Annotated in this window: 66 protein-coding genes and 2 tRNA genes (1 of these 68 cut by a window edge); 56 read left to right on the forward strand and 12 right to left on the reverse strand. The window is 57.8% G+C overall.

What is annotated here, in order from left to right; all coding sequences use genetic code 11:
• The 5 genes from OS242_RS16005 to OS242_RS16025 all read left to right on the forward strand — a co-directional run.
• Positions 1-286 (forward strand): hypothetical protein (locus OS242_RS16005; RefSeq protein ID WP_267152705.1); only part of this gene is annotated, 286 nt, incomplete at its 5' end.
• 119 nt (positions 287-405) lie between these two features.
• Positions 406-801: a hypothetical protein gene (locus tag OS242_RS16010; RefSeq protein WP_267152706.1), complete on the forward strand. Its 396-nt coding sequence runs from the start codon at positions 406-408 to the stop codon at positions 799-801.
• Positions 802-890: 89 nt separating this feature from the next.
• Positions 891-2,273 carry a MurT ligase domain-containing protein gene (locus OS242_RS16015; RefSeq protein ID WP_267152707.1) on the forward strand — a complete coding sequence of 461 codons (1,383 nt, stop codon included), beginning with the start codon at positions 891-893 and terminating at the stop codon, positions 2,271-2,273.
• A gap of 151 nt (positions 2,274-2,424) precedes the next feature.
• Positions 2,425-2,501: transfer RNA gene (locus OS242_RS16020), tRNA-Met, on the forward strand.
• A gap of 4 nt (positions 2,502-2,505) precedes the next feature.
• Positions 2,506-2,589, forward strand: a tRNA-Tyr gene (locus OS242_RS16025).
• Between the two features lie 252 nt (positions 2,590-2,841).
• Here OS242_RS16025 and OS242_RS16030 read toward each other — a convergent pair.
• From OS242_RS16030 to OS242_RS16050, 5 genes are all read right to left on the reverse strand, one after another.
• Positions 2,842-4,119 carry a BaiN/RdsA family NAD(P)/FAD-dependent oxidoreductase gene (locus OS242_RS16030; protein WP_267152708.1) on the reverse strand — a complete coding sequence of 426 codons (1,278 nt, stop codon included), beginning with the start codon at positions 4,117-4,119 and terminating at the stop codon, positions 2,842-2,844.
• 89 nt (positions 4,120-4,208) lie between these two features.
• Positions 4,209-4,505 carry a DUF1292 domain-containing protein gene (locus tag OS242_RS16035; protein WP_267152709.1) on the reverse strand — a complete coding sequence of 99 codons (297 nt, stop codon included), beginning with the start codon at positions 4,503-4,505 and terminating at the stop codon, positions 4,209-4,211.
• Between the two features lie 103 nt (positions 4,506-4,608).
• Positions 4,609-4,962 carry a YlbF family regulator gene (locus OS242_RS16040; RefSeq protein ID WP_267152710.1) on the reverse strand — a complete coding sequence of 118 codons (354 nt, stop codon included), beginning with the start codon at positions 4,960-4,962 and terminating at the stop codon, positions 4,609-4,611.
• A gap of 112 nt (positions 4,963-5,074) precedes the next feature.
• On the reverse strand, positions 5,075-5,272 hold the full coding sequence (locus tag OS242_RS16045; RefSeq protein ID WP_267152711.1) for a hypothetical protein: 198 nt from the start codon (positions 5,270-5,272) through the stop codon (positions 5,075-5,077).
• Positions 5,273-5,375: 103 nt separating this feature from the next.
• Complete coding sequence (locus OS242_RS16050; protein WP_267152712.1) at positions 5,376-5,687, reverse strand: hypothetical protein; 312 nt, start codon at positions 5,685-5,687, stop codon at positions 5,376-5,378.
• A gap of 350 nt (positions 5,688-6,037) precedes the next feature.
• On the opposite strand from OS242_RS16050, the gene OS242_RS16055 reads away from it, so the two are divergent.
• A complete protein-coding gene (locus OS242_RS16055) occupies positions 6,038-6,493 on the forward strand; it encodes a hypothetical protein (protein WP_267152713.1) in 456 nt (151 codons plus the stop codon).
• A 240-nt stretch (positions 6,494-6,733) separates the two neighbouring features.
• Here OS242_RS16055 and OS242_RS16060 read toward each other — a convergent pair whose 3' ends face one another.
• Positions 6,734-7,000, reverse strand: a complete 267-nt coding sequence (locus OS242_RS16060; RefSeq protein WP_407702120.1) for a DUF3055 domain-containing protein — start codon at positions 6,998-7,000, stop codon at positions 6,734-6,736.
• Positions 7,001-7,115: 115 nt separating this feature from the next.
• Between OS242_RS16060 and OS242_RS16065 the strand changes: the two genes are divergently transcribed.
• The 6 genes from OS242_RS16065 (at position 7,116) to OS242_RS16090 (ending at position 11,433) form a co-directional block, all read left to right on the forward strand.
• A complete protein-coding gene (locus tag OS242_RS16065; protein ID WP_267152714.1) occupies positions 7,116-7,748 on the forward strand; it encodes an LON peptidase substrate-binding domain-containing protein in 633 nt (210 codons plus the stop codon).
• A gap of 63 nt (positions 7,749-7,811) precedes the next feature.
• A complete protein-coding gene (locus OS242_RS16070; protein ID WP_267152715.1) occupies positions 7,812-8,069 on the forward strand; it encodes a hypothetical protein in 258 nt (85 codons plus the stop codon).
• Positions 8,070-8,177: 108 nt separating this feature from the next.
• A complete protein-coding gene (locus OS242_RS16075; protein ID WP_267152716.1) occupies positions 8,178-8,642 on the forward strand; it encodes an isochorismatase family protein in 465 nt (154 codons plus the stop codon).
• 479 nt (positions 8,643-9,121) lie between these two features.
• On the forward strand, positions 9,122-9,391 hold the full coding sequence (locus OS242_RS16080) for a rhodanese-like domain-containing protein (RefSeq protein ID WP_267152717.1): 270 nt from the start codon (positions 9,122-9,124) through the stop codon (positions 9,389-9,391).
• A 127-nt stretch (positions 9,392-9,518) separates the two neighbouring features.
• Positions 9,519-10,112 (forward strand): ATP-dependent Clp endopeptidase proteolytic subunit ClpP, encoded by a 594-nt coding sequence (gene clpP / locus OS242_RS16085; protein WP_267152718.1) that lies wholly within the window; start codon positions 9,519-9,521, stop codon positions 10,110-10,112.
• Positions 10,113-10,185: 73 nt separating this feature from the next.
• On the forward strand, positions 10,186-11,433 hold the full coding sequence (locus OS242_RS16090) for a class I SAM-dependent methyltransferase (RefSeq protein WP_267152719.1): 1,248 nt from the start codon (positions 10,186-10,188) through the stop codon (positions 11,431-11,433).
• A 193-nt stretch (positions 11,434-11,626) separates the two neighbouring features.
• Here the strand turns inward: OS242_RS16090 and OS242_RS16095 are convergent, their stop codons facing one another.
• Entirely contained in the window at positions 11,627-12,472 is an 846-nt protein-coding gene (locus OS242_RS16095) for a DegV family protein (protein ID WP_267152720.1), read from the reverse strand.
• A 212-nt stretch (positions 12,473-12,684) separates the two neighbouring features.
• On the opposite strand from OS242_RS16095, the gene OS242_RS16100 reads away from it, so the two are divergent.
• From OS242_RS16100 to OS242_RS16125, 6 genes are all read left to right on the forward strand, one after another.
• Positions 12,685-13,707 carry a glyceraldehyde-3-phosphate dehydrogenase gene (locus OS242_RS16100; protein WP_267152721.1) on the forward strand — a complete coding sequence of 341 codons (1,023 nt, stop codon included), beginning with the start codon at positions 12,685-12,687 and terminating at the stop codon, positions 13,705-13,707.
• Positions 13,708-14,022: 315 nt separating this feature from the next.
• Positions 14,023-15,225, forward strand: coding sequence for an MFS transporter (locus tag OS242_RS16105; protein ID WP_267152722.1), 1,203 nt, complete (start codon positions 14,023-14,025; stop codon positions 15,223-15,225).
• Between the two features lie 106 nt (positions 15,226-15,331).
• A complete protein-coding gene (locus OS242_RS16110) occupies positions 15,332-16,495 on the forward strand; it encodes a cysteine desulfurase family protein (protein WP_267152723.1) in 1,164 nt (387 codons plus the stop codon).
• Positions 16,496-16,501: 6 nt separating this feature from the next.
• Positions 16,502-17,695 carry a tRNA uracil 4-sulfurtransferase ThiI gene (thiI, locus tag OS242_RS16115; RefSeq protein ID WP_267152724.1) on the forward strand — a complete coding sequence of 398 codons (1,194 nt, stop codon included), beginning with the start codon at positions 16,502-16,504 and terminating at the stop codon, positions 17,693-17,695.
• Positions 17,696-17,769: 74 nt separating this feature from the next.
• A complete protein-coding gene (locus OS242_RS16120; protein ID WP_267152725.1) occupies positions 17,770-17,913 on the forward strand; it encodes a hypothetical protein in 144 nt (47 codons plus the stop codon).
• 127 nt (positions 17,914-18,040) lie between these two features.
• Positions 18,041-19,360, forward strand: a complete 1,320-nt coding sequence (locus OS242_RS16125; protein ID WP_267152726.1) for a PAS domain S-box protein — start codon at positions 18,041-18,043, stop codon at positions 19,358-19,360.
• Between the two features lie 462 nt (positions 19,361-19,822).
• Here the strand turns inward: OS242_RS16125 and OS242_RS16130 are convergent, their stop codons facing one another.
• The 3 genes from OS242_RS16130 to OS242_RS16140 all read right to left on the reverse strand — a co-directional run bounded on the left by OS242_RS16130 (position 19,823) and on the right by OS242_RS16140 (position 21,069).
• Positions 19,823-20,029 carry a DUF896 domain-containing protein gene (locus OS242_RS16130; protein ID WP_267152727.1) on the reverse strand — a complete coding sequence of 69 codons (207 nt, stop codon included), beginning with the start codon at positions 20,027-20,029 and terminating at the stop codon, positions 19,823-19,825.
• A 64-nt stretch (positions 20,030-20,093) separates the two neighbouring features.
• Entirely contained in the window at positions 20,094-20,552 is a 459-nt protein-coding gene (locus OS242_RS16135) for an N-acetyltransferase (protein ID WP_267152728.1), read from the reverse strand.
• Positions 20,553-20,583: 31 nt separating this feature from the next.
• Entirely contained in the window at positions 20,584-21,069 is a 486-nt protein-coding gene (locus tag OS242_RS16140; RefSeq protein ID WP_267152729.1) for a hypothetical protein, read from the reverse strand.
• A gap of 153 nt (positions 21,070-21,222) precedes the next feature.
• Here OS242_RS16140 and OS242_RS16145 point away from each other — a divergent pair, with 153 nt between their 5' ends.
• From OS242_RS16145 to OS242_RS16155, 3 genes are all read left to right on the forward strand, one after another.
• Positions 21,223-21,921: an HAD family hydrolase gene (locus tag OS242_RS16145; RefSeq protein WP_267152730.1), complete on the forward strand. Its 699-nt coding sequence runs from the start codon at positions 21,223-21,225 to the stop codon at positions 21,919-21,921.
• 19 nt (positions 21,922-21,940) lie between these two features.
• A complete protein-coding gene (gene purB / locus OS242_RS16150; protein WP_267152731.1) occupies positions 21,941-23,302 on the forward strand; it encodes an adenylosuccinate lyase in 1,362 nt (453 codons plus the stop codon).
• A gap of 186 nt (positions 23,303-23,488) precedes the next feature.
• Positions 23,489-25,009: a PASTA domain-containing protein gene (locus OS242_RS16155; RefSeq protein ID WP_267152732.1), complete on the forward strand. Its 1,521-nt coding sequence runs from the start codon at positions 23,489-23,491 to the stop codon at positions 25,007-25,009.
• Between the two features lie 88 nt (positions 25,010-25,097).
• Here the strand turns inward: OS242_RS16155 and OS242_RS16160 are convergent, their stop codons facing one another.
• Positions 25,098-25,295, reverse strand: coding sequence for an Rdx family protein (locus OS242_RS16160; RefSeq protein WP_267152733.1), 198 nt, complete (start codon positions 25,293-25,295; stop codon positions 25,098-25,100).
• A 191-nt stretch (positions 25,296-25,486) separates the two neighbouring features.
• Here OS242_RS16160 and OS242_RS16165 point away from each other — a divergent pair, with 191 nt between their 5' ends.
• The gene (locus tag OS242_RS16165; RefSeq protein WP_267152734.1) at positions 25,487-25,861 is read left to right on the forward strand and encodes a hypothetical protein; all 375 of its coding nucleotides are present in this window, start codon (positions 25,487-25,489) and stop codon (positions 25,859-25,861) included.
• Here OS242_RS16165 and OS242_RS16170 read toward each other — a convergent pair.
• Positions 25,858-26,190, reverse strand: coding sequence for a hypothetical protein (locus OS242_RS16170; RefSeq protein WP_267152735.1), 333 nt, complete (start codon positions 26,188-26,190; stop codon positions 25,858-25,860). The genes OS242_RS16165 and OS242_RS16170 overlap by 4 nt on opposite strands.
• A gap of 239 nt (positions 26,191-26,429) precedes the next feature.
• Here OS242_RS16170 and OS242_RS16175 point away from each other — a divergent pair, with 239 nt between their 5' ends.
• The 34 genes from OS242_RS16175 to OS242_RS16340 form a co-directional block, all read left to right on the forward strand.
• Positions 26,430-26,801: a helix-turn-helix domain-containing protein gene (locus tag OS242_RS16175; protein ID WP_267152736.1), complete on the forward strand. Its 372-nt coding sequence runs from the start codon at positions 26,430-26,432 to the stop codon at positions 26,799-26,801.
• Positions 26,802-26,829: 28 nt separating this feature from the next.
• Positions 26,830-27,063, forward strand: a complete 234-nt coding sequence (locus OS242_RS16180) for a hypothetical protein (RefSeq protein ID WP_267152737.1) — start codon at positions 26,830-26,832, stop codon at positions 27,061-27,063.
• Positions 27,064-27,182: 119 nt separating this feature from the next.
• On the forward strand, positions 27,183-27,923 hold the full coding sequence (locus OS242_RS16185; protein ID WP_267152738.1) for a class I SAM-dependent methyltransferase: 741 nt from the start codon (positions 27,183-27,185) through the stop codon (positions 27,921-27,923).
• Positions 27,924-28,003: 80 nt separating this feature from the next.
• Positions 28,004-28,771 carry a TenA family transcriptional regulator gene (locus tag OS242_RS16190; RefSeq protein ID WP_267152739.1) on the forward strand — a complete coding sequence of 256 codons (768 nt, stop codon included), beginning with the start codon at positions 28,004-28,006 and terminating at the stop codon, positions 28,769-28,771.
• Between the two features lie 88 nt (positions 28,772-28,859).
• Positions 28,860-30,512 (forward strand): spore germination protein, encoded by a 1,653-nt coding sequence (locus OS242_RS16195; RefSeq protein ID WP_267152740.1) that lies wholly within the window; start codon positions 28,860-28,862, stop codon positions 30,510-30,512.
• Entirely contained in the window at positions 30,463-31,665 is a 1,203-nt protein-coding gene (locus tag OS242_RS16200; RefSeq protein WP_267152741.1) for a GerAB/ArcD/ProY family transporter, read from the forward strand. Before OS242_RS16195 ends, OS242_RS16200 begins: the two co-directional genes overlap by 50 nt.
• Positions 31,652-32,818, forward strand: a complete 1,167-nt coding sequence (locus OS242_RS16205; RefSeq protein WP_267152742.1) for a Ger(x)C family spore germination protein — start codon at positions 31,652-31,654, stop codon at positions 32,816-32,818. The genes OS242_RS16200 and OS242_RS16205 overlap by 14 nt, the downstream gene beginning before the upstream one ends.
• A gap of 37 nt (positions 32,819-32,855) precedes the next feature.
• Positions 32,856-33,116, forward strand: a complete 261-nt coding sequence (locus OS242_RS16210; protein WP_267152743.1) for a hypothetical protein — start codon at positions 32,856-32,858, stop codon at positions 33,114-33,116.
• Between the two features lie 132 nt (positions 33,117-33,248).
• Positions 33,249-33,986: an HAD family hydrolase gene (locus OS242_RS16215; RefSeq protein WP_267152744.1), complete on the forward strand. Its 738-nt coding sequence runs from the start codon at positions 33,249-33,251 to the stop codon at positions 33,984-33,986.
• Positions 33,983-34,426: a YaiI/YqxD family protein gene (locus OS242_RS16220; RefSeq protein ID WP_267152745.1), complete on the forward strand. Its 444-nt coding sequence runs from the start codon at positions 33,983-33,985 to the stop codon at positions 34,424-34,426. Before OS242_RS16215 ends, OS242_RS16220 begins: the two co-directional genes overlap by 4 nt.
• A 191-nt stretch (positions 34,427-34,617) precedes the next feature.
• On the forward strand, positions 34,618-36,966 hold the full coding sequence (locus OS242_RS16225) for a diguanylate cyclase (protein WP_267152746.1): 2,349 nt from the start codon (positions 34,618-34,620) through the stop codon (positions 36,964-36,966).
• 100 nt (positions 36,967-37,066) lie between these two features.
• Positions 37,067-37,246: a hypothetical protein gene (locus OS242_RS16230; RefSeq protein ID WP_267152747.1), complete on the forward strand. Its 180-nt coding sequence runs from the start codon at positions 37,067-37,069 to the stop codon at positions 37,244-37,246.
• 274 nt (positions 37,247-37,520) lie between these two features.
• Positions 37,521-38,537, forward strand: coding sequence for a stage III sporulation protein AA (spoIIIAA, locus tag OS242_RS16235; protein WP_267152748.1), 1,017 nt, complete (start codon positions 37,521-37,523; stop codon positions 38,535-38,537).
• Positions 38,531-39,049 carry a stage III sporulation protein SpoIIIAB gene (gene spoIIIAB, locus OS242_RS16240; protein WP_267152749.1) on the forward strand — a complete coding sequence of 173 codons (519 nt, stop codon included), beginning with the start codon at positions 38,531-38,533 and terminating at the stop codon, positions 39,047-39,049. Before spoIIIAA ends, spoIIIAB begins: the two co-directional genes overlap by 7 nt.
• 19 nt (positions 39,050-39,068) lie before the next feature.
• On the forward strand, positions 39,069-39,275 hold the full coding sequence (gene spoIIIAC / locus OS242_RS16245; protein ID WP_407702121.1) for a stage III sporulation protein AC: 207 nt from the start codon (positions 39,069-39,071) through the stop codon (positions 39,273-39,275).
• 39 nt (positions 39,276-39,314) lie between these two features.
• Positions 39,315-39,704: a stage III sporulation protein AD gene (spoIIIAD, locus tag OS242_RS16250; RefSeq protein WP_267152750.1), complete on the forward strand. Its 390-nt coding sequence runs from the start codon at positions 39,315-39,317 to the stop codon at positions 39,702-39,704.
• A gap of 32 nt (positions 39,705-39,736) precedes the next feature.
• The gene (spoIIIAE, locus tag OS242_RS16255; RefSeq protein ID WP_267152751.1) at positions 39,737-40,978 is read left to right on the forward strand and encodes a stage III sporulation protein AE; all 1,242 of its coding nucleotides are present in this window, start codon (positions 39,737-39,739) and stop codon (positions 40,976-40,978) included.
• Between the two features lie 7 nt (positions 40,979-40,985).
• A complete protein-coding gene (gene spoIIIAF, locus OS242_RS16260) occupies positions 40,986-41,654 on the forward strand; it encodes a stage III sporulation protein AF (RefSeq protein WP_267152752.1) in 669 nt (222 codons plus the stop codon).
• 17 nt (positions 41,655-41,671) lie between these two features.
• Positions 41,672-42,265, forward strand: coding sequence for a stage III sporulation protein AG (gene spoIIIAG, locus OS242_RS16265; protein ID WP_267152753.1), 594 nt, complete (start codon positions 41,672-41,674; stop codon positions 42,263-42,265).
• 26 nt (positions 42,266-42,291) lie between these two features.
• On the forward strand, positions 42,292-42,813 hold the full coding sequence (locus tag OS242_RS16270) for a SpoIIIAH-like family protein (RefSeq protein ID WP_267152754.1): 522 nt from the start codon (positions 42,292-42,294) through the stop codon (positions 42,811-42,813).
• 193 nt (positions 42,814-43,006) lie between these two features.
• Positions 43,007-43,534, forward strand: a complete 528-nt coding sequence (accB, locus tag OS242_RS16275; protein ID WP_267152755.1) for an acetyl-CoA carboxylase biotin carboxyl carrier protein — start codon at positions 43,007-43,009, stop codon at positions 43,532-43,534.
• 21 nt (positions 43,535-43,555) lie between these two features.
• Positions 43,556-44,899: an acetyl-CoA carboxylase biotin carboxylase subunit gene (gene accC / locus OS242_RS16280; protein ID WP_267152756.1), complete on the forward strand. Its 1,344-nt coding sequence runs from the start codon at positions 43,556-43,558 to the stop codon at positions 44,897-44,899.
• 58 nt (positions 44,900-44,957) lie between these two features.
• On the forward strand, positions 44,958-45,386 hold the full coding sequence (locus OS242_RS16285) for an Asp23/Gls24 family envelope stress response protein (RefSeq protein WP_267152757.1): 429 nt from the start codon (positions 44,958-44,960) through the stop codon (positions 45,384-45,386).
• A gap of 64 nt (positions 45,387-45,450) precedes the next feature.
• Positions 45,451-45,990, forward strand: a complete 540-nt coding sequence (gene amaP, locus OS242_RS16290) for an alkaline shock response membrane anchor protein AmaP (protein WP_267152758.1) — start codon at positions 45,451-45,453, stop codon at positions 45,988-45,990.
• Between the two features lie 3 nt (positions 45,991-45,993).
• Positions 45,994-46,221 (forward strand): DUF2273 domain-containing protein, encoded by a 228-nt coding sequence (locus tag OS242_RS16295; RefSeq protein WP_267152759.1) that lies wholly within the window; start codon positions 45,994-45,996, stop codon positions 46,219-46,221.
• A gap of 74 nt (positions 46,222-46,295) precedes the next feature.
• On the forward strand, positions 46,296-46,721 hold the full coding sequence (gene nusB / locus OS242_RS16300) for a transcription antitermination factor NusB (RefSeq protein ID WP_267152760.1): 426 nt from the start codon (positions 46,296-46,298) through the stop codon (positions 46,719-46,721).
• A gap of 11 nt (positions 46,722-46,732) precedes the next feature.
• Positions 46,733-47,710, forward strand: a complete 978-nt coding sequence (locus OS242_RS16305) for a Kae1-like domain-containing protein (RefSeq protein WP_267152761.1) — start codon at positions 46,733-46,735, stop codon at positions 47,708-47,710.
• A gap of 102 nt (positions 47,711-47,812) precedes the next feature.
• Positions 47,813-48,814, forward strand: a complete 1,002-nt coding sequence (locus OS242_RS16310) for an NAD(P)/FAD-dependent oxidoreductase (protein ID WP_323372965.1) — start codon at positions 47,813-47,815, stop codon at positions 48,812-48,814.
• A gap of 77 nt (positions 48,815-48,891) precedes the next feature.
• Complete coding sequence (gene xseA, locus OS242_RS16315) at positions 48,892-50,265, forward strand: exodeoxyribonuclease VII large subunit (RefSeq protein ID WP_267152762.1); 1,374 nt, start codon at positions 48,892-48,894, stop codon at positions 50,263-50,265.
• Entirely contained in the window at positions 50,258-50,509 is a 252-nt protein-coding gene (locus OS242_RS16320; RefSeq protein WP_267152763.1) for an exodeoxyribonuclease VII small subunit, read from the forward strand. Before xseA ends, OS242_RS16320 begins: the two co-directional genes overlap by 8 nt.
• The gene (locus OS242_RS16325) at positions 50,509-51,411 is read left to right on the forward strand and encodes a polyprenyl synthetase family protein (RefSeq protein WP_267152764.1); all 903 of its coding nucleotides are present in this window, start codon (positions 50,509-50,511) and stop codon (positions 51,409-51,411) included. The genes OS242_RS16320 and OS242_RS16325 overlap by 1 nt, the downstream gene beginning before the upstream one ends.
• Positions 51,412-51,720: 309 nt before the next feature.
• Positions 51,721-53,625 (forward strand): 1-deoxy-D-xylulose-5-phosphate synthase, encoded by a 1,905-nt coding sequence (dxs, locus tag OS242_RS16330; RefSeq protein ID WP_267152765.1) that lies wholly within the window; start codon positions 51,721-51,723, stop codon positions 53,623-53,625.
• Between the two features lie 91 nt (positions 53,626-53,716).
• A complete protein-coding gene (locus OS242_RS16335) occupies positions 53,717-54,535 on the forward strand; it encodes a TlyA family RNA methyltransferase (RefSeq protein ID WP_267152766.1) in 819 nt (272 codons plus the stop codon).
• Between the two features lie 82 nt (positions 54,536-54,617).
• On the forward strand, positions 54,618-55,318 hold the 5' portion of the coding sequence (locus tag OS242_RS16340) for an NAD(+)/NADH kinase (RefSeq protein WP_267152767.1). Its footprint extends 157 nt past the window's final position; only the first 701 of its 858 coding nucleotides appear in the window; the start codon lies at positions 54,618-54,620; its stop codon lies off the right edge, out of view.

Below are 55,318 nucleotides of genomic sequence, written 5' to 3' on the forward strand. Positions count from 1 at the left end.
GCCGGGTACCGGTGCCGGGACGACGACGCCGGGTACGGGCGGCGGGACGACGACGCCGGGCACCGGTGGAGGGACGACGACGCCGGGTACGGGCGGCGGGACGACGACGCCGGGTACGGGCGGCGGGACGACGACGCCGGGTACGGGCGGCGGGACGACGACGCCGGGTACGGGCGGCGGGACGACGACGCCGGGTACGGGCGGCGGGACGACCACGCCGGGTACGGGCGGCGGGACGACCGGAGCCAGCGGAACAGGTGCCGGGACGGGTACGACGGAAGGGTAATGAGTTTCGTTTGGGAAGAGGACTCCTTTTATGAAAAAAGGGGTCCTCTTTTTGTTGGCATGTCGGACGAAGGGAGGGTCATAGAATCGAGCATACAATGTGCGAAGGGGTTGATCCCGGTGGACGATCTGCTTCGGTTTCTTGGGGTGATGGCTGCGCTGTCCGCATCGGCTCAGACGATGACGCTGCAGGTGCGCAGGCGGATGAATTGGCTGCGGTTTAAGGAAGGCGACGGCGATGATATCGAGTTGGTCGCGTTCAAGCGCGGCAAGGTACATGCCAATGTGCATCTGGCCTGCGGGGTGAACGGGGCGATCTTGGCGGCGGTGGCGAACATTCATCCGCTGTCGTATCTCGGGTTGACGCCGATCTGGGCGTACTCGCAGCTACCGTTGTTGACGAATGTGATGGATTATGTGTGTGCCGGTGTGTTGGTGGCGTACGGGGGCCCTTGGTTCCATGAGGTGCTCGGGATCTTGCGGGAATACAAGAAAAGTTTGCGAGGGACCGCTTGAGCGGGTCTCCCGCTTCTTTTTTTTTGGGGTGGACAAGTGTATCATGGAGGGATGACATCTTGAGTAGGTAAGGAGGAATCGCTTTGTCTATGTGGCGGTTTCGCGCGGCTGTTTTGGCTGCGAAGACGGTAAAGAAGTTGTTGACGCTATCGGGTCGTAAAGGGACGACTCTGCCCGGGAAGGTCGCGCTGTCGATCTATCCGGAGTTGTTGGCCGTATACGGAAAGATGCTCGGGGAGCAGATCGTGTTTGTGACCGGGACGAATGGGAAGACGACGACGAGTAACCTGCTCGTTCATTTTCTGCGCGAAGATGGGCGTGAGGTGATCAGCAATAGTTTGGGTGCCAATCTGATTCAAGGGATCGCGACGACTCTGATCGAAGGCGTTGATACGCGCCGTCGCGGGCAACAGGCGGTGGTCCTGGAGGTCGATGAGGCGACGATCGGGAAGGTGATCGGGCATCTGCGTCCGAAAGCGGTCGTGGTGACGAACTTTTTCCGGGATCAGATGGATCGGTACGGGGAGCTGGATCATGTCGTGGATATGGTCGGGAATGCATTGAAAAAGGCGCCTGACTCCACGACGGTGATCTTGAATGCGGATGATCCGTTGGTGACTTCGATTGCTCCGGACGGGAAGAATGTGGTGTATTTTGGAATCGAGTCGAGTGCGTTCGATTCGGAGGAGCATTCGGAAGTTCGGGACGGGAAGTATTGCCGGAAGTGTGGGTCGGAGTTGGAATATTCGTTGTACCATTATGGGCAGCTCGGGTTTTATCAGTGCCCGTCTTGCGGGTTCTCGCGCCCGGAGCCGTCGATTGCGGCGGAAGGGGTTCGGTTGGATGCGGAAGGGATTCGGTTTGGGGTAGGTGAGGTGACGGGGTTTATCAACTCGCCTGCTTTGTATAACGTGTATAATGCGTTGGCGGCTGTGACGGCTTCCACTGTGGTGGGGGTGGACGGCGATGTGCTGATGCGTGAGATGGGGTATATGAAGACTCAGTTGGGGCGGATGGAACGGCTGATTTCCGGCTCCGGGAGAGAGTTGATGTTGACGTTGGTGAAGAATCCGACCGGGTTTAATGAGGTGCTCAAGGTGGTGGAGCATGAGAAGAAGCCGGTGGAGATGTTGATTATTTTGAATGACCGGTATGCGGATGGGACGGATGTGTCCTGGATCTGGGATACGAATGTGGAACGGCTGCAGCAGTTTGCGGATCTGCGCAAGATCTATGTGGCCGGGACGCGGGCTGAGGATTTTGCGATTCGGTTGAAGTACGCAGATCTGGGGGAGATTACGGAGATTGTGGAAGGGGATACGCAGTCGGTGGATGAGGCGGTGAAGAGGTTGGCGGGAGATTCGATGTTGTATATCCTGTCGACGTATACGTCGCTTTATCTGGTGAGGGATCATCTGTTGGCTCAAGGGGGCCAAGAGGTGGGAAGACGGCAGGCGGTGTCGGCTTCGTAGGGTTTGGTTTTTTGGTTGAAAGGGCGATCTGGGTTCCGCTGGTTTGGTGGGATTTGGGTCGTTTTTTTTGTGGGGTGGGGGTTGTTTTTTTGGGGGGGAGGTGGTATGATAACACATGTCGCCGCTGAGAGCGGGACAAGGTTACAGATATGGCGGTGTAGCTCAGCTGGCTAGAGCATTCGGTTCATACCCGAAGGGTCGGGGGTTCAAGTCCCTCCGCCGCTACCAATATGGAGAGATACCAAAGTGGCCAACTGGGGCGGACTGTAAATCCGTTGCGAAAGCTTCGAAGGTTCGAATCCTTCTCTCTCCACCATAAAAGAAAAAGGCTGTTGGGCGGATGCTCAGCAGCCTTTTTGTATTTCGGTGCAGATTGGGTTGGGTGGTGGGTCCGGGTGGGGAGGTGGTTGCGGGTTCCCGTCGTGGGCCCCTCCCTTTGATTTAGTTTTTTGATGGTGGGGAGGGGCCCACAAAGGTCACCTCTCCACCACCTCCCCACCCTTCCCATCGTTGGCTGACCAGTTGTTGGGGGCACAGGCTTTTCCAGATCCCCTCGCGGGGGAGTCCGTTACGATGTAACGGTTCCGGTGGCGAGTTCGGCTGCTGCTTTGCCGGCTGTGAAGCCGGTGGAGAAGGCGACGGTGATGTTGTAGCCGCCGGTGTAGCCGTGGATGTCGAGGACTTCGCCGGCGAAGAAGAGGCCGGGGGTGAGCTTGGACATCATGGTCTTGGGGGTGATCTCTTTGAGATGCACGCCTCCGCCGGTGATGAAGGCCTCTTCGAGGGAGAGGGTGCCCGTGGCGCGGATGGGGAACTGTTTGATCAGTTCGGCGAGCTGCTGCCAGGGCTTTTTGGGGATGTTGGCGAAGGTGATGTCGTCTTGGAGTTCGGCTCTGGCGAGCAGGAGCGGGATGATGCGCTCGGGCAGGTAGCCTTTGAGGACGTTTTTGATGGCGCGCTTTGGCTCTTGCTCTGCAAGAGCATAGGTCTCGCGGTAGATGGTGTCTGTCGTTTTGTCGGGCAGGAGGTCGAGGGTCATGTGGACGACTCCGGCGCCGGTTTTTTTGAGCTCTTTGACGACGAATTGGGAGCAGCGCAGCACGGCCGGGCCTGACAGGCCAAAGTGGGTGAAGATCATGTCGCCTTCGTGGGTGATCAGGCGCTTGCCTTTGGCGTTGAGGACGCTCAGTTCGATGTTGCGCAGTGAGAGGCCCTGAAGGCTTTTGTCTTTGATGAAGGGCTCGTTGGATTTGATCGGGACTTCGGTGGGGTAGAGGTCGGTGATGGTGTGACCCGCCGCCTCTGCCCACGGGTAGCCGTCGCCGGTGGAGCCCGTTTTGGGGACCGATTTGCCTCCAGAGGCGATGATGACCGCCGGTGCGTCGATCGTTTGGCCGGATTTGAGTTTGACGCCCGCGACTTTGCCGTCCGCGTAGCGGACATGGTCGACGGGGGTGTGCAGGCGATACTCGACGCCGACTTGGTCGGCTTTGCTGAGCAGGGCGTCGAGGACGCTCTTGGCTTTGTCGGTGACGGGGAACATGCGGCCGCGGTCTTCTTCTTTGAGACGGATGCCAAGGTCTTCGAAGAAGGCCATGATGTCGCGGTTGTTGAAGACGGCGAACGGGCCGTGCATGAAACGGCCGTTGCCGGGGATGTGCTTGATCAGTTCGTCCGTCTCTTTGGCGTTGGTGACGTTGCAGCGGCCGCCGCCGGAGATGAGCAGTTTGCGTCCGAGGCGGTCGCCTTTTTCGAGGAGCAGGACGCGGGCGCCGTGAAGACCCGCCGAGATGGCGGACATCAAGCCTGCCGGGCCGCCGCCGATGACGATGCAGTCGTATGTCATAGGATAGTACCTCCGGTATGTAGGAAAGCGAAGATCGAAAAAAAGCCACTGTTCGAAGAAACAGTGGCTCTTTTTTGTGAGTGGTCGAATTACTCGGAGAGCTTTTCGTACGCTGCGACGACGCGGTTCCATTCGTCTTCTTCTTCGATGTCGACGAGGTAGTCGCCTTCCTCGTCCGCTTCGATGCGCATGATGAAGCCGTCTTCATCTTCGCCGTCAGCCGGCACGAGGATCGCGTAGTTTTGTTCGCCAACCGGCATGGTTTCGACGATGATGAACTCGCGCTCGTTGCCTTCGTCGTCGGTCAGGATGACGACTTCTTCGTGCTCGTGATCATGATCGTGGTTGCAGTTTTCGTCGTGGATATGTACGTCTTTTTCGGACATGAGGAAAACCCCCTCTTCCTATATTTGGTCAAGAAGCTTGTGGGCCAAAAGACTTGATAATCATATCATTTCATGTTTCGGGCAGTCAAATACTGCCTGTTTTTTACAGGCTGTCGGAGATGGTGCCCGCGATCAGCTTGGTGATCGATTCGAGCAGCTCGTCCACTTTGCCCATGGCCGTCTTGTAGGCCTGAACTTCCGGGTAGGCGTCCAGTTCGGCGGACAGTTTTTTGATGTCGGCGCGCAGGCCGTCGAGGTGACTGCCGGTGCCGTGTTCGCTGAGGCGCTCGTATTGGTCTTGCAAGTCGCGGAATTGACGGACTTTGACGGAGATGACCGGGTGGTCGTTCATCGCTTGTTCCGCCGCTTTGTAGGCGGTGACTTCCGGTGAGTCGAGGATCAGTTGGCCAAGCTCGAATGCCTGTGCCCAGATCTCGTTGCGGTCCAGTATGGTCATGAAAGGGTCCTCCCTTTGTTGGGCTTGAGTGAAAAAGATATTGTCTAGTATAGCACACATGGAAAAAGATCCACACATCGGGTGTGTGGATCTCTGTGACAGTTGTATGAGATCAGTGCTTGTATTGATGGTTGGCGTTGTGGTGCTTGAACGCTTCATCGCGACGGTTGTCGAAGTACTCGGTCATGAAGCCGAGAGCGACGCCGATCAAGATGGTCAGGCCGAAGATCGCGTAGTTTTTCGTCGCGATGCCGACAAGAACGATGATGAACGTCAGAGTATAGAAAAAGTAACGGTTGAGCATCGACATGTAAGGGTCCCTCCTTTGCTTCTGCTCTCTATTATAGCGGGTCGGAGTGATTTCGACCACCCGTTCGAAGAAGAAAAACCCCACAGGGATGTGGGGTTTTGGGTCAGATCGGGTAGTAGGGGTGATCCTGTGGGTCGCTGTCGACGTTGTTGACAAAGCCCCAGCTCTCGATCATGCCGTTCGGCCAGCGGTGTTCGTTTGCGTGGGCGAGCGGCTGGATGCTCTCGGCCGGCGTGGCCGGGACGTAGACGCCTTCGAGGACGTATTTGGCCGTTTCGAGGCAACGGCGGGCGTTGGTCAGGGCGTCGGGCAAGCTCGGGTCGGTCAGGTAGAAGATCGCCGAGTTGATGAGGCTTCGGGCCGATTGCTCGACTTCGCCGACGCGCTGTTGGTAACGTTCCATAGACAATGGCATGTGATTCCCCTCCTTGAAAACACTTCGCTTCCCTAGTCTCTGCCAGTTCGTTCAAGAGATATTCACTTGACTAGGCAAGGCATCAATCTTATGCTAGATGGGAATACGAATGGAATACGAAAGTATGGAAAGGGGGCAACGCCCGTGCTCGGACTGATCATTACCGTAGCAGCTACGTTCGGCCTGCTCTTCATGTGTGCTTCCATCACCAAGGAAAACACCGAGAAGGCGGTTCGCAAACATTACGAGAACTGGGAGAACTAAGTTCCCATTCTAGCGTCTAGGTGAGCAGCAGGGCTTGTTACAGGCCCTGCTGTTTTTCCACACGAAAGGGGCCCCGTTTACCTGTCATGAGCCAACACAAGTTTCGCTTTAACAAGGCGCGTGAATACGCCTTTTTCAATGAGCATGTCCACTTGTTGTTCGTGGATTTCGAACGCGATGAAAAGCAGGAGCTGTATCTGATCCGCGATGTGGAAGCGGACGGCACTTACATATTGGATTACCCGGGGGAGCTGTTTACCGAACAGATCCGCGAGTTGGTGAAGTCGATTTTCTTTGTGCAGGTGCAGGAGGAAAATCAAGCCGAAAAGCGCTATGTGCTCGGAGCGTTCTTCACGTATATGCGTCAGGAATACGCCCTGTACTACGACCGGGACAGCGAGACGGTCGAAGAGTTGGTGTTCTTCCGCGCCAAGGCGACCGGCACCGGTGACTGGGAGCTGGAAAACGTCGCCCACGAGGAAGAGTACCAAGAGATCGTCGCACACGTTCTCGACAAGTACGGCTCGTTTTTGAGCAAATAAAAAGGCGGTCTCACGCTGATGGGCGTGGAGACCGTTTTTTTGAGCTTCAGAGTAAAATGCGTGATCGTCGTTGTGCAAAGGATCGACGGTCTGTTTTGCTTTCGAGGACTTGCTTGATCGTCATGGTGCGAAGGAAAAGATCGGTTTCGCTTTCGAATACTTGCGTGAGTGTCATGGTGCGAAGGAAAGACGGTCTGACACGAGGATGTGTGCAGACCGTCTTTTTTCGTGATTTTCTTTTTAGAGGTTGCCGAGGAGGAATTCGCGGAGCTCTTCGGCTTGGGCTTCGTCGTCGATGGCGAAGGTTTGCATGAGCAGGTGGAGCTTTTCTTCTTCGAGGTCGTCTTTGCCGACGATGCCGAAGCGGCCGTTCTGGATGTTGAGCACCAGCGTTTTGCCGTAGAAATGCGTACTGGTGGTGATGGCGAGATCCCAGCGGTGGTCGCCGACAAACCCGACGTAGCGGGTGACCGTCTCTTCACTTTGTTCGTACATTTTGATATGCAACGCTAACACCTCGTCTTTTTTATGTACCTCATCTTATCATAACGATTTTCGATCCCCATCTACAAGCCTTGTCGAATAAAGTTTATAATAAGAGGAGCGAGAGGGGGGTGCGGGGATGCCAAAGACGCACATGCAATTGTTTCCGCTGCACACGGTGTTGTATCCGTATTGCATTTTGCCGTTGCACATCTTTGAGGAGCGCTACCGGACGATGATCAAGATGTGCCTGGAATACAACCGCCCGTTTGGCGTGGTCCAGATCACGTCAGGTCTTGAGGTCGGCGGCGTGGCCCGCACGGCGGAGATCGGCACGGTGGCGAAGATCAACAATGTGATCGAATTTGCGGACGGCCGGATGTTTATCGCGGTGCAAGGCGGACAGCGGTTCCGAATCTTGGAGAGCGGCTATGATGACGAATGTTTGACCGGGTATGTCGAACTGTTCGAGGATGAGCCGTCTGTCGAGTTGGCCGCCATCGGCGACTTGCCGGACAAGATCCGTCATCTGTTTGAAAAGTACTGGAAGCTGCTGGCGATCGTGCTCAACAAGGAACTGGGCAAGATCGACTTGCCCGATGAGCCGGATGTGCTGTCGTGGCTGGTGCCGTCGGTGCTGCATGTGCAGCCGGAGATCAAGCAGGCGATCCTGATGAAAAAGAAACTGGCAGACCGTCTGGAGCTGGAGTATGAAGTCTTGCAGGAGGAGTTTGAAAAACTGCTGGAGACGATGCGGGAAGCGAACGACTGACAGGTGTGCTATAATAGTTCCCGACTGCAAGGGACATGATAGAAGAAGCAGGAGGGAAAGCTTGTGGACGCAGAAAAATTGCAAAAAATGATCGAAACGCTGGACGAATACATCGCCCAAGCCAAGGCGGGGATGAACAAAAACCATGCACAGATCGAAGCGATGCGCCAAGATCTGACCGAGCGCGGCTACGGCGAAGCGCTGGAGGAAATCGAAGGCGTGATCGAGATCACCGGCCACCACGGGCAAGCGCTCGGTCGCCTGACGATGGCCGGCATGATGCGCGGCGAACTCCTGAAGTGGTCGGACGAGTCGAAGTAAAAACGACAAACAAACGTCAAATCCGGCACGTGAGTCTCCGTTTACAAGGCAGGGCTTCTCTGCTACCATAAGAAAGACAATGAAACCTTGAAAGGTGAGAGCGATATCATGAAAAAAGCGCTGATCATTACTGACATACAGTCTGAGTTTCTCGGCAACATGGACTACATATATCCGATCTGCCAAAAGTACCTTGACGAGCGCGGCAACGACTACGATCTCGTCATCCTGACCCACTGGAAGCACGAGGACAACGAGAACGAAAACACGCTGCTCCTCAAGCACGGCAAAGCGACCGTCGTCGAGAAGCGCGGTTACTCGGCGTACATCCCGGAAGTGGCAAAACTGCTGGAAGACAACAAGATCGAGATGGTGCACCTCGGCGGCATCGACTCCGACATGGCGGTCATGGCGACGATGTACAACCTGCTCGACGCAGGCTACAAAGTGCAGATCCTCGAGCGTCTGCTGTCCTCCTACTCGACCCGCAACTGGGAATCGACCACGATCATGCGCTTTGTGCTCGGCGACGAAAACGTCCTCGACCTCGGCGGCATGCGCACCTGGCTGTAAGCCGACCGGCCTCATGCAGAAAATACAACCTGCCCTCCTTGCGACGGGCAGGTTTTTTCTGTCAGGATTACTCCCCGTGCCCCCCGGCAACACTAAGCGCAGACGAAACAACATTCCATCGAAGCTGAGGTGAGGGAACTTGTCGTGGGTCTACTGGGCAGGTCTGTATGACAGCAAGTTCGAGGCCTATTGTGCCGTGATGTGGGTGGAAGGCGACAAGCGGATCTATGGTCAGAAACCGCCTCAAGAGGTGGAGCTGTACCGGACCAATCGCGGGAAGTTCGGCGTTCGCTTCAGGTAATCGTGGTCTGACGTTTAAAAGAGATTGGGAATGTAAAACATAAGAGATGCAGAAGCCTGTTGCCAAGATCGCTCGCTGTGCGCAACGGGCTTTTGTTTGGGGATGACAAACGGAAAATTTTGCATTACGATGGATGCATACATAGGAAAGCGAATAAAACGGAGAGAGGAGGTATTTCGTGAGCGAAACGGCGAAGTTCATCCTCGATATCCGCAGTGAGGACGAGTTTGTGGAAGGTCATCTGCCGGGGAGTATCAACGCGCAGATCCAAGAGATGACCTATGTCCTCCGCGATGCGGAGCCGGAAGACAAGATCTTGCTGGTCTGTTTGACCGGTACGCGGGCACACCGGGTCAAGGCGCTGTTGGCGGAAGAGGGCTTTGAAAATGTGGAGGTCCTCGAAGGCGGCATCAAGGCGTATAAAGGCGAGATCGTGCAAGGCGAATAGCGACGGCAGACTGGATTTGACCATTTTTGACTTTGACGGTCTTTGACCTTTTCTGACGTTGCGATTATACTGGTATCATCACATACTGCATCACCCCAATACATGGAAGCCGAAGGAGGTACCAATCATGAATCTTGTCCCGTATGTTGTGGAGCAAACGTCTCGCGGGGAGCGTTCGTATGACATCTATTCCCGTCTGCTGAAGGACCGCATCATCTTCCTCGGCAGCGAAATCGATGACAATGTGGCCAACTCGATCGTCGCGCAGCTGCTGTTCTTGGCAGCGGATGATCCGGAAAAGGACATTCATCTGTACATCAACTCGCCGGGCGGGTCGATCTCGGCCGGCATGGCGATCTATGATACGATGAACTTTATCAAACCGGACGTGTCGACGATCTGCCTCGGCATGGCGGCGTCGATGGGCGCGTTCCTGCTCTCTTCCGGCGCGAAGGGCAAGCGCATCGCGCTGCCGAACTCGGAGATCATGATCCACCAGCCGCTCGGCGGTGCTCGCGGTCAAGCGACGGAGATCGAGATTGCGGCTCGCCGCATTCTCTCCCTGCGTGAAAAGCTGAACCGTCTGCTCGCGGAGCAAACCGGCCAGCCGATCGAAGTGATCGCGCGCGACACCGACCGCGACAACTTCATGTATGCGGATGAGGCGTTGAAGTACGGGTTGGTTGACAAGATCATCGAGAACATCACGGAAGTGAAGTAAGTTCTTTGATGAGCAAACAGAGCGGCAGGGGATCTCGATCTCCTGTCGTTTTTGCATGGGAAGGACGGGGAGCATGGCGATGGCCAATCAGTTGACGGAGTGGATACGCGGGCAGGTGCTCGAACAGGGTCCGGTGCCGTTTGTGCGGTTTATGGAGTGGGCGTTGTATCACCCGGAGTGGGGGTACTACACGCGGGACTCCCGCAAGTTTGGCAAGGAAGGCGATTTTTACACGTCGCCGGGGATTCATCCGGTGTTTGCCGAGATGATCGCCGATGGGATCGCAGACAAGTGGCGTGCGTTGGGGGAGCCGGCCGCGTTTACGCTGATCGAGTTCGGCGCCGGCGAAGGAAAGCTGGCACGGGATGTGCTCGGGCGATTGAAGGGCGAGCACCCGGCGTTGTTCGCAGCGGTGCAGTACAAGATCGTGGAGGTGTCGCCCGTATTAAGAGAACGGCAGCAGGCGACGTTGGCGGCGTATTTGCAGGGCGGCCAGGCATCGGAAGTACGGACGGCCAACGAGAGTCTGACAACGGATGAACAAGCGGCTGATCGAGGTGGTCAGGCATTGGACGTACAGACGGCCAACGAGAGTCTGGCAGGTGATCAGCAGGTTGGGCATGCGTGCAAGGTCGTCTGGGTATCGGAGGCTGAATTGGCTGCAGGTGCTCCTTATGTCGGCGTCGTGGTCACCAATGAGTTGGTGGATGCGTATCCGGTGCATCGTGTGAGGAAGGCGGACGGTGTGCTGCAGGAAGTGTATGTGCAGTGGGATGCGTCTGCCGAGCGATTTGTGGAAGTGACCGGTGCGCTGACCGATCCACGCATCGAGGCGTATCTGGAGCGGTACGGGAAGCCGCTGCTAAACGGGCAGACGGCGGAGGTCGGGCTGCCGGGGCTGAACTGGTATGAGCGGGCTCTGGGGCTGCTTCGGCGCGGGAGTGTGCTGACGGTGGATTATGGGTTTGAGGCGGAGATGTTGTATCATCCGTCGCGCATGAAGGGGACGTTGCGCGGGTTTTACCGGCATACGTTGACGGACGACCCCTACCGCCACATCGGCGAACAAGACCTGACCACCGACATCAACTTCACCGCCCTGATCCGGCGCGGCGAGGAACTCGGCTGGCAGACGTCGTTCTTTGGCTCGCAGGCGAAGTATCTGCTCGACAGCGGGATCTTGAACCGGCTTCGGGATGCGATGGGTGCCGACCCGTTTACCGACCCGGACATGAAGCGCAACCGGGCGATTCGCCAATTGGTCACACCGGGCGGCATCGGCGATCATTTTAAGGTGCTCGTACAGGACAATTTGGTATAATGGCAGTATGGGTTTTGAAAGTAGAGGAGTGACAGTCTCATGTTTTTGAAGCGGTTGTCGATCATTCTGTTCGTCCTGTGCATGCTGTTTTTGGCTCTCGGCCTCTGGTTCATGTATTCCGGACAGCTGGTCGGGTAAAAGAAAAAGCCACGTCGCCAAGCAGGCGGTTCGTGGCTTTTATTTATTTTCCGGCTTATTTCTTGGCAAAGTAGAACATGCCGGTGGTGCCTTCGCCAACGTGCGCGCCGATGACGCCGGAGAGGTAGATGATCTGCGTGTTGGTCATGCCCGTCTTTTCGCGGACCGCCGCTTCGAGCTCCTGCGCCTGCTCCGGTACGTGCGCATGAACGACGTACAGGGTGTAGTCGGGGTCCGGCGGGAACTCTTCCAAGTGGCGCATCAAGGCGAGCAGGGCGTTTTTCTTGCCGCGTGCTTTTTCGTAGACCTGCACCACGCCTTTGATGTCGAGCATCATGATCGGCTTGATGCTCAACAGCGAGCCGAACAGGAAGGAGAGGTTGTTGATGCGGCCGGACTTGCGCAGGTTGTCGAGGTGGGCCACGGAGAAGACAAGCTTTTCCCGGTTGCGCAGTTCGGTCAGAACAGCGGTGATCTCCGCGGGTGTTTTGCCGTCGTTTGCCATCTTGGCCGCTTCCATCGCCAGCATGCCTTGGCCGATCGCCACGTTCAGCGAGTCGAAGATCGTGACGCGCTCCGGGTCGCTGACGAGGTCACGGGCGATCTTCGCCGACTGCATGGTGCCGGACAAGGAGGAAGACAGGCCGACGTAGTAGACGTCGTTGCCTGCGTCGAGCACCTTTTGGAAGCGCTCACGCATCAGAGCCGGGCTCGGCTGCGAGGTGGTCGGCAGCGTCTTGGAAGCGGCCATGCGCTCATAGAACTGCTCTTTGCTCAGTTCGACCCCGTCCGCGTACGCCGTGCCTTCAAATATCACGTTAAGGGGAACGACCTCGATGCCATACTGCTCGATCATGGATACGGTCAGGTCGGATGTGCTATCGGTTACAATACGGATCATGTGTATCTCCGCCTTTCAAAATGCGAATTGCTTTATTATAGCACAGAAGAGAATGGCAACTATACGCACCAGACTATTTTCACATGTGCTGTCACGAGATGTTCGAATGTGACATACTTTTTACTAAAGGATGCAAAAATAGTATGGATTATTCGGAGGGTATCGTGTAAAATAGCGGTAGTTGATACTCGACTGGGAGGGACTTTATACTTATGACGATTAAACTTGCAATTAACGGATTCGGACGTATCGGTCGGATGGTGTATCGCGCAGCTGTGCTCGATCCGCAGTTTGAAGTTGTGGCAGTAAACGCAACACACGATGTGAAAGCGCTTGCACATCTGTTAAAATATGATTCCATTCAAGGCAAATTTGATGCAGACATCCAGACCACCGAAGACAGCATCATCGTCAACGGCCGCGAGACGAAGATCGTCGGCGACCGCAATCCGCTGAACCTGCCGTGGGCAGAGCTTGGTGTTGACATCGTGATCGAAGCGACCGGCAAGTTCCGTTCGAAAGAGACAGCGGGTCAGCACATCACCGCCGGTGCAAAGAAAGTCATCATCACCGCTCCGGGCAAAGATGAGGACATCACGATCGTCCTCGGTGTCAACGAGCATATGTACGATGCACAAAAACATGACGTGATCTCCAACGCATCTTGCACGTCGAACTGCCTGGCTCCGGTCGCGAAGGTCCTGCATGAGAACTTCGAGATCCTGTCCGGTCTGATGACGACCGTTCACGCGTACACCAATGACCAAAACAACCTCGACAACCCGCACAAAGACCTCCGCCGTGCGCGCGCTTGCGGTCAGTCGATCATCCCGACTTCGACGGGTGCTGCCAAGGCGATCTCGCTGGTGCTGCCGGAGCTGAAAGGCAAGCTGAACGGCATGTCGATGCGTGTGCCGACCCCGAACGTGTCGGTCGTCGACCTCGTGGTCAACCTGGGCAAAGACGTCACCGTCGACGAGGTCAACCGCGTGCTGCGTGAAGCGGCAGAAGGCCCGCTCAAAGGCATCCTGCGCTACACGGAAGAGCCGCTGGTCTCGGTGGACTTCGTCCATGACGAGCACTCCTCCATCGTCGACGGCCTGTCCACGATGGTCGTGGCGGACCGCACCGTAAAAGTGCTGGCTTGGTACGACAACGAGTGGGGCTACTCCATGCGTTGCGTCGATCTCGCCGCGATGGTGGGCAAGCAACTGAAGTCGAAAGTGACTGTGTAAGCAGAGAAGAACACGAAAAAGCACAGGGCCGTGCGGTCCTGTGCTTTTTGTGTGGGAACGGCGGCCGGACGGGCGTTTACACTCCTTTGAAACAGGTTCTGTGCTTTTTATGTGCAAGATGATACAATGAGCAAGTGGAATATTTTGTTTCTTATTTTCTCTGATGTAGAAGGAGGACGAGGTACATGCAAAAAAATCCGGTTCTGGGGTGCACCCTGTAGTCTGAAGCAGACGGAACCCGACTCAACCGAATCATGCGTTCCTCTGTTTCAGATGTCTGTTGGATGACATGTGATATCGGAGGATTTGAAAAAAATGAATCAACTCAAAGATCGTACGATCTCTGCGCACAATGTGCGGATTTTATTCTGGGCTACTGTGTTTGCCAGTGTCAATTTTATGGAGCCGATCCTGACGTTGTTCTATCTGGAGCGGGGGCTGGACCTCGCGCAGGTGTACCTGGTGACGCTGGTGTGGTGTTTGACGGTATTGGTGTTTGAAGTGCCGACGGGGGCGTTTGCCGACCAATTTGGCCCGAAGGCGTCGTTTGTAACAGGCTGTCTGATCGCGATCCTGTCCAAGATCATCTTGATCTTCGCTCATGACTTTTGGGGCATGGCGGTCTACACGTTTTTGTGGGGGCTGTCGGTGACATTCTTCTCCGGTGCGGAGGAGGCGCTCCTGTACGAGTCGTTGAAGCAGGACGGCGAGGAAGAGCGGATGAGCGACGTGATGGGCAAACTCTATGCGGCCTCGCTCTACCCGATGGTGCTGGCCTTCCTGTTCGGGGCGTATGTGGCTCGCGATCTGGAGGAAAGCCAGTTCGTGCTGCTGATCGTGCTCGGCATGGTGTTTCAGTTGGTGCAACTCTTCTTCCTGTTGCGCGTTGTCAATCCGCGCTCGTTTGAAGGATTTCGTGAAAATCCGTTCCAGCATGTGAAAAACGGCGTGACGGTGATCCGCAAGACGCCCGATTTGCTGCTGATCTTTTTGAATTTTACCATCGTGTTTGTCCTGTCGGCGGTCGTGGCAGGCAGGCTGGAGCAGCCGTACCTGACGATGTCCGGCGTGTCGGTGGCGTGGCTTGGGGTGCTCTATGCGGGTGCGGCTGTGCTCGCGCTCTTGGTGTCGAGCCGCATCGGGTGGTTTACGCAGCGCTTTTCCAAGAAAGGGCTGATGTACGCCACCGGCCTGGCGACCGCACTGGCGCTCGTTGTGGCGGCTACAGTGGTGCCGGCCGTCTGGACGGCGACGCTGGTGTTTCTGATCCTGCGATTGTCGCGGGCGGTCAGGATGCCCTTGTACTCGCAGTTGACGAATGATCACATCCCGTCGGAGAGCCGGGCGACGACGTTGTCGCTGCTATCCATCGCCGACTCGCTGTTTGACGTGATCTTCCTGGTGACGTTTGCCGGGATCGCGGTGGCGGCCGACCGCTATGCGCTGGTGTTTGCCGCCTGTGCGGGGATCGTCCTGCTCGGCACGTTGATCCCCGTTCGGGAAGCAAAAAAAGGGTGAGGAGAGGCGTCGGGCTTTACGGGTCCGGCGCTTTTTCCTATAATGAGGGTCGATGCGTTTGGGACAGACTAGAAAATACGAGTACCCCAAAAAAGGTTGTGAGACGATGAAGTTAGAGATCTACCTCGACAACAGCGCGACGACGCAGCCGTACCCGGAAGTGATCGACGCGATGGTCGAGATGATGACGGTAACGTATGGCAACCCTTCTTCCTTACATAAAAAAGGTCTGACTGCCGAGAAGGAGGTCGACCGGGCTCGCGAGCGCGTCGCCAAAGCGGTGGGGGCGAAAAAGTCGGAGATCCTGTTCACATCGGGCGGCACCGAGGCGAACAACCTCGCGCTGTTCGGCGCGGCGCAGCAATACGCGTCCCGGGGCAAGCACATCATCACGACGGCGATCGAGCACCCCTGCGTGTACGACACCGCACAGGAACTGGAGCGTCGAGGCTACGCGGTGACGTTTTTGCCGGTCGGGAGCGACGGGCGGGTCAGCGCCGACGTTGTGAAACAAGCGTGGCGCGAAGACACGATCCTCGTCTCGGTGATGTATGTCAACAACGAGACGGGCGCGGTGCAGCCGATCCGCGAGATCGGACAATTTTTGAAAGACAAGCGCAAGACGCTGTTTCACGTCGACGCGGTCCAAGCGCTTGGCAAACTGCCGATCAAAGTCAAGGACTGCGGCATCGACCTGCTCTCGGTCAGCGGGCACAAGATCCACGGACCGAAAGGCGTCGGCGCGCTCTATGTGCGCGACGGCGTCACGCTCACGCCGATCTTGTTCGGCGGCGGGCAGGAGCGCGGCGTGAGATCGGGCACGGAAAATGTGCCGGGCATCGTCGGCATGGGCGTGGCGGCCGAGCGGTCGCTGCGCGAGATGGCGGCGGGCTCCAAACGGATGGCGGAACTGCGCGATCTGCTGATCGAGCGCATCGAGGCGAAGATCCCCGACGCGCGGATCAACACGCCGCGCGGGGCCGGTCACGCGGCTCCCCACGTCGTCAATGTGTCGTTTACGGGCGTGCGCGGCGAGGTGCTGGTGCATGCGTTGGAAGCGAACGGCGTGTATGTGTCGACAGGGTCGGCCTGCTCGTCGCGAGAAAAGGTCTACAGCCGCGTCTTGAAAGCGATGGGGCTGCCGGAATCGGCGCTTGAGGGCGCGGTTCGCCTGTCGCTGCGGCCGGACCATACGGCCGATGACGTGGAAGAAACGGTGCAACAACTCCAGTCGCTGATCGCCGATCTGCGACTGGTATCCCGGAGGTAATCATATATGTACACAACGTTGATGATACGGATGGCGGGCGAGATCTCCATCAAAGGCAAGAACCGCTCGGTGTTTGAAAAGGCATTGATGGAAAACATGCGCCTCGCTGTCAAACCGATTGGCGGCGTGAAGATCGTCCGCACGGGCGGCCGGATCGAAGCACTGCTGAACGGCGCCGATCTGGACGAGGTCGCAACCGCATTGAGCAAAGTACCGGGCATCCGCTCCTTGTCGCCGGTTATGGAAGCGGAACTGGATATGGACCGGATCAAGGACGCGGCCTTGAAAGTGGTCGAGGACGCGTTGACCAAACGGCAGACGCCGATCACCTTTAAAGTGGACGGCCGCCGTGCCAATAAAAGATTTCCCCTGACCTCGCCGGAGATCGCACGCGAAGTGGGCGGCCATGTGCTGCGTCACACGGACGGCCTGACGGTCGATGTGCACAAGCCGGAGCTGACCTTGCAAGTCGAGGTGCGCGAGAGCAAAGCGTATCTGCTATGCGACGTGATCCCGGGGCCGGGCGGCCTCCCGGTCGGTTCGTCCGGCAAGGTGATGCTGCTCCTCTCCGGCGGCATCGATTCGCCGGTCGCCGGCTGGATGGCGATGAAGCGCGGTGCGAAACTGGAGTGCATCCACTTCCATTCCTTCCCGTTCACCAGCGAGCGCGCGCAGGAAAAGGTCAACGATCTCGCCAAGATCCTCGCCGAGCACGGCGGCCGGATCGTGCTGCACAACGTGCATTTCACCGAGATCCAAAAAGCGATCCGCCAACATGTGCCGGAGGAGTACTCGATTACGATCATGCGCCGCTTCATGATGCGCATCGCCGACCGGCTCGCTCATCAGCGCAAAGCGATGGCGCTCGTCACCGGCGAGTCGCTCGGCCAGGTGGCGTCTCAGACGCTGGAGAGCATGTACACGATCAACAACGTGACCAACATGCCGATCCTGCGTCCGCTCGTGGCGATGGACAAGGTGGACATCATGGACATCGCGCACAAGATCGGCACGTACGAGACGTCGATCCTGCCGTATGAGGACTGCTGCACGATCTTCCTGCCGAAAAATCCGAAGACCCGTCCGAAGCTCTGGGAAGCGCAGGAGATCGAGAAAAAGCTCGACATCGAAGCGCTGATCGAAGAAGCGCTGGAAAAGACGGAGAAGCTGATCATGTACTCGGAGGGCGCTGCACGCTGATCTCTCTCCCACATACCGCATCAGGCAGAAGGGCACACTACCCGCAAGAAGCAGAAACAGGAAGGGGTGTGTGTATGCTGCTGAAGGCCACTCGACTGTTGCGGATGGTGTCCACACTGGCCGGATTTGTCTTCGGTGTGATGGAACTGCGCAACCAGTATTTCAAACGCAAGCGCATGTGGAACATCCTCCGCAAACTGGTGCGGCAACTGGGGTAAAGGGAAGAGAACCGTTTCTCATGGAGGAACGGTTTTTTTCTTATTTCTTTTTCTCAAAAAAGAATGATTTTGACGAAGGGTGTCGAATAAATCTCGATACAATTTTTTATGGAAAGTGGTGAGCGACATGGTCAGCAGCACGCAGGACGTGCTTCAACTCGAAGGAGAATTGCGTTCGACCCGTCAATTGTTGGAGGCGTTTGTAAACAATGCGGCGGTGGCCTTTCTGGTGTGCGACCTGGACGGCCGTGTTTTGCGCACCAACCGGACGTTCGAGCAAGCGTTTGGCTGGCGGGAGGAGCAAGTGCTGGGCGAGGTGCTGCCAGTCGTTCCCATGGAGGCAAGGGTCGCCTATCTGGACGCGTTGCGCGAGTCCGGGTATCAGCTGACGGCGGCGGAGCAGGAGCGGCAACGCCAAGATGGCAGCACGTTTGTCGCCAGCGAGACGGTGGTGCCGATGCCGGGAACGGAAGGCGGGATGAGCGGGTTTGCGCTGATCATGCGCGACATCTCCTCCCGCAAAGCGGAGGAGCGGCGGTTGAAGGAAAGCGAGATGCGCTACCGCTCTCTGTTTGAGCACAACCCGGACGGCGTGTTTATGATCGATCTGAACGGTGTGTTTACCAGCATCAATCCGGCGGCTGAACACATCACCGGCTATACGGAAAACGAGTTGATCGGCAGAAGCTATGAGTTTTTCACAGAGTCTGAAGAGATCGAACGGCTGCGGGAGCTTTTTCAAAGAGCGTTGCAGGGAGCCACTCAAAATTATGAGATGGCGATCCGACATAAACAAGGGCAGCGTGTGGAGTTGAGCGTGATCTCGTTGCCCATTGAGATCGACGGCGAACTGATCGGCGTGTACGGCATCGCCAAAGACATCACCGAAGCCAAGCGGGCGGAGCGGATGATCAACCACATGGCCTATCACGATGCGCTGACCGACCTGCCGAACCGCCGCTTGTTTGAAAACAAGCTGATCGATACGCTGGCGGGCGCGCAGCAGCGGGGCGAACGGGCGGCGGTGCTGTTCCTCGATCTGGATCGCTTCAAGTCGATCAACGATACACAAGGCCACGCGGCGGGCGACGGGGTGTTGGTGACGGTTGCGGATCGGCTGCGCGAGTGCGTGCGCGACACCGATGTGGTGGCGCGGATCAGCGGGGATGAGTTTACGCTGATCTTGCCCGATATCAAGAAGGGGACGGCCGAGACGGTGGCGCAGCGCGTGCTGGACAGTTTGCGGCGTCCGATCTTTATCGGGGTACAGGACTATCACGTCACCGCGAGCATCGGCATCTCGATCTATCCGGATCACGGCGGGGATGCGGCTGCGCTGATGAAGCGTGCGGATGCTGCGATGTATCGTTCGAAGGGACTAGGCAAAAACACGTGGCAGATGTACCAGCCGTCCTTTGAAACGTTGCTGAAACGACAAAATTGTTAAGAAATCGAGAAAATACGAAATAGTTCACGACAACTTTAGTTGAATTTGGTACAATGAGGGCATAGACAAGTTCATCGTTTTGCTGCTGGGACGAACATCTTCGTTCGAAAGGGGAACTATGATTTGGTTGAATGCCCGATTTGCTGTCAATTGTTGGAGGAGCTGACGTCTGTGCACTGTCAGCAAACTCACGGTGTTACAAAGCAACAAGTGATCACGCAGTTCGGTAAGCCCAAACCCATCTTTCACGTCTTTTCGAAAACAGAGAAAACAGACCCGCAAACGGTGTCGCGTTGGGACTATGTCAATTCCCAACAGGTGACCGACCGGATTCGTTCGCGATCTCGCAAGTTTCACGACTCGCGCTGAGGTGGGTCCATCCAGACATCATCAAAATGATCAAAATGATCAAAAAGCCCCCCTGCCTGAGGCAGCGAGGCTTTTTTTCTTTATGGGGCTTGCTTACTGTTTGGTGCGCGGCGGTTCCGGGTTGCCGTCTTCGTCGACGAACTGGATCTGGTCGAGCTGGTTGCGGAACGATTGTCGGAAGGAGGTCATGTATTCGTCGCGCAGAGCTTTCTGCTCCTTCGCTTCCGCTTCGGTGAGCGTGCCGGCCTTTTTCTTGCGGGCCAGTTCGTTGATGCGTTCGATCTTGTCAGGGGTCAGCATCTCGCTGCCTCCTTTCTTGTAGGGAAAAATCTGTAGCTTAGTCTACAAGAAAAACGGCGGTTCGTCAAAAGGACGGCGGTTGCCAGACGTACGGGTTTTCGCCGCGGTCGCGCTCCGGGTTGTACTTCACCGCGCAAAAGCCAAGGCGAAGGAAGAAGTCTTGCGCGCCGAGCCGGACGTTGGTTTTGATCGGGCGTCCCAGCGACTTGGCGTATTCGACCAGCGCTTGGCCGTAGCCTTTGCCTTTGTAGCCGGGCAGCACTTCGAGCTTCATCAGTTCGAGGTAGCCGGTAGCCGGTTCAAAATAGCGGTCGTACTTGGCCGGCGTCGGGTAGAGGGAGATGCGGGCGACGAGCTTGCCTTCCTCGTAGATGCCGTAGAAAGGCGAGTCGACATTGTCCTCGATCAGGTCGGCTTGGAGATCTTCCAGCATGGACAGTTCTTCCAATCCGTTCTCGCGAAATTTTTTAAACTCTTCGAGCGTTTTGTAGTTGATCGACAGTCGTTGCACGCGTGTGGTCATCGTTCGGTTCCTCCCGCTCTTTTTGCTTTTATTATACATGCGGCAGGAACGTTTTGTCAGTGCGCATGACGCAGAAGGCGTGCAGGATCTCGCTGAGATGTCCGGGGGCGAGGGTGGGAGGCTCGATGATCTCGCAGCCGGAGCGGCAGGAGGGGCGAGGATCATCGGGGCGGTTGACGATCAGGACGGGCATGTCGAGATCGGGCAGGCAAGGGGTCTCCGGGCGGATCAGGAACAAGCCGCTGATCCTGGCGGGAATCTCAGCTGCGATGGCGGCCGCGAGCGGCGAGTCGGCGCGGGAGGCGGCGAGCACGATCTGCTCCCAGCCCAGTTCATCGAGCAGGAGCGAAAGGCTGGCGGCATGGTCGGCGCGCTCCGGGTCGATCAAGGTGAAGACGGCGGCGAGGCAGTCCTCGCGGGAGTTCACCCCTTCGAGCAACTGCGGAAAGCGGGAAAAGTCCTGACCGGCGTGGCGGCTTTGCAGGAGCAGAACACGGGTGGCGTTGCGTGCTGGCATAGGGACAGCCTCCTTTTGATCAAAACTCGGAGGCGTGCCTGTCCGAGTTTTTTTACCAATCCCTATGCAGCCCGCGAACCATTTATGCTATAATAAACCCGAACGATTGAGAGTGATACGACATGAATGTTCGGTTTGGGCGGGTGATGAGAGATGAAAGCACTCTGTTTGGACCTCGATGAGACGCTGTTTGACCATCGGCACGCCTGTCGCATGGGGATCTCGCACCTCTGGGATACTTATGAAGAGTTGCAGGTCAAATCGGTGGAGCAACTGGAGCAGGAGTTCTGGGTGATGCTCGACCGGATGTATCACGAGGTGCTGGCCGGCCGCATGACGGCGGAAGCGTCGCGTCTGGAGCGCATCCGCACGCTGTACGCAGGTTGCGGTCTGCTCGTGGCTGAGACGGAACTGCTGGCGAGCGTGGAGCGGTACGGTCAGCTGTACCGGCAGCATCGCCGTGCGATGCCCGGTGCGCTGGAGTTGCTGACGAACGCTCGCGAGCGCGGGTGTCAGATCGCGGTGTTGACCAACGGACTGACGGCCGTGCAGCGAGACAAGCTCGACGCCTGCGGGCTGACTGTGCACGTCGATCACCTGATCACGTCGCAGGATGCAGGCGTGAAAAAGCCGGATGCACGCCTGTTTGAACAGGCACTGACGCGGCTTGGCATCACGCCTTCGGACACGGTGATGATCGGCGACTCGTGGGACGCGGACATCGTCGGGGCGCAAGGGCTCGGGATGCGGGCGATCTGGTTGAACAGGGGGCGGATAAACTGCCCCGATCCACAGCAGGCGACCGAGGTGCAGTCGCTGCACGAGGTGCCGGCCTTGCTGGGATGGACTTGAAAGGAGTTTGGAGAACAAGATGACGATCAAATCGATTTCGCCCCTCGACGGGCGTTATGAAAGCAATGTGGCGGTGCTCGGGGACTATTTTTCGGAATGGGCGCTGTTGAAATATCGCGTGGTTGTGGAAGTGGAGTGGCTGATCAAGATGGCCGCGACGCCGGAGATCCCGGAGGTGCGCGCTTTTACAGACGCGGAGATCGCGCTGCTGCGCGGCATCGCCGACTCGTTTGACGAAGCGGCCTCGCTGCGGATCAAAGAGATCGAGAGCGTGACCAAGCACGACGTGAAAGCGGTCGAGTATTTCATTAAGGAACAGCTCAAAGAGTCGTCGCTGGCCGACGTGATGGAGTTTGTCCACTTTGCCTGCACATCCGAGGACATCAACAACCTGTCCCATGCTTTGATGATCAAAGGCGGCATCGTCGACGTGTGGCTGCCGATGGCGGAGAAGTTTGTCGCGGCGGTGGCCGCTCTCGCAGACGAGACCAAGGAGGTCTCGATGCTGGCCCGCACGCACGGGCAACCGGCATCGCCTACGACGATCGGCAAAGAGCTGGCGGTGTTCGTCTACCGCTGGCAACGCCAACTGCGTCAAGTGCGGGGCTTGGAATACCTCGGCAAATTTAACGGCGCGGTGGGCAATTTCAACGCGCACACGTCCGCGTACCCGGATGCTCCGTGGGAAGAGATCGCCTCTTCGTTTGTCGAGGGGCTGGGCCTGACCTACAACCCGCTGACGACGCAGATCGAATCGCACGATTATCTGGCAGAGGCGTTCCATGTGCTGATGCGCTTCAACAACATCGCGATGGACTTTGACCGCGACGTGTGGCAGTACATCTCGCTCGGGTATTTCAAGCAAAAGACGGTGGCAGGCGAGATCGGTTCTTCGACGATGCCGCACAAGGTCAACCCGATCAACTTCGAAAACTCGGAAGCAAACCTTGGCATCGCCAACGCGACGCTCGATCATTTGGCGAACAAGCTACCGATCTCCCGTCTCCAGCGCGACCTGACCGACTCCTCTGCGCTGCGCAACATGGGCGTAGGCATCGCGCATTCGTACCTCGCGTTGCAGGCCGCGCTGCGCGGTCTCGGCCAGTTGACGGTCAACCATGCCGCGTTGGAAGCAGATCTCGCGAGCACGTGGGAAGTGCTGGCTGAGCCGGTACAGACGGTGATGCGCAAGGAAGGGCATGAAAACCCGTACGAGCAGTTGAAGGAGCTGACCCGCGGCGCGGCGATCACTCCGGAAGCGATGCGTGCGTTTATCTCCGGCCTCGACCTGCCGGAAGCGGACAAGAGCCGCCTGCAAGCGATGACTCCGGCGAGCTACGTCGGCATCGCGTCTCAACTGGTGCGCCACATTCAGAAATAAGCAAAAAAGCCCTCGGCGCGCCGGGGGCTTTTTTTCATCAGTCGAAGATGATGACAAAAAATTTTTTGGACAAACTTTTCCCGAGACCCGCATAAAATCATCCCGTTGTACGTATTCCGTATATGATGCCCCGTCAAGAGTGTCATATTGTTGGAAACGGACGGGATCAGCAAGGGGGAAATGGACATGAACGAGCGAATCTTGGCCGGTCGGTATCGTCTCCAAGAAGCGGTCGGCGGCCGCTCGGATCTCTGGCGCGCTCATGACGAAGCGCTGGGTCGCCAAGTGGCGGTCAAGCGGCTGGCCGCTGGAGTGACGGAGGACCGCAGACGTCAGCTGGAGCCGGAGATCGCCAAGGCGGCCGGTCTGCATGACCCGCACTTGTTGGCCGTATATGATGCGGTCTGGGAAGAAGATGTCTTTTATTTGGTCACTGAAGACCTTGAAGGTGATAGTTTGGCCCGCTACGTCCGCGATCAGAGCAAGGTAGAGCCGGAGCGGGCGGTCGATCTGATCTGCCAATTGGCAGGCGCGGTCGTGCAAGCGGAAAAGAACGGTGTCTATGAATTGTCGATCGATCCAAAGACGGTTTTGATCGACGAAGGCTATTTGAAAGTGATCGAGTATGGACCGCTGGCGACGGCGTCGCGGGCGCAAAGCACGCGGGAGCAGATTCACACGGTTGGCGTGCTGCTCTATGAACTCCTGACCGGCAACGGCTGGTCAGACCTCGCGCCGACGCGTCAAGTGGTGCAGGATGTGCATCAGGCGCTCGCCGCCGCTCAGGTACATCACAGCTGGCTGCCGGAGCGGATGGAGAGCATCGCGCACCGCGCGCTCGGTCTGTTGGCGGAGGGCGGCTACCAGTCGATGCAAGAGTTGCACAAAGATGTGAAAGCGGTGCGTCACGCGATCGGGCAGGCGGCCGACCTGCTCGGTGAGCGGGGGCAGACGGGGTCGAAGGCGTCTGCAGGCGGCGTATCGCCGGTGGAACAGGTGCGCGACACGGTGCTCGGAGCGGCACAGGAAGGAATGGCGAAAGTGGCGCAGGTGCGCAAGATGGAGTTCGTCAAGCAGATGACCGAAAAGAGCACCCCGAAAAAGCGCAGCCCGCTGCTGTACGCGCTGGCCGCCGTCGTGTTGGTCATCGTCACCGGCGGGCTGTGGTGGACGGCGAGCGGCGAAGAGGCGACGACGGTGGCGCACGGTGAGTTCCAAGGCAAGGAAGTCAAGATGCCGAACTTGATCAACAAGACGGAGCAACAAGCGGTGCAGATCCTTACCGAGAACGGCTTCCCGCAAAATCGCATCCAGTGGGTGTATAAGCCGACCGATGAACGGCTGACCGAGGGAAAGATCTATCAGCAGTCGGTCGACCCGAACACGCAGGTGGTGACCGGCGAGCAGATGATCGTGCTGACGGTCAACGGCACGATGACCGACGGTCAAACGGCCGGCGAGTCGAACGGCAGCAACGGCGGCAACAACCCGAACGGGCAAGAGTCCGTGACAGCGGGCGTTGTGCCCGACCTGCGCGGGATGTCGCAACCCGATGCCGAACAGATGCTGCTCAAACTGGGTTACCGCTACTCGTTTGAGATCAAGAGCGGCGGCGACACTCCGGCCGGTACTGTCTACCAGCAACAACCGGCAGCCGGTTCAAAGGCGGAACAGGGCGCACGGGTGACGTTCTACGTCAATCAATAAGCACAGCTAGAAGAAAAACAAGAAAAAGGCAACCTCCGACGTGTCAAGAGGTTGCCTTTTTGGTACGGCGTTTCCTGCGGAGCTATGATCAGGAGAGGCGGCTCTTGAGGAGTTCGAGCACTTCACCGTCTTCCGGGAAGCGGCCGAGCTCCTTTTTGGAGAAGATCACCTCTCCGTTGAGAGTCAGTTCAAACACACCGCCTGTGGCGGGGACCAGCGCGAACTCGCGGATCGAAAATTGATGATGCGTCAACAGTTCTTCCGTCAACCTGACGGCTTTGGGCAAGAAGCCTCAAGACGTGCAGTAGGACAGAGACAATTTGTTCTCAGCCATATGACAAGCAACCTCCTGTAAAGTAAGATGTCTTCACATCGTAGCACGGCGGGTGGAAAGACTGCAAACCCATGATGACCGTCCGGCTCGGTTATGATATTCTAGGTAGTACACATTTCCGTGAGCGGGAGGACAAGAGAAAGATGGAAGATCTGGGCATGTTTGAACCGGGGGTTGAAGGGCTCGAAGATCTCGCAGGGATCTTGGAGAGTCTGTTTGGTGACAGCCAGGTGTTTGTGCGGCTGTGGATGCGGGAAGAGCGGGGGGAGACGGTGCATGAGCATCTGTTGAGCCAGTTTGCCGGGACGCTGGATCTGTGCGGCATCGTGCAGTCGGAGTCCGAGGAGGATGTGGCGCTCGAGTTGCTGTTTCGCGAGGTCGATCCGACGGGAGGCGGCGAAGAACCGCGTTTGATGGCGATGCCGGTGGACAGTCAGGATGTGGAGGTCGATCTCGACCCGGATCAAGTGGCGGTGAGCAGCGGGTCGTTTACGCTGGCGATCGAGCGGCTCGGCTAAGTGCGAACTGCGTTCTGGACAGGCACCGTCGTCTCAGCCGGGTAAAAGTCGCTGTGCGTGTATTTGCCGGCAAAGTCGGCGAAGGAGAGACAGATCAGATCGTGGTAGACAGCCGGCAGATCGGAGCCGACGTAGAAGAGCGGGTTGGAGGCGTAGCGGAGTTCATACTCGTGCGGGTCATGCGAAGGCTCGACGAGATGTACTTCCAGATGCTCGTCGAAGATCGCGAACGCGGTGCGGTCCCCGACCAAGCAGCCCGGCACGCGGAAATACCCGCCCGTCTCTTCGTTCGGCCAGCGGATGATGATCGGTCGATAGTTCCATTCCATGAAAAATCCCTCCTAGTAGGATCATGATCGGTGCAGTATAATTGACGATTGGATAGAAACACACACCTGAGGCAACGTTTTCCAGTGGTGTTGGGATTATTATAGGGTGTAACTATAGTGTGAGTCGAAGGGGCGAGGGGGTCGTTTGGGGTTGTGAGGGCGGGTTGGCTCGCTCTGGGTCTTTGTAGTGGCTTGGATTGCGGTTTTTGGTGAGAACATGTGTTTGGGGGTAGTGGGATATGGAGGAACTAGGGAGCCGGATCCGGCGGGCGCGTCAGACGCGCCGCGTGACGGCAGCGCAACTGGCAGAACATATCGGCGTGTCGGCCAATTACATCAGCGAGCTGGAGCGGGGCGTCAAGAAAAATCCGTCGATGCAGGTGATCGCGAAGATGTCGGACGTGCTGGATTTTCCGGTCGACTATTTCTTTGGCGTCGAGCAGCGGCGGATCGCGCAGTATATCCCGGAGGATCTCTCGTCGTACGTGCACGAAGCGATCGTGCAGTCCTACGGCGAGACCACGCGTGACTTGGAGGAGCTCGACGACCGGGAAGTGATGGACGCCCTGATGGAGTATGTGCGCGAGATGCGCAAGAAGACCGTGGAATAGAGCGAACGACAGAAGGATGTGAACGAGGATGAAGCGACGGCTCTTCTGGATCGCGGCGCTGGCCGTGGAAGTGTGGGTCTTGGTGGCGATGTACGGCAAATATGCCGATGTGCAGCAGCGCATCCTCAACGTGCAGGGGCAATTTACGGAGCGCTATGCAGATCTGCATCAAGAATGGCTGCAGATGGCGGGCGCGCTGGTGTTGGTGGCGCTGATCTTGCCGTTTACGCTGTATTATCTGGTGCAGTCATTTCGCAAATAGAGGGATCAGGGGCCACCGCTTGGCAGCAGGTGGTCTTTTTGTATGGTTAATGGTCGCTTCCTCCCCGGCGGACATAGATATGAGGAGAGGACTCAGTTGACGGCAGAGGAGCGACGCATGTGAGCGAATGGACGTATCATGACGCTTTGGCTCAGTTTGGCATCGGCAGTGCTCATCCCGGCGGATACGGGTTGACGAAGGAACTGTTGGCAAAAGAGGCGTTGACCGCCAAGACGCGGGTGCTCGACTGCGGGTGCGGCACAGGGCGCACGGCCGCCTTGCTGGCCAAGCGATACCGGTGCAAGGTGACGGCGCTCGACCGCCACCCGCTGATGCTGGAGAAGGCCAAGCGCCGGATGGCAAAAGAAAAGGTGCGCAGCGTACGTCTGCTGCAGGGCGACATCGAAAACCTGCCGTTTGCGGACAACAGCTTTGACCTGTTGCTCGCCGAGTCGGTGACCGTCTTTACCGATCTTGGGACGGCGCTTCGGGAGTATGCCCGCGTGCTGCGTCCCGGCGGGGTGCTGATCGACCTCGACATGACGGCAGAGCGGCCGCTGTCCGCCCGCGAGCTGGAGGAGCTGAGTCTGGTCTACGGCACGCGGCATGTGCCGACGGAGGAGGAGTGGCGCGGTCGTTTGGAGCAGGCCGGGTTTGACCTGATCGAGGTGGTCAAAGGCGGTTCGGTGGCATCGGCGTTGGCCGCGCTGACCGAACAGCAGGCGGCTGACGCGCAGGACATCGATCCGTCGGAAGGCATCGATACGCAGCTGTACGAGATTTTTGCCGCTCACGAACGGGTGACTCGGCAGTATCGGCACCGCCTGGGGTTTCGCGTCTTTCGGGCGGTGGTGAAATAGGGGCGAGGCTCTTGCAAAAACTCGCCTCGTTGCCTAAAATGTGAAGGATTGCACATAGAGAAAGAGGAGCGAACAAAGAGATGGTCACGTTGGAGACAAAGACTGATTTTCATACATATGACGAAGTGGAAGCAGCCGTTTGGAAGCTGGTGGAGGAACACATCGAGAACGGCCGTTTCCTGACCGCCCTTGGCAACGGCGACTTCACGGCCGGGCAGATTGCCGAGTTTGCCCTGCAATACAGCTACTATTCCCGCAATTTCCCCCGCGTGCTCGGAGCGGCGATCGCAGCCGTCGAACCGCTGGACCGTTGGTGGGTGCCGCTGGTTGACAATCTGTGGGACGAAGCCGGGCGCGGCAATCCGAAAGGTTTCCATTCGAAGATGTACAGAAGCTTCCTTGAGACGGCGGCACCGGGCGTTGTGATCAATGACGAGCACGTCCCGCAGCATCCGGTGGGCGAGGCGGCCAAGCGGGCGGTGCAGGCGTTCATCGACTTCCTTGGACAGGCGACGACGCTTCAGGCGATGGCGGCGGTCGGCCTTGGCTCCGAACTGTTTGCCGGCAAGGTGATGGGCTTGATCGGCCAGGGGCTGCGGCATGCCAACTACAACGGAGAGCAGCGGATCAACGTCGGCTTTTGGATGGCACATGCGGACACGCACGAACCGCGCCATTATCAACTGTGCAAAGAGGTGCTGCTCGATTTCAACGAGCCGGAGCAACTGGCGGAGATCTATCGGGCCGGGGCGGCGGTCGCGTTGTCGGAGGCACAGTTTTACGAGGAATTGTATCAAGAATTGACGGGATTGCAGGGGACGGATTCCATACTGTTGTCAAGAGCATAAGCAGAGCAAGAGAGGTCATCCTAACAAAACAAAGGATGGCCTCTTTTGCATGATCAGGGATCTCTTGGAAGGGGGAGGTGGACATCGCTTGACCCGATTTGTGAAGCCTCGCAAGCTCAGTGAATGGAAGCAGCAACAGGTTCTGGAGGAGCGGTTCGAGCAAAAGGTGGACCGCCTTCCCGAGGATGGGCTGACCGAAGATCTCGATCTGAATCTGAAAACGTTGCACGAGATGCTCGGCTACAGCAACGATCTCATCATACGCGACTTCATCTGTGAGACTCCCCGCCATATGCGCGCGTCCCTGATCTTTGTCGACGGACTGGTGTCGACCGAGATCATCGACGATCAGATCATGCGGCCGCTTATGATCACACCTGTCGCGGAGTATAAAGAGCATCTGCTTCCACCGACGGAAGCGGTCCTCCATATCAAGAGGAGCGTGCTGCCCATCGGCGAAGCGAAAGAGTCGGCCGCATTCAAAGATGTGGTCAAGTCGGTGCTGAGCGGCGATACCGCCTTGCTCTTGGAAGGGTGTCGGCAGGCCCTTTTGCTCAATACGAAGGGTTGGGAAAAGCGGAGCGTGTCGGAACCGACCGCCGAATCGATTGTACGCGGACCGCGCGAGGGATTTAGCGAGACGCTGCGGGTCAATACCGCCTTGATCCGGCGTCGGGTCAAAGACCCGGATCTGCGGGTGAAAAACTTTAGCGTCGGCACGCGCAGCAACACGGACGTCGCGGTGTTGTACATCGAAGGGGTGGCCGATCACAACATCGTCGAAGAGGTGCAACGGCGCATCCAGGACATCGAGATCGACGGCGTGCTCGAGAGCGGCTATATCGAGCAGTTTATCGAGGACAACCACTGGTCGCCGTTTCCGATCATCCAAAACACTGAGCGGCCAGACAAAGCGGCTGCCAATCTGCTCGAAGGCAAAGTGATCATCGTCATTGACGGCACGCCGTTTGTGTTGATCGCACCGGCGGTGCTCTCGCAGTTTTACCATTCACCGGAAGATTATTACGAGCGTTTTTTGATCTCTACCCTGCTGCGTTTCATCCGGGCGTTGAGCATGACGATCGCTCTGCTGTTGCCGTCTTTGTATATCGCCTTCTCCTCCTTTCACCCCGAGATGATCCCATCCAAGCTGGTGATCGCGATGGCGGCCGGCCGCGCGACCGTGCCGTTTCCCTCGGTGGTGGAGGCGCTGGCGATGGAAATCTCCATCGAGATCCTGCGCGAAGCCAGCGTCCGGCTGCCAGGCCCGATTGGCCCGACCATCGGCATCGTCGGCGCGTTGATCGTCGGTGAAGCGGCGGTGTCGGCCGGCATCGTCTCGCCGATCATGGTCATCGTCGTCGCGTTGACGACCATCGGTTCCTTTGCCGCTCCGTCCTACAACGCGGCCATCGCGTTGCGCATGCTCCGGTTTCCGGTGATGTTGCTCGCCGCCGCGTTCGGTCTGTATGGGATCATGCTGTTCATGATCTTGATCGTCGTGCATCTCTGTTCGCTGAAATCTTTCGGCGTGCCGTACCTTTCCCCGTTTACGCCGCGCAACCTGCTCGCGATGGGCGACAGCGTGATCCGCATCCCGCTCTATTGGATGAAGAAGCGGCCGAACGTGTTTGCCGAATCAACAGACAACGTGCGTCTGAAACCTTCATCAGCGGAGGATATCAAACCCGATGACAAGTGGAAAACAGAACCCCAAACGGAAGAAGAACAAGACCAATAGTTCCCCCTACAAAATGACGGTGCAGCAGGCGATGTCCCTCAACGCCTCGACGATCATCGGAGTAGGGGTGCTCACGTTGCCCCGCTCCGTGACCGATGCGGGACATCAGTTTGGCTGGTATTCGGTGTTGCTCGGTCTGCTCTACGGCGTCCTCGGGATCTTCGTGGTCGTGAAACTCGGGGCGAGATTTCCCGGGAAAACGTTTGTGGAGTTTTCGTCGGAGATCCTCGGCAGTCAAAAGGTGAAATGGCTCGGGCCCGTGATTCGATTTCCCCTCATCCTGATCTACAGCCTCTACTGGGCGCTCGTCTGCTCTTTGGTGGCGCGCATCTTCGGTGAAGTGGTCGTCACGGCCGTGCTGACCAACACGCCGCTGGAGGTGATCGTCGGCACGATGCTGCTGCTCTGCCTCTATCTGGCGTGGCACGATGTCGAGGTGGTGACCCGCGTCAACGAGGTGCTGTTGATCATCATCGTCATCCCGGTGCTGTTTATCTCTTTGTCCGCCTATCAAAATGCGCAGATGGAATTTATCATGCCGCTAGTGCCCTACGACGGTTATTGGTTTCAACTGCTCCAAGGGTCGCTCCCGGTGATGACCAGCTTTTTGGGGTTTGAGTGCATGTTGATGTTCAACAAACATCTGCAGGAAGATCGGAAAATGATGCGCTACCAGATCTACGGGATTCTGGTGCCAGGCGTGTTGTATCTGCTGATCGTCATCGCCGGGATCATGGCATTCGGGTACGAAGAACTGTCCCGCCAGGCGTGGCCGACGCTTGAATTGATCAAGTCGGTCAATGTGCCGGGGTTGATCCTCGAACGGCTGGAAGCGGTGTTTCTGGGCGTCTGGGTGGCGGCTGTGTTTACGACGGCCGGCACCTGGTTCTATTGTGCCAACTGGACGCTGTCCGAACTGATCGGCCGCCCGCACAAACGGCGTTGGATCACCGTCGCGTACGTCCTTTTGATCTACTTATTGGCGATGCGTCTCGGGGGCAACGTGCAAGAACTGTTCCGGACGACCGACTATGCCGGCTACGGCGGCATCGTGCTCGCCTTTGTGATTCCAGGGCTGCTGCTCTTGATCGCGATGGCGCGCAAACTGGATCATCGAGGCGAAAAGGAGGAGGAGTCCCGTGAAGCGAGTTAGAGCGGTGCTTCCTTTTCTGCTGTTCATCGTGCTGATGAGCACGGTGACGGCCGGGTGTTGGGACCGCCGCGAGTTGGAAGAGCGGACTTCGGTGGTGGCGATGTCGATCGACCGGGTCGACGAAAAGGAGCAATCCTTGGTCAAGATCTCCGTGCAGATCCCGATCCCGATCAAGATCGTCGGCTCCGGCGGCGGGGGCGGCGAAGGAGGTAAAAGCGCCGTCAAAGTGATGAGCGCCACCGGGTACTCGATGGCCGACGCGATGCGCAATCTTCAGCAGCGGCTCAATCAGCAACTTTTTTACGGGCACACTCGCGTCGTGGCGATCAGCGAAGCGGTGGCGCGAGAGGATCTCTCCGCCATCGTCGACTCGCTGCGCCGCTCTCCCCAGATGCGCCGCCTGCTCTGGATGGTGATCACGCCCCAAGAGGCGGTGAAACTGCTCGAAGCCGATCCAAAGCTGGAACAGATCCCGATCGTCTACGTGATGGACTTGATGGAAAACGGGTCCAAGTCGGGGATCGTACCGGACATCACGCTTGGCAGATGGTTTATCGACCGCTCCTCGTCAGGGAGCGATGCGATGGCCAACTACATTCAATCCACCCCGCGCGAAGTCAAATGGCACGGTCTCGCTCTCTTTAACGACGACAAGATGGTCGGTCATCTGGAGGAAGACCTTTCGTGGGTGCTGATGCAGGTGAAAAATAAACAGATCGGCGGCGACGTGACCATCTCGTGTCCACAGAACGCCTCCCGAGTTGACGGTATAGGCGCCTATCTCACCGCTCATCCCAAGAAGGTCCACGTCAAAACCACAGTCGCACCCTACCAAAACACGTTTAAAATGACGGTGGACGTGATGGTGGAAGACGATATCGTCGAGTCGATGTGCAACGCTGATTTTTCCAAAGAGGAGTCGTATCGATTGGTCGAAAAGGCGTTGGCCGCCGAGATGAACTCCCGCGCACAAAAAATGATCGAAAAAGTGCAGGGGGAGTACGGCGTGGACGTTTTTGGCATGGGCAACAAAGTGCGGGCCAACTACATGAAGCAGTTTGAACAATTGGATTGGAAAAAGGAATTTCCCAAAACGAAAATCGAGGTCCGCTACACGGTGGAGGTGCGCCGGGTGGGAATGAAAATGCAGTGACGAGCGAACGATAAGAGCAGAAAAGGAGGGCGACTCGATGAACAATGAAGATCAGAAACTCCAGCAGCGCAAAAAGCATGATGATAAATTTGAAGAGAACATGCACAAAGAGTACACCGACATCGAGGAAGAGTATCATGCCGCCTATCCTGATCGGCCGATGCCGTGGACGTGGGGCTTCCTGACCGGGCTCTTCAGCCGCGACGGCAAAGGCATGGTGCTCTGGGGACTGGTGGGGGCGGCCGTCGCGGTGGCGCTGTGGATCGTCTATATGATGTTCGCGCCTCCCGCTCCGTAAACTGTCTCCTGCGCGCCAGAGTCAGCCGACGAACTTCGGTCCCCGGGGTTCGTCGGTTTTTTTGTACCGTGGACAAAAGTGGAAGTGTGTTCCTATAATGAATTACACTTACATGGAGGAGGGGAATAGGCTATGAGACAAAATATCCTGTTTGACTTGGACGACACGTTGATCCATTGCAACCGCTTTTTCAGCGAAGCGCGGACCGAGTTTCTCGACGCGATGGATCGGATGTTTGCTTCGTACCCGATCACGCGCAAGATGGTGGACGAGACCCAGCAGCACATCGACCTCTCCGGCATCGAACAGTTTGGCCTTGGCAAGCACCGCTTCCCGGAATCGTTGATCTCCACCTATCGGCTGATGTGCGAGAAGGTGGGCAAAGAGCCGCTCAAGCATGACGAAGACGAACTGCTCTCCATCGGATACGGAGTCTACACCAAAGAGGTGGAACTGTATCCGCATGCGCATGAGACGCTGGAGCGGCTCAAGGGAGAAGGGCATGAACTGTATCTCTACACGGGCGGCGATCACGAGATCCAGACCGGAAAAGTGCTGCGCGCGGGGTTGGAACATATCTTCACGAAAGACCGGCGTTTTATCAGCGAGCACAAAAACCGCGACGTTCTCGCCCGGATCATCCGCGAGAAACAGTTCGACAAAGAACATACTTGGATGATCGGCAACTCGGCGCGCACCGACATCCGTCCGGCCCTGCTGGAAGGGATTCACGCCATCCACTTGCCGGACAAAGGCGGCTGGTCGTTTGACCATGCCGATCTGAACGTGCCGGTGACGGGCAAGTTTCACACGTTGGAGAGCATCGTCCATGTGCCGCCGGTGATCCGCGAGCATATCGAGCCGAAATGATCGGGACGATCTGGATCGACGGGGACGGCTGCCCGAAGCTCGCCGTGCGTTTTACGCTCGATGAAGGCGAGCGTCGCGGCCTCCCCGTGGTGCTGGTGACCAACGTGCATCACGAACAACAGGCGCCGGGCAGGTTGGTCGTCGACGGCGAAGCGCAGGCGGTCGACCTCGCGATCCTCAACCGGATGCGGGCGGGCGACGTCGTGATCACGCAGGATATCGGGCTGGCGGCGATGGTGCTGGGCAAAAAGGGCTACGCGCTCAATCCGAGCGGGGAAGTGTACGAAGAGGAGCGGATGGGCCTGATCCTGGAATTGCGCGAGGCGGCCGCCAGACATCGTCGGGGCGGCGGGCGCACCAAAGGGCCGAAAAAGCGCACCGCTCTCGACGAGGAGCGGTTTCAAAAGGCGTTGCTCGGCCTGCTGGACCGCCTGATCTAAAGAAAGTATGGCGCTTTCCGCGACATGCTTTTTTTATTCGTAAAGGTAATTTTCTGAATGGTGAATGTTGATTGAATCAATTTGTTGCGAAGATACAAGTGTTTGTTCTATCATAAAAGGTGTAAGATTAATAGGAAATTGTGCCTATTTATCTGAAGGACGCTGACTTTGCAAAGGAGGTGAATCGTATTTTGTTGACGTCGCTTCGACTCTACGTGTACACGATCAACCTTCTCGGCTTGGGACTTGTCGCCTATGCGATGCGTCATTTCCCTTATGACCGTCTTCTGGACGGGCTGATCTTTCTGCTGTTTGCTTCGGTGGTGCAGATGATGCCGGTGATGCTGAAACGGGACAGCAACGTCTCCGTGTCGTGGGCGTTGGCCTACGCGTCGGTGTTGCTGCTCGGACCGGAGGCGGGCGTGCTGGCCTGCACCGGGATCGGTCTGGTCGCTTCGTTTATTCCGGAGCGTCTGCATCCGCAAAAAATGCTGTTCAACGTTGTCGCCAACGCAGCCCCCGCTTATGCGGCCGGTTTGGTGTTGCAGGCGGTGGCCGGCTGGCAGACGGTCTGGCTGTTCCAATTTGTGATCGTTCCGTTGCTGTATTTTGCCTTAAATGCTTCGCTGGTGCTGTTTGCCATCTCGTTGGCGACCAAAGAGCCGCCGGTCAAGATCTTCAATCAAAACTATCGCTGGCTTTCGATCAACTATCTGGCGTTGGCTCCGATCGGCTACGGGCTGTACAAAGCGTATGAGCTGTTGAACGTGTTGGGCCTCCTGATCTTCCTGTTGCCGCTGGTCATGGCTCGCTACAGTTTTAAACTGTACATCGACCAGACCCAAAAAGTGGAGATGCACGTCGCGTCCTTGGAGCGTGCCAATCATCTCTTAGAGCGCAAGGTCGACGAAGTGGCCGCTTTGCAAAAACACGCGCTTTTGATGGGCGGCTCGCTGAACGTGGAATCGGCTTTGCGGGCGGTGTTTGAGCCGGTCGCCAAAGAGGTGCCGTACCGCACGCTGCACATCGTTCGCAAGAACGACGAGCGCGGCGGCTACGATCTGATGCGCCAAAGCCACGACGGCAAAATCCACTATCAAACCGTTGCGGAGTTGGAAACCGACATGAAGCGGGCGTTCTACCACGGCAAGCGCGTGGTGCTCCCCTACGACGAGAAGCAAGTCACGCTGCTCTGCCCGATGATCGCTCAAGGCGAGGTCAAAGGCGTGATGACGTTGCTCTGCTCCTGCGAACTGCTGGAGGAGATCGACTCCTCGCTCGATGTCTATGTGGCGCATGCGGCAGCCGCGCTGGAAAACGCGATCTTGTTCGACCGCGCGGAAAAGATGGCGTGCACCGACAATTTGACCAAGCTCTACAACCGCCACTACTTGGGGCGGAAACTGGCCGAATTGAAAGCGAGCGGTCGACGTCCCGTTACGGTGATCGTGATGGACTTCGACAATTTCAAGGACATCAACAACACGTACGGTCACCATGTTGGCGACTTGACCCTGCATCACGTTGCCGCGCTAATCAGAGAAGAGGTCCGTGAAGGGGACATACCGGTCCGCTACGGCGGCGATGAGTATGCGGTGCTGTTGCCGGACGCGACCGAGGAGATGGGGCTGATCGTCGGCACCCGCTTGCTCGAACGCATCCGGCAGCCCGTCACGTTCGAAGGGCACAGCGTCTCCATCGGTCTTTCCATCGGGGTGGCTTCCTGCACAGACGAGCACGGGGATTTGCAGGAGACGATCAAGCAGGCGGACAAGGCGGCCTACGTGTCAAAGGCGCAGGGAAAAGGCTGTCTCACGCTCTATTCGCAACTCTGTTGCGCCGAGAGTCAGGACGGGCATGACTGCCGAGCTCAAGAAGAGATCGTGGAAGCGTTCACAGAGTCGGATGCATCGCGCTCGATCACCAAGGGACTGTTGCAAGTATTGTTGGCGCGCGACGTCGATACCTATCATCATTCTCTGCAGGTGGCGACCTACGCGGTCTGGTTGGCCGAGGAGATCGGACTGTGCGAGGCAGAGGTGGAACGCATCCGCACCGGCGCGTTGTTGCACGACATCGGGAAGCTGGGGATCTCCGATGAAGTGTTGAACAAAAGGTCGGGGCTGAGCGAACCGGAGATCGTCTGCATGCGCACGCACCCGGTCGTCGGCTATGAATTGTTGACACACTTCGGCAACGTCTACACGCCGATCTTGCCGATCGTGCTCTCTCATCACGAGCGCATCGACGGCTGCGGCTATCCGCATCAAGCGGCGGCCGCAACGCTAGAGGTCGGCGTACGCATCGTTTCGATTGCCGACGCTTTCGATTCGATGACGCGTGAAAAAGCGTACCGGGGACGGCTGCCGTTCCAATGGGCGGTCGAAGAGCTGCACCGCTGTGCGGGCACGCAGTTTGATGCCGAACTGGTCGGGAAGTTTGCACAGACGCTGAAACGGCACGTGCCGGAACAAGAGATGGAAGCGACAGGGGATGCCGGCTCTGAAGGTAAGCCCTTGAGGGAGGCGTTGCTTCAATGATCTGCAAGTGGCTGGACGAGTTGATGAAACGTATCTTGCATGCGTTATAGAGTTGGGTAAGGGGATTGACCAAAACAGGGGAAATGGGGAATGACAAATGATGAAAAAATGGATGCAAGTGTTGATGTTTGCCGTATTGCTCACGGTGGGTACCGATGTGACGCTGGAGCCGGTCGAACCGTTTGAACCGCTCGAACCGATTGCCGAGGAAGTCGGGGAAGAGTGCCTCAACTGTTCGCCGATCAACTCGATCACATGGGGCGGCGGCGGAGGTCTCTAAGCTTGGAAAGAATCGCATTGCGATGCGCCAGAGGGGACCTTGCAGCATGATGTCAGACCGAACGTAACGGCGGGAAACTCTCTGGGGAGAGAGTTCTCCCGCTTTTTGCATGTTCATAGACTGTTGGAAAAAGGACCTGTCCCGCGCACGGTCTTTTTTTGTTGTCTCAAAACTATAACTTTTTTTGGGAGACTGTTTTTTTTGTTGGTCTAACCGCTGGACATGACCCATATAGATGAACTAACCAAGATAGGACAGGGAGGAGGAGAGGAAGATGCCGGAAATTCTGGCTGGCACCGACTGGTCCCGCATCATCCGCGAACAGATCGCGCCGGTGTTGCCTTCGCGTCTGCGTCAGGCGATTCTGCTGCTGCCGCAAGATGTGCTGGAGCGGTTGGAAGAGATCCGCATCCGGCTGTCGCGGCCGCTGATGATCTGCTACGGCGGGCGCGACGGATTTGTCTCCACGGAAGGCCGCGTGCACGCCGACCCGGCGCAAGGATGCGTGATCGGGGAAGAGGAGATCCATCAGACGTTGAACCTGCTCACAAAGTCTTCGCTCTACGCGCTGGAGGAAGAGCTTCGGCGCGGCTACCTGACCATCGCGGGAGGGCATCGCGTCGGCATCGCCGGCCGGGCTCTCCTGGATGGACAAGGGCAGGTGCGCGGGCTCAAAGAGATCGCGACCTTCAACATCCGCATCGCCCGCGACATACGGGGGGCGGCTCATCCGCTCGCTTCGCTGCTGATCGAACCGGCCGCCTCCCGCCTGCACAACACGCTGCTGATCTCGCCGCCGCAGTGCGGCAAGACGACGCTGCTGCGCGATCTTGCCCGGCAGATCTCCTCAGGCACGCTGCATCCGAACCTCGCAGGCCTGAAGGTCGGCATCGTCGACGAACGCTCGGAGATCGCCGCCACGTGGCGCGGGGTGCCGCAGCACGACCTCGGACCGCGCACCGACATCCTCGACGCCTGTCCGAAAGCGGAAGGGATGCTGATGATGATCCGCTCCTTGTCGCCGCACGTGCTGATTACCGACGAGATCGGCCGCCCTGAAGATTCGCAAGCGGTGATGGAGGCGATTCACGCCGGTGTCGGCGTGATCGCCACCGCGCACGGATTTGGCCTGCAGGAGGTGCGCCGCCGCCGTGAACTGCGCGAACTGTTCGAGATGGGCGCCTTTACCCGCTACATCGTGCTTTCACGCCGTCGCGGACCTTGCACCGTCGAAGGTGTGCACGACCGCACGGGCGAGCGGATCGCCGTCGGGGAGGGAGCGCGATGGTGAAACTGCTCGGCGGCGTGCTGACCGTCCTCGCCGCCACGCTCGTCGGGTTTCAGATCGCCGCCCGCTATGCGGAGCGACCCAAGCAGTTGCGCCGCCTGATCAGCGCGTTGCAGGTGTTGGAGACGGAGATCCTCTACGGAGCGACTCCGCTGCCGGACGCCTGCCGCCGGATCGCACAGCGCACGCAGGCGCCCGTGGGGCCGTTCTTCGGGCGTGTGGCCGAGTATCTCGGCGACGGGCTTGGACGGACGGCAGAGGAAGCCTGGCAGGCCGCGCTGGCGGAGCTGGCCTCCGAATCGGCGCTAAAGCCCGTCGAGCGCGACGTGTTGCGCAGTTTCGGGCGCACGCTCGGCGTATCGGACCGGGAAGATCAGATCAAACACATTCGTCTGGCCATCGCCCACCTGCACACCGAAGAGCGGGAGGCGCGCGATGAGCAGACGCGCAACGAAAAGATGTGGAAATACCTCGGAGCCCTGCTGGGGCTGACAGTCGTGATACTGCTGTACTGAGTTTAGGAGGACGGAACCGATGATGAGCACAGAGATCAACGCCATCTTTTTCATCGCCGGCATCGGGATCTTGACGGCGGTCATACACACAGTTCTCAAACAATCTGGAAAAGAAGAATTTGCTTCGTGGGCGACGCTGACCGGATTTATCGTGATCATGTTCACCGTCGTCTCCTACATCAGCGACCTGTTTGACAAAGTGCGCAACGTCTTTTTGACGCACTAGCGCACGAGCCCAAGAGCCTTCCCTGAAGGAGTACCGCTCATGGAAATCATCCAAATCGTCGGACTCGGACTCTCCGCTACGATCCTGCTCGTCGTCTTGCGCGGGCAATCGCCGCAGATCGCCTTTCTGCTGTCCCTGCTGGTCGGCGTGTTCATCTTCATCTTTCTGCTCGACAAGATCCAGGTGGTCATCTACCTCCTGCAGCGATTGTCGGTGCAGGCGGGGATCGAGATGATCTTTCTGCAGACGATCTTGAAGATCATCGGCATCGCCTACATCGCCGAGTTTGCGGCGCAGATCGCCAAAGACTCCGGCGAAGGCTCCATCGCCGCCAAGATCGAACTGGCCGGCAAAGTGCTGATCCTCGTGTTGGCGCTGCCGATCGTGCAACGGGTCATCGAGACCGTGCTCAATCTGCTGCCGGCCTGATACTTATTTTTCTCTGGAAAGGGGGTGGGGCGATGGGCACACGGCCACCATACCGGATCTTGTGGATGATCATGCTGGTGATCCTGGCTGGCTTTGGCAGTCTGACCGCCTACGCGGAAGGGACATCGCCGCCCCCCGCGACGGCGGAACATCCACTCGAACAAGCGCCGGGCTCGGCCCTGACCGATCCGATTGCAGGCGAGCAGTTTGAACAGCTCAACCTGCAAGACTTCGACCAATTTTGGGACGAGATCACTACCGAATACGGCCAGTTCCTGCCGCCAGAGGTGCGCGGCAACCTCGCCGAACTGGTCTTTACCGGACAGTTCGGCACCGCGATCAAAGGCTTGCTGACCGGGCTGATGCGCTTCTTGTTCCACGAACTCTTTTTAAGTTCCAAACTGCTCGGCTCGATCATCTGCCTCGCCGTGTTCGCCGCCTTGCTGGAGTCGCTTCAGTCGGCGTTTGAAGCGAACAACGTCTCGAAGATCGCCCATTCGATCCTCTTTCTCGCCCTGATGATCCTCGCGTTGAACTCCTTCGCGATGGCGACGTCCTACGCGTCGGGGGCGATCCAGACGATGGTCGACTTCATGATGGCGACGATCCCGATGTTTCTCGCCTTGCTCGCCGCGACAGGCGGCATGGCATCGGCCGCGATGCTGCATCCGCTGATCGTGTTCCTGATCCACGGGATCGGCGACCTGATCTCCTACATCGTGTTTCCGCTGATCTTTTTCTCGGCGATCCTCACCCTCGTTTCGCAGATCTCGTCCCGCTACCAGGTCACGCAGCTCGCCAACCTGATGCGCAGCGTTGCCGTCTGGGTGATGGGCGTCTCCTTCACCGTCTTTCTCGGCGTCGTTTCGGTGCAGGGGGCAGCGGGGGCGGTCGCCGACGGCGTGTCGATCAAAGCGGCCAAATACGTCTCTTCCAACTTTGTCCCGGTCGTCGGGAAACTGTTCTCGGACGCAGCCGACACAGTCGTCGGCGCGTCGCTGATCGTCAAAAACGCGGTCGGCATCACGGGAGCGACGATCCTGCTCCTCGTCTGCGCGTTCCCGGCGATCAAAATCCTGTCCCTCGCCTTGATCTATAACATCTCGGCCGCCTTGATGCAGCCGCTCGGCGACTCGCTGATCATCAAATGCCTCGCGACGATCGGCAAGAGCTTGATCCTCGTGTTTGCGGCACTGGCCACCGTCGGGTTTATGTTCTTCCTGGCGATCACTGTGATCATCGCGGCGGGCAATCTGTCGGTGATGGTGAGGTGATGAGGGCATGATCGAATTTCTCAGCGAATGGATGCGCGGGTTGATCCTCGTGATCTTCTTCGCCGTCGTGCTGGACATGATCTTGCCAAACAGCACGATGCAGCGGTACGCAAGGCTCGTGATGGGGCTGTTGATCATCCTGATGATGCTCAGCCCCGTGCTCAAGATCGCCAAAACGCCGGTCGAAAATATGGACTTCACGCTCGACTCGCTCTTGGCTGGTGACGAGACCGACTCCTCCGGTCAGACGATGAAGACGCTCGACGAGATCCTGCAGGACGGGCAAGAGATGCAGCAACAAAGCCAGCAACTCACCGTCAAGCAGTGGCAGGACGGGATCGCCGAGCAGGTGAAAATGCAGATCCAGCAAGATCATCCCGTCACCGTCGACAGCGTCGAAGTGAGCATCGCCGCCGATGAAGCGGGCCGCCCGAAAGACCTCGAAAGCCTGACCGTCACGCTCCGTGAGCAGACCGTGCCGGGCGAGGAGTCGATGATCAAACCGATCGAACCGGTGATCATCGGCAAGAGCGGACCCGACGAGGCGGCACCGTCCGGAAAAAAGGGCACCCTGTCGCAGGACGCGCAGGAAGCAGCGGCGGCGATCCGCGCCCAGTTGGCCGCCGAGTACAAGCTGAAGACCGCGCAGATCCGCGTCGTCTGGCGCGAGTCCTGAACAGGGGGGGTGAGACCATGGAAAAGATGAACGCAAAAGTGCAGACCTTGATCAAAAACAAAAAGATGCTCTGGGTGCTCGGCAGCCTCGGCGTGCTGCTCCTGTTCAATCCGTTGACCTTCTTCACCGGTCAGTCGACAGGTGGTCAGCAACTGCCGACAAGTCAGGCGCAAGCGACGGTGACCAACTCCTCGCAGGCGTCGATGGCCGAGTATGAAAAAATTTATGAGCAGCGCTTGACAGACATCCTCTCCACGGTGCGCGGCGTGTCCGAGCCGTCGGTGATGGTGACGATCGACTCCAGCGAGGAGGTCGTCTACGCGATGAATCACCAAGGCTCCAAACAGCAAGCCCAAGAGGGTGACAACAAAGGCGGCACGCGGGGCACCACCTCGTTCGACGAGTCGAACAACATCGTTCTGACCAAACAGAACGGGGCCGACAAACCGCTGGTCGTCAAGACGATCAAGCCGCGCGTGCGCGGCGTCGTCGTCACCGCCAAAGGAGCGGAAGATGTCAAAGTCCAAGCGCTGATCACGGAGGCTGTCCAGCGTTCGCTGGAAGTGCCGCCACATAAAATCTCCATCCTGCCCAAAAAAGCAAACCAATAACAATGACCTTTAGGAGGGTTTCTGCAATGGCGAAACGTCAAACGATCTGGTTGTCCACGATGATGGTGCTGTCCTTGATGCTGATCGGTTTTTACACGGTGAACAACAACGTCGAACCGGTCACCACCGAGACCTCGAAAGTTGCAAAAGACAACCAGGACCAAAACAAAGAGACGGAGACCGCCGTCATGGAGCAAAGCGACTTCTTCGTCGCGTACCACATGAAAGAAGGCGAAGAGATGAGCGCCAAAGCCGAGCTACTGCAATCGGTGATCGCCAACGCGCAATCCAGCGCCGAAGAAGTGGAAAAAGCAAAGAAAGACCTGGAGACGATGAACAACACCGCCGACAAAGTGGAAAAGGCGATCGACATGATCACCGCAGAAGGCTTCCCGGATGCGATTGTCAAAGTCCAACAAGACGGCAAGGTCAACGTCACCGTACAAGCGAAAGAGCTCGACAAGAAACAAGCGGTCAAGATCATGGGCATCGTCGCCAAAGAGATGCAAGTCTCCTCGTCCAAAGTGTCCGTCGGCGTCCACGAATAAGAAAAAAAAACAACCTGCCGTCCTTGTGTTTACGGGACGGCAGGTTGTTTCAATCTGGTAAACTTCGACTGGCAAGTAGAAAGAAAATAATGGGTTATGCTATACTGATGGGGAACGTCCCTTTTTACAGGCAAGCCGAACACAGGAAATCGAACACAAGGGAAGCATTACATATGAGGAGTGACAGAGAACCATGTTCAAGTTGAACGAACTGCGCGAACTGATTCGTCTGATCGACGAAACGAGCATCTCCGAGTTCAATTACGAAGTCGGACAGGCAAAATTGCAAATCAAAAAGACGGATGAAAACGCTGTACAAGTGGCGACTCAACCGATCGTCCACGTAGCGGCGGCACCGGCGGCAGCACCTGTTCCAGCACCGGCACCGGTCGCAGCGGCACCGGCAGCAGCGCCGGCACCGGCACCGGCAGAAGCGGCAGCGCCTGCTCCGGCAGCAGCTCCGAAAGCGGTCGACGCCAACCTGCACAAGATCGTTTCGCCGATGGTCGGCACCTTCTACTCAGCACCGTCCCCGGATGCGGATGCGTACGTCAAGTCGGGCGCACGCGTCGAAGAGAAGACGATCGTCTGCATCCTCGAAGCGATGAAACTGATGAACGAGATCGAAGCGGACGTGCGCGGCGAGATCGTGGAAGTGCTCGTAGAAAACGGCCAGCTGGTTGAGTACGGTCAACCGCTGTTCACTGTAAAAGTCGACTAGTACCGGAACGGGGGAAAACGGATGTTTCACAAAGTACTTGTGGCAAACCGCGGCGAGATTGCGGTGCGCGTGATCCGCGCTCTTCGCGAGCTCGGCATCCCGAGCGTCGCGATCTACTCGGAAGCGGACCGCGAATCCCTGCATGTCAAACTTGCAGACGAAGCATACTGTGTAGGACCGACTCTGTCCCGAGACTCCTACTTGAACATCAAAAACATCCTCTCGCTCGCCACCTCCATCGGCGTCGACGCGATCCATCCGGGTTACGGCTTCTTGGCCGAGAACTCTGATTTTGCAGAGTTTTGCAAGGCCTGCGGGATCACGTTTATCGGCCCGAGCGTGGAAGCGATCGAAAAGATGGGCGACAAAGCGGTCGCCAAAGACACGATGATCAAGGCGGGCGTCCCTTGTGTGCCGGGCACCGAAGGGCTCGTCGAGGACCTCGACGAAGCGTTGCAGATCGCAGAGGGCATCGGCTATCCGATCATCATCAAGGCGACGGCGGGCGGCGGCGGCAAAGGCATCCGCATCGCGCATTCGCCGGACGAGCTGCGCCGTCTGATCGTAATGGCTCAGACCGAAGCTGCGACTGCGTTCGGCAACCCGGGTGTCTACCTGGAAAAATACATCACCGAGATGCGCCACGTGGAGATCCAAGTCATGGGCGACAACCACGGCAACGCCGTCTATGTCGGCGAGCGTGACTGCTCGATCCAACGCCGCCTGCAAAAGCTGATCGAAGAAGCGCCGTCCCCGGCTCTGACGCCGGAGAAGCGCAAAGAGATGGGCGAAGCGGCGGTCAAGGCGGCCAAGGCGGTCAACTACTCCGGTGCGGGCACCATCGAGTTTATCTATGCGCTCGACGGCAGCTTCTACTTCATGGAGATGAACACCCGCATCCAGGTCGAGCATCCGGTGACCGAGATGGTGACCGGCATCGACCTGATCAAAGAACAGATCCGCGTCGCAGCAGGCGAGCCGCTCTCGTTCAAGCAGGAGGACGTCGTCCTCGACGGCTGGTCCATCGAGTGCCGGATCAACGCTGAGGACTGGGAGAAAAACTTCATGCCGTGCCCGGGCAAGATCCACAACTACTTGCCGCCGGGCGGGTTCGGGGTGCGCGTCGACTCGGCCGCTTACACCGGCTATACGGTCACGCCGTTCTATGACTCGATGATCGCCAAGCTGATCGTCTGGGCTCCGACCCGTGAAGAAGCGATCCTGCGCATGGACCGCGCCTTGAGCGAGTTCAAAGTCGAAGGGATCAAAACGACCATTCCGTTCCACCAAAAAGTGTTGCGCCATGAAAAGTTCATCGACGGCGATTTTGACACCAAGTTCCTGGAAAAGTATCCTTTGTCATAAAAGTGCAAGATGACTATACTTATATAACTAGGTGGACAAGACAAAGGAGGTAGTCAACATGACGACAAATACGGAATTTGACTCCACGGATATTGGCAATATTCGCATCGCGAATGAGGTCATCGAGATCATTGCAGGTCTTGCCGCTACGGAAGTAAAAGGCGTGGCCGGCATGTCCGGAGGCGTCGCAGGCGGCATCGCCGAACTGCTGGGCCGCAAAAACCTCTCCAAAGGGGTCAAGGTCGAGGTCGGGCAGCGTCAATGCGCCGTCGACCTGACCATCGTCGCCGAGTACGGCGTGCGCATCCCGGAGGTCTGCTCGGAGATCCAAGAGAACGTCAAACGGGCGATCGAGAGCATGACCGGCCTGGAAGTGGTCGAGGTAAACATCAGCGTGCTTGGCGTGACCTTCAAGTCTGCCGCAGCGGAAGAGACGATCACGGTCAAGGAAGAAGAGAAGCCGCAGGCGCCGAACCGCGTTCTGTAACATCGGCTTTCTGAACCCCCCTGTTTACAGGGGGGTTTGCTTCCTTGGAGAGGAGGACAAGCGTTTGAACATCATTCCGAGAATTTTGCTCTGGCTGTACGCGGCCGGGGTCGCAGCCGCATCTGTCACCGTGCTGCTCCAGTACGCCGGGCTTCGCGTGCTCGACACTCGCTTGCGGATCACCGAAGAAGGCGCGCTGGCAGCGTTGATCTTCCTGCTCGTCAGCATCTTCTTCCTGATCTACCGCAGCCGTCGCGGCGGCGGTCGCAACCGCGAACCGCAGACGGTCGTGCACAAAATGGAGCACGGCGATGTAAAGATCACCTACGAAGCGATTGAACAGTTGGCAACGCGGGCCGCTGTGAAGATTCGCGGCGTGAAAAACTTGGAAACCCGCGTGCGCGTGGCGGAGGGCGGCGCGCTGACGCTGGCCGTTCGCTTTGCGATCGAGGCGGACCTCGACATCCCGAAGACGACAGCCGAGCTGCAAGGTACGGTCAAAGACTACATCGAATCGACGACCGGCATCCCGGTGTCGCAGGTGACGGTGTACGTCACCGAGATGGCGACCGCTCCGGACGTCGTCAAGAAGCGGGTGGAGTAACCGATGGAGAAATGGTTGCAGATCTGGCAATGGCTGCTTGCGAACAAGCGCTGGCTCGGCGTGCTGGCCGGGACGATCCTCGGTCTGTTCTACCTGATCTTCGGCTTTTTGAAGACGCTGGTATTCGCCTTGTTCGTCTTCCTCGGTTTCTACATCGGCAAGATGGCGGACGACCGCGAAGACTGGCGCGACGTCATCGACCGCATTGTGCCGCAACAATTCCGCGAATAACCACCAGAGATGGTGGTTTCCTTTTTGTTGTTCGGGTACACTACATATAGCCAATACATAAGAGGAGTGCAGATATGAGTCGCAGAACTTCCAGAGAATTTGCTTTGCAGGGACTGTTTCAGATCGACGTCGTCGACGCGAACGTCGAAGAATCGATTCAACACGTGATGGAACAGGAAGGGGCGGAGGTCGATCCGCTGTTCGTGCGTGATCTCGTGCAGGGCACGGTCAAGAACCGCGAACAGATCGACGAGATCCTGACACGCTTTACCACCGGGTGGGACCTGACCCGGATGGCGAACGTCGACCGCAACGTGTTGCGCATGGCGGTTTATGAACTGCTGTTTGTTTTGGAGACACCGGCATCGGTCGTCGTCAACGAGGCGGTCGATCTGGCCAAAGCGTTCTCGACCCCGGAATCGGGCAAATTTGTAAACGGTGTCCTCGGCAAGATCTTGCCTGAACTGGACACGTTGCGAGCTGCCCAGGGACAAGCGTAAAGGAGACCCCGATGAACAAGACGGCTCGCTATGTGCTTGGTATCGACACGAGCAACTACACCACCTCGGTCTGCCTCATCGATTCGGATGGGGTGATCGTCAAAGAAGAGCGCCGTCTGTTGCATGTATCAGAAGGAGAGCGGGGATTGCAACAATCTGCCGCTCTCTTTCAACATGTGCAGAACCTGCCTGTCCTGATCGAGCAACTTGGCGATCTCAGCGGACAATTGCAAGCGGTATGCGCGTCCGCCAAACCCCGCCGCTTGGAAGGCTCCTACATGCCGGTCTTCACAGCAGGCTCCGGCGTCGGCCGCATCCTTGCCGCCACACACGGCGTGCCGTATCTGGAGACGACGCATCAAGAAGGCCACATCGCCGCCGGGGAAGGCAGCGCCGAGCGAGTGCCGGCCGACCATTTTCTCGCCGTTCATCTGTCTGGCGGCACCACCGACCTGCTCGATGTGAACCGCCTGCAGGACGGCTATGAGATCGAGGAGCTCGGCACGTCGATCGATCTGCATGCAGGTCAGTTTGTCGACCGAGTCGGCGTTGCGCTGGGACTGATCTTCCCGGCTGGCCCGCACTTGGAGAAACTGGCGCAAGGCTCGACCGATGAAGCGGTCACCTTGCCCTCGCCGGTCAACGGCTACAACCTGTCCTTCGCCGGTCCCGAGACGGCTGCCTTGCGCCTGATCGAAGCGGGCGTCGCGCCTGCCGACATCGCCCGCGCTGTCGAGCGCTGCATCGCCAAGGGCCTTGAGAAGACCTTGCGCAAGGCGGTCGAGGAACGGGGTGTCAAACACCTGCTGATCGTCGGCGGCGTGGCTGCCAACACCTTCATCCGCGAACGGCTCAAACTGCGCCTTGAACACCGCGCTGTCGGGGCCCGGCTGTACTTTGCACAGCCGCGCTATTCCACCGACAACGCGTACGGTGTGGCGCTTTTAGGACTTTCACAATTAAATATTGGGTTGGAAGCCAATTTGTAGTATAATAGTATCTGCTTGAAAGATCGAAATTTATCGACAAAATATTCGATTTAGAGCAGACGCAGAGGATGGGGTCCATCCATAGAGGAGGAAGGTTTCACAATGGAAGATCTGCTGTTTGATAACGAACTGTATGACATCACCATCGTGGGTGGCGGCCCGGCGGGGTTGTTCACCGCTTTCTATGCAGGTATTCGCGACGCGAAGACGAAGATCATCGACTCTCTGCCTCAACTGGGCGGTCAGCTCGCGGAACTGTATCCGGAAAAGTACATCTATGATGTCGCCGGATTCCCGAAAGTGCTCGCACGCGATCTGGTCAACAACCTCAAAGAACAGGCATTCCAATACAACCCGTCGGTCGCTCTCAACCAGCGCGTTCTCAAACTGAACAAGTTGGAAGACGGCACGTTTGAACTGATTACCAACACCACGCGCCACCTGACCAAGACGGTGATCATCACCGCTGGCATCGGCGCGTTCACCCCGCGTTCGCTGCCGGCTGAAAATGTCGACCAGTACGAAGGCAAAGGCATTCACTACTTCATCGACGACCTGCAGTCGCACAAAGGCAAAAAGGCGCTCGTCGTCGGCGGCGGCGACTCGGCGGTCGACTACGCGCTGATGCTGGAAGAAGTCTGCGAAAAGGTCACCTTGATCCATCGCCGCGACCAGTTCCGCGCTCATGAAGAATCGGTGAAAAAGCTGATGAGCTCCACCGTCGACGTCAAAGTCTTCAACGAACTCAAGGAAGTCCAAGGCCTCGACGGTCTGGAAAAGGCGGTCCTCATCAACAACAAGGACAAGTCGACCTCCGAGCTCGATGTCGATCTGATCATCGGCGCGCTGGGCTTCTCCGCATCGCTCGGTCCGATCCTGCAATGGGGTCTTGTCACCGAAGACAACGCGATTGTCGTCAACACCAAGATGGAGACGAACATCCCGGGCGTCTACGCGGCCGGCGACATTGTCACCTATCCGGGCAAGGTCAAGCTGATCGCCACCGGTTTTGGCGAAGCACCGACGGCTGTCAACAACGCCAAGCTGTTCTATGATCCGGCTGCCAAGCTGCATCCGGGCCATTCTTCGAACCGTAAAGAATAGTCGAACAAAAGTTCACATCCTCGCGATGTGAACTTTTTTATGGTACTATTTCTACAAAATAGTGAGAGTAAAGCGAGTTGAAAGCGGTGTTGACAGAGCAATCAAAAACTTGGTCGGTCAGCGATCTGACCGCGAGAATCAAGCAGTTGTTCGAAGAGGACGACCGCTTGGTCGACTGCTGGGTGCGGGGCGAGATCTCCAACTTCACACACCACAGCAAAGGGCATATGTATTTCACGTTGAAAGATGCCCAGAGCCGCGTCAAATCGGTCATGTTCGCCGGCAACAACCGCTACCTGAAATTCATCCCGAAAGAAGGGATGAAGATCGTCGCTCACGGTTACGTCTCCGTGTTTGAGCGGGACGGCGCGTACCAGTTCTATGTCGATGACATGCAACCGGACGGGCTGGGGTCGCTGTTTTTGGCATTCCAACAGTTGAAAGACAAGCTGGAGCAGGAAGGCCTGTTCCATCCGCAATATAAAAAGCCGATCCCCAAATACCCCCGCGTCATCGGCGTGATCACCTCGCCGACGGGGGCTGCGGTGCGCGACATCATCACGACGATCCGCCGCCGCTATCCGGTGGCCGACATCCTCCTGCACCCGGTCATCGTGCAGGGACCAAACGCTGCGCCGTCGGTGGCGGAGGCGATCGAGACGATGAACGAACTCGGCGCGGCTGACGTGCTGATCGTCGGGCGGGGCGGCGGCTCGCTGGAGGAACTGTGGGCGTTTAACGAAGAGGTGGTCGTGCGCGCAATTCATGCTTCGATGATCCCGGTGATCTCGGCGGTCGGCCATGAGACGGACACCACGCTGGCCGATTATGTCGCCGATATGCGGGCACCCACCCCGACAGCAGCAGCTGAACTGGCTGTGCCCAACCTGTTCGAACTGCGCCGTCACCTCGAACAGTTACATGCGCGGCTGGTCAATGCCTTGCAAGGGCAGGTGCGGGACGCTCAAAAAGCACTCACGCGTTTGGAGACGTCACCCGTCTTCACGCGGCCGACACACCAGGTCCGCCAGTGGCAACAGACGGTGGACAACCTCGAAGACCGCCTGCTGCTCGCCTTGACCAAGGCAGCGGGGCAGCGCGAACGACAACTGGCAGCTCTGGAGACGCGACTGATCCGCACGTCGCCTGTCGAGCGGGCGAAGCGCATGGATCAGACGTTGCAATACATGGTCGAACGGCTGGAAAAGGCGGCGCAGGATCAACTGCAGCGGGACAACAACCGCTACGAGCGGCTGCTGGACAAACTGGACGTGCTCTCCCCGCTGGCGGTGATGCGCCGCGGCTATTCGCTGGCCTATGCTGACGGGAAGAAACGGATGGTCAAACGACTGAATGACGTGCAACTCGGCGACATGGTCAACATCAGATTGGAGGATGGCTGGCTGGATTGCGCCGTCTGGGGCATAGAGGAGGACAAGCACAATGACTGACACAAAAGCGGCAGCCGAGCAAGAACTGAGTTTCGAACAAGCGCTGGCACGTCTTGAAACGATCGTCAAAGCGATGGAGTCGGGCGATCTCGCGCTGGAACAGGCGATCTCCGAATTTCAAGAGGGGATGCAGTTGGCGCGTATCTGCCGGGAAAAATTGGATCAAGCTGAACAAAAGATCGAGATGCTCGTCAGTGAAGCGGGCGCTCTGACGAAAAAACCATTTCAAGCGGAGGAATCGTAATGGCTACCGCTGCAACTGGAGATCTCAACGCGTATTTCAAAGATCGGATCGGGCAGATCGAGCGCACGCTGGATGAGCTGGTGCCGGAGGGCAATCGCTTTTGCGGCGTGCTGTTCGAATCGATGCGCTACTCTTTGTTCGCGGGCGGCAAACGCCTGCGCCCGGTGCTCGCGCTGGCGACGGTGGAAGCGCTAGGCGGGGATGTGGAGGCCGCTTTGCCGGTCGCTTCAACGCTGGAGATGATCCACACCTATTCGCTGGTGCACGACGATCTGCCGGCGATGGACGACGATGATTTCCGCCGTGGCAAACCGACCAACCACAAAGTGTTCGGCGAAGCGGTGGCCGTCCTCGCGGGCGACGCGCTGCTCACGCAGGCGTTTCAGGTGCTTGGCACCCTTGACGCGACCGGCCGGGAAGCGGTGATGTTGCGCATTGTCGGCGAACTGGCGCTTGCGTCCGGGTCGCTCGGCATGGTCGCCGGTCAAACGGCCGACATGCTCAACGAAGGCAAGCAGGCGGATGCGGAGACGCTCGCCTTCATCCACACCAACAAGACGGGTGCACTGCTCACCGCTTCCGTCCGCATCGGCGCACTGTTTGCAGAAGCGACGGAAGAACAACTGCTTGCATTGACGACCTATGCGGAGCGCATCGGACTCGCCTTCCAGATCGTGGATGACATCCTCGACGTGGTCGGCTCAGCCGAAAAGCTCGGCAAAGCGGTCGGCGCGGACGCAGCGCATGCCAAGCTGACCTATCCGGCGTTGCACGGTCTGCAGGAGTCGCGCGAAGCTGTCCGTCGCTTGACGGGGGAAGCGCACCAAGCGTTGCAATCGATCGGCCTTTCGGGCGGCCGCCTCACGCAGATCGCCGATTGGCTGGTCAACCGGGAAGTGTAAAAGGGGGAAGCGGGCACATCTCTGTTGTGGCCTGCTTCTTTTTTTCATCTCCTTGGCGAATCGCTGTAACTTTCCCGCCGGGTATCCGTTACATAGAATGAGCGGCTGAGGAAGAGACACACTAACGGCAACAGCTTTTTCCAAAGGGGATCTTGCGTCCATGCGACCACCGGCGTCCTTTCGCAGGAGCCAGCCAGAGTCACAGCGGAAAACGACGTGGAAAAGCAGGGCTGACTTATGTTAAACTAGTTCTAACTATGGGTTTTTTTCCCCCAATTCCTGCACCTTACAGAAGAGAGGCGGTATTACGTGTTACTCGATCAGATTCATAGCCCCTCCGACCTGAAACATCTATCGGTGGAACAACTGACGACTCTCTCCGAAGAGATTCGCCAATTTCTTATAGAGAGCCTGGCAGTCACCGGCGGGCACTTTGGCTCCAACCTTGGTGTCGTCGAACTGACCCTCGCGCTGCACCAGATCTTTGAGTCTCCGAAAGACAAGATCATCTGGGACGTCGGGCATCAGGCATACGTCCACAAGATCCTCACCGGACGCAAGCACCTGTTCCCGACCCTGCGCAAATACAAAGGCATGTCCGGCTTCCCGAAGCGGGGCGAGTCGGAGCATGACATGTTTGACGTCGGTCACGCCTCGACCTCGATCTCGGCGGCTGTCGGCTACGCGGTCGGCCGCGACATGAGCGGCGAAGATCACAAGGTCGTCGCGGTGATCGGCGACGGCGCGATGACCGGCGGCATGGCGTTTGAGGCGCTCAACCACGCCGGTCACGTCAAAACGGACATGGTCGTCGTGCTCAACGACAACGAGATGTCGATCGCGCCAAACGTCGGTGCGATCTCCTCCTACCTGACCAAACTGCGCGTCGACCCGCACTATTCGTCCTTCAAAAAGGAAGTCTCGCACCTGCTGCACAAAGTGGGCGGCGACATCGGCGACAAAGCGGCAAAAGTGCTGGAGCGGGCCAAAGACTCGTTCAAGTACTTCATGGTGCCGGGCATCCTCTTTGAAGAGTTCGGCTTCACGTACCTCGGCCCGATTGACGGCCACGACCTGCCGACCCTGCTCAAGTACCTCAAGCAGGCGCGCAACACCAAAGGCCCGGTGCTCCTGCACGTGATCACGCAAAAGGGTAAAGGCTATGCAGTGGCAGCCGACGCGCCGGATAAAATGCACGCGGTCAACAAAGGCTTTAATGTCCAGCCGGGTGACGCTCCGAAGGTCGTCAAAGTCAAGGCAGCCCCGCCGCAGTACACCAAGGTGTTCGGTGACACGCTGACCGAGATGGCAAAAGAAAACGAAAACATCGTCGCGATCACCGCTGCGATGCCAAGCGGCACCGGACTCAGCAAATTTGCCGATGCCTACCCGAAGCGCTTCTACGACGTGGGGATCGCCGAGCAGCACGCCGCCACGTTTGCGGCAGGTCTCGCCTGCGCCGGAAAGAAGCCGGTCCTGTCGCTGTACTCGACCTTCCTGCAACGCGCGTATGACCAGACGATCCACGACATCTGCATTCAGAACTTGCCGGTCGTATTTGCCATCGACCGCGCCGGTCTCGTCGGAGCGGATGGCGAAACGCATCAAGGCGCGTTTGACGTCTCCTACCTGCGCATCATCCCGAACATGGCGATCATGATGCCGAAGGACGAAAACGAACTGCGCCATATGCTCCACACGGCCGTCCACTACGACAAAGGCCCCATCGCTGTCCGCTATCCCCGCGGCGAAGGACGCGGCGTCGAGATGGACACGGAGCTGAAACGGCTCCCCATCGGCAAATCTGAGACGGTGCGCGACGGCAAAGACCTTGCGATCCTCGCCTTTGGCCCGATCATCGAGACGGCCGAGCGCGCAGCAGAACTCCTCGCCGAGGAAGGCATCGAAGCCCGCGTGATCAACCTGCGCTTCGTCAAGCCGCTCGACGGCGAGATGCTGATGGAACTGGCGCAGCAAAACATGCCGATCGTGACGCTCGAAGAAGGGGCGGTCGCAGGCGGTGTCGGCAGCGCCGTGCTGGAGTTTTACGCGCAAAACCGCGTGACCAACATCAACCTGTTCCCGCTGGGCCTGCCCGATCAATTCATCGAGCACGGCACCCCGGAAGAACTGCGTGACTCAGTCGGTCTGAACGTCGACACCTTGGTCGAATACGTCAAGACCATGGTGCCGCTCAAGCAAAAGCGCGCCTAAAATTGCACATGATAAACAGGGCGGGACGCATGTCCTGCCCGTTTTTAGTGAACGGTAAACAGAGAAATCACGGATGACAGGAGCAATTTCCATGAGTGCAAAGGAACGGTTGGACGTGCTGGTCGTAGAGCAAGGCTTCTACGAATCCCGCGAAAAAGCGAAAGCGGCGATCATGGCCGGCCTCGTGCTCGTCGACGGTGAGCGCAGCGACAAACCGGGCGTGAAAGTCAAATCGGACGCGAAGATCACCGTCAAAGGCGATCTGCACCCCTACGTGTCACGGGGCGGTCTGAAGTTGGAAAAAGCATTGAAAGAATTTGACGTCTCCGTCGAAGGCAAAGTCGTGATCGACATCGGCGCATCCACGGGCGGATTTACCGATTGCGCTCTGCAAAACGGCGCCAAACAGGTCTACAGCGTCGACGTCGGCTACGGCCAGTTGGCGTGGTCCCTGCGCAACGACCCGCGCGTCATCGTCATGGAGCGGACCAATTTCCGCCATCTCAAGCCGGAAGACCTCAAAGGCGAGACGCCGCAGGTTGCGGTGATGGACGTCTCGTTCATCTCGATTCGCCTCTTGTTCCCGGTCATCCACAACGTGCTGACTGAGGACGGGGAACTGCTCACTTTGATCAAACCGCAGTTCGAAGCCGGCCGCGAACGCGTCGGGAAAAACGGCATCGTCCGCGACCCGGAGGTGCACCGCGACGTCCTTTTACATACCCTAGGTTCCGCTCAATCGAACGGATTTCACATTCGCCGCGTCACGTTTTCGCCGATCACCGGCGGCGACGGCAACATCGAGTTTCTCGCCCGCCTGACCAAACAGGGGGAGGCACTGGACGCAGATGCGTTGACCGCTCTCATCGACGAGGTGGTGCGCGAGGCGCATCGGAGCTTAGAACGGTAAATCGTCATATTCTAAAAAGGATTTTATTTCACGCATAGCGAATACTTATGCGGAAGACCTCGTGAAGGGGGCAACTTTTGCCGTGAAAACGATCGGTTTAGCGGTTAATCATTCAAAAGTCAAAGCGGACGAGATCACAGCCAGACTGATCGAGTTGATTGAAAAATACGGGTCGCGCCTCGTCCTCGATGAGGAGTCGGCAGCCAAAGCGGATCGCGCCGATTTGGCGTTGCCACTCGACCGATTTGCGGAAGAAGCTGAACTTTTGTTTGTGCTCGGCGGTGACGGGACCATGCTGGGATTTGCCCGGCAGTTTGCCCGCGCCGGACTGCCGATCCTCGGCATCAACATCGGCCACCTCGGCTTTTTATCCGAGGCGGAACCGAAAGATTTGGAAAATGCTGTGAAGCGCGTGCTTGACGGCGAATACTGCCTTGAAAACCGCTTGATGCTGGAAGCGCGAGTCGTTCGCAACGGCGAGACGGTGATGGAATCGTTGACCGCGTTGAACGACATCGGCATCGCCCGCGACTCTTTTGGCAAGATGGTCACCTGCAAAGTGTTCGTCGACGACATGTACGTCGACCAGTACACCGGCGACGGCCTACTGATCTCCACGCCGACCGGCTCCACCGCCTATTCGCTGTCTTGCGGCGGACCGATCGTCTCGCCGCACATCGAGGTCATCTTGCTGACCCCGATCTGTGCGCATACCTTGCATGCCCGCCCGATGGTGATCGCGGCCAACCAAGAAGTGCGCGTCGAAGTGTCCGCCTCTCATCC

The sequence above is a fragment of the Tumebacillus lacus genome (assembly GCF_026410385.1).
Taxonomy (GTDB): domain Bacteria; phylum Bacillota; class Bacilli; order Tumebacillales; family Tumebacillaceae; genus Tumebacillus; species Tumebacillus lacus.

Excerpts from the sequence above, each read along its gene's own strand:
- OS242_RS16040 (WP_267152710.1), bottom strand. The coding sequence starts at position 4,962 with ATGACCATACTGGACCGCAACGAGATCTGGGCACAGGCATTCGAGCTT.
- OS242_RS16310 (WP_323372965.1), top strand. The coding sequence starts at position 47,813 with ATGGAAGATCTGCTGTTTGATAACGAACTGTATGACATCACCATCGTG.
- OS242_RS16180 (WP_267152737.1), top strand. The coding sequence starts at position 26,830 with ATGAAGCGACGGCTCTTCTGGATCGCGGCGCTGGCCGTGGAAGTGTGG.
- OS242_RS16165 (WP_267152734.1), top strand. The coding sequence starts at position 25,487 with ATGGAAGATCTGGGCATGTTTGAACCGGGGGTTGAAGGGCTCGAAGAT.
- OS242_RS16065 (WP_267152714.1), top strand. The coding sequence starts at position 7,116 with ATGCCAAAGACGCACATGCAATTGTTTCCGCTGCACACGGTGTTGTAT.
- OS242_RS16050 (WP_267152712.1), bottom strand. The coding sequence starts at position 5,687 with ATGCCATTGTCTATGGAACGTTACCAACAGCGCGTCGGCGAAGTCGAG.
- OS242_RS16035 (WP_267152709.1), bottom strand. The coding sequence starts at position 4,505 with ATGTCCGAAAAAGACGTACATATCCACGACGAAAACTGCAACCACGAT.
- OS242_RS16120 (WP_267152725.1), top strand. The coding sequence starts at position 17,770 with ATGCTGCTGAAGGCCACTCGACTGTTGCGGATGGTGTCCACACTGGCC.
- spoIIIAA (WP_267152748.1), top strand. The coding sequence starts at position 37,521 with ATGCCGGAAATTCTGGCTGGCACCGACTGGTCCCGCATCATCCGCGAA.
- OS242_RS16110 (WP_267152723.1), top strand. The coding sequence starts at position 15,332 with ATGAAGTTAGAGATCTACCTCGACAACAGCGCGACGACGCAGCCGTAC.
- OS242_RS16335 (WP_267152766.1), top strand. The coding sequence starts at position 53,717 with ATGAGTGCAAAGGAACGGTTGGACGTGCTGGTCGTAGAGCAAGGCTTC.
- OS242_RS16135 (WP_267152728.1), bottom strand. The coding sequence starts at position 20,552 with ATGACCACACGCGTGCAACGACTGTCGATCAACTACAAAACGCTCGAA.
- OS242_RS16170 (WP_267152735.1), bottom strand. The coding sequence starts at position 26,190 with ATGGAATGGAACTATCGACCGATCATCATCCGCTGGCCGAACGAAGAG.
- OS242_RS16100 (WP_267152721.1), top strand. The coding sequence starts at position 12,685 with ATGACGATTAAACTTGCAATTAACGGATTCGGACGTATCGGTCGGATG.
- OS242_RS16210 (WP_267152743.1), top strand. The coding sequence starts at position 32,856 with ATGAACAATGAAGATCAGAAACTCCAGCAGCGCAAAAAGCATGATGAT.
- OS242_RS16055 (WP_267152713.1), top strand. The coding sequence starts at position 6,038 with ATGAGCCAACACAAGTTTCGCTTTAACAAGGCGCGTGAATACGCCTTT.
- OS242_RS16130 (WP_267152727.1), bottom strand. The coding sequence starts at position 20,029 with ATGCTGACCCCTGACAAGATCGAACGCATCAACGAACTGGCCCGCAAG.
- OS242_RS16285 (WP_267152757.1), top strand. The coding sequence starts at position 44,958 with ATGACGACAAATACGGAATTTGACTCCACGGATATTGGCAATATTCGC.
- OS242_RS16295 (WP_267152759.1), top strand. The coding sequence starts at position 45,994 with ATGGAGAAATGGTTGCAGATCTGGCAATGGCTGCTTGCGAACAAGCGC.
- OS242_RS16015 (WP_267152707.1), top strand. The coding sequence starts at position 891 with ATGTGGCGGTTTCGCGCGGCTGTTTTGGCTGCGAAGACGGTAAAGAAG.
- clpP (WP_267152718.1), top strand. The coding sequence starts at position 9,519 with ATGAATCTTGTCCCGTATGTTGTGGAGCAAACGTCTCGCGGGGAGCGT.
- OS242_RS16200 (WP_267152741.1), top strand. The coding sequence starts at position 30,463 with ATGACAAGTGGAAAACAGAACCCCAAACGGAAGAAGAACAAGACCAAT.
- spoIIIAD (WP_267152750.1), top strand. The coding sequence starts at position 39,315 with ATGGAAATCATCCAAATCGTCGGACTCGGACTCTCCGCTACGATCCTG.
- OS242_RS16030 (WP_267152708.1), bottom strand. The coding sequence starts at position 4,119 with ATGACATACGACTGCATCGTCATCGGCGGCGGCCCGGCAGGCTTGATG.
- OS242_RS16095 (WP_267152720.1), bottom strand. The coding sequence starts at position 12,472 with ATGATCCGTATTGTAACCGATAGCACATCCGACCTGACCGTATCCATG.
- OS242_RS16105 (WP_267152722.1), top strand. The coding sequence starts at position 14,023 with ATGAATCAACTCAAAGATCGTACGATCTCTGCGCACAATGTGCGGATT.
- spoIIIAF (WP_267152752.1), top strand. The coding sequence starts at position 40,986 with ATGATCGAATTTCTCAGCGAATGGATGCGCGGGTTGATCCTCGTGATC.
- OS242_RS16125 (WP_267152726.1), top strand. The coding sequence starts at position 18,041 with ATGGTCAGCAGCACGCAGGACGTGCTTCAACTCGAAGGAGAATTGCGT.
- OS242_RS16320 (WP_267152763.1), top strand. The coding sequence starts at position 50,258 with ATGACTGACACAAAAGCGGCAGCCGAGCAAGAACTGAGTTTCGAACAA.
- nusB (WP_267152760.1), top strand. The coding sequence starts at position 46,296 with ATGAGTCGCAGAACTTCCAGAGAATTTGCTTTGCAGGGACTGTTTCAG.
- OS242_RS16140 (WP_267152729.1), bottom strand. The coding sequence starts at position 21,069 with ATGCCAGCACGCAACGCCACCCGTGTTCTGCTCCTGCAAAGCCGCCAC.
- OS242_RS16045 (WP_267152711.1), bottom strand. The coding sequence starts at position 5,272 with ATGTCGATGCTCAACCGTTACTTTTTCTATACTCTGACGTTCATCATC.
- OS242_RS16305 (WP_267152761.1), top strand. The coding sequence starts at position 46,733 with ATGAACAAGACGGCTCGCTATGTGCTTGGTATCGACACGAGCAACTAC.
- purB (WP_267152731.1), top strand. The coding sequence starts at position 21,941 with ATGACGATCAAATCGATTTCGCCCCTCGACGGGCGTTATGAAAGCAAT.
- OS242_RS16190 (WP_267152739.1), top strand. The coding sequence starts at position 28,004 with ATGGTCACGTTGGAGACAAAGACTGATTTTCATACATATGACGAAGTG.
- spoIIIAE (WP_267152751.1), top strand. The coding sequence starts at position 39,737 with ATGGGCACACGGCCACCATACCGGATCTTGTGGATGATCATGCTGGTG.
- OS242_RS16230 (WP_267152747.1), top strand. The coding sequence starts at position 37,067 with ATGAAAAAATGGATGCAAGTGTTGATGTTTGCCGTATTGCTCACGGTG.
- spoIIIAB (WP_267152749.1), top strand. The coding sequence starts at position 38,531 with ATGGTGAAACTGCTCGGCGGCGTGCTGACCGTCCTCGCCGCCACGCTC.
- OS242_RS16175 (WP_267152736.1), top strand. The coding sequence starts at position 26,430 with ATGGAGGAACTAGGGAGCCGGATCCGGCGGGCGCGTCAGACGCGCCGC.
- OS242_RS16155 (WP_267152732.1), top strand. The coding sequence starts at position 23,489 with ATGAACGAGCGAATCTTGGCCGGTCGGTATCGTCTCCAAGAAGCGGTC.
- OS242_RS16220 (WP_267152745.1), top strand. The coding sequence starts at position 33,983 with ATGATCGGGACGATCTGGATCGACGGGGACGGCTGCCCGAAGCTCGCC.
- spoIIIAC (WP_407702121.1), top strand. The coding sequence starts at position 39,069 with ATGATGAGCACAGAGATCAACGCCATCTTTTTCATCGCCGGCATCGGG.
- thiI (WP_267152724.1), top strand. The coding sequence starts at position 16,502 with ATGTACACAACGTTGATGATACGGATGGCGGGCGAGATCTCCATCAAA.
- OS242_RS16145 (WP_267152730.1), top strand. The coding sequence starts at position 21,223 with ATGAAAGCACTCTGTTTGGACCTCGATGAGACGCTGTTTGACCATCGG.
- OS242_RS16090 (WP_267152719.1), top strand. The coding sequence starts at position 10,186 with ATGGCGATGGCCAATCAGTTGACGGAGTGGATACGCGGGCAGGTGCTC.
- accC (WP_267152756.1), top strand. The coding sequence starts at position 43,556 with ATGTTTCACAAAGTACTTGTGGCAAACCGCGGCGAGATTGCGGTGCGC.
- accB (WP_267152755.1), top strand. The coding sequence starts at position 43,007 with ATGTTCAAGTTGAACGAACTGCGCGAACTGATTCGTCTGATCGACGAA.
- OS242_RS16075 (WP_267152716.1), top strand. The coding sequence starts at position 8,178 with ATGAAAAAAGCGCTGATCATTACTGACATACAGTCTGAGTTTCTCGGC.
- OS242_RS16215 (WP_267152744.1), top strand. The coding sequence starts at position 33,249 with ATGAGACAAAATATCCTGTTTGACTTGGACGACACGTTGATCCATTGC.
- OS242_RS16270 (WP_267152754.1), top strand. The coding sequence starts at position 42,292 with ATGGCGAAACGTCAAACGATCTGGTTGTCCACGATGATGGTGCTGTCC.
- OS242_RS16325 (WP_267152764.1), top strand. The coding sequence starts at position 50,509 with ATGGCTACCGCTGCAACTGGAGATCTCAACGCGTATTTCAAAGATCGG.
- spoIIIAG (WP_267152753.1), top strand. The coding sequence starts at position 41,672 with ATGGAAAAGATGAACGCAAAAGTGCAGACCTTGATCAAAAACAAAAAG.